The sequence below is a fragment of the Veillonellaceae bacterium genome (assembly GCA_012523975.1).
Lineage (GTDB): Bacteria > Bacillota > Negativicutes > JAAYSF01 > JAAYSF01 > JAAYSF01.
In genome coordinates this window covers 1-44,084 of record JAAYSF010000051.1, presented here as the reverse complement: position 1 = coordinate 44,084, position 44,084 = coordinate 1, and the positions used below count along the sequence as shown (strand labels likewise).

Sequence of the window (44,084 nt, the reverse complement as noted above, 5' to 3'; positions counted from 1 at the left end):
GTGGCGATAGCTATGGGGTTCCACCTGTTCCCATACCGAACACAGTAGTTAAGCCCATATACGTCGAAAGTACTTGGCTGGAAACGGCCTGGGAGGATAGAGAGTCGCTGGTTAATTAGCACTTGCCTTATGGTAAGTGCTTTTTTGCGTTCCATAAAATATTTTAGAAATATTTGTAATAGTATTACGCTTGGTCACGTATATTTATAGCAGATAAATTGAATTAAGCGGAGAGAGAAATTTAGAGAATCCGAAGCATGAACACACCTAGGTGTTCTGATTTGGGTTCTCTTTTTGTCTTAATATAAACATTTAAACTATTCTGCGGACTTATAAGTTTGGAGAGGGATACAAAGCATCCTATAAGGTGCCGAGTGGAAGTTTGCTTGGAAGGGGGGAGGCCAAAAAGATTAAGATTTGCCAATATCATTTTTGGTGATCCATTAATTAATTGGGAGGGTTAGAGATGACGAACTTATTTGGTGAATTTATGGGAACTATGATGCTAATGGTTTTAGGCTGTGGTGTTGTTGCGAGCTGTTTATTGAAGAAAACTAAGTCAGAAGGCTCCGGGTGGATGGTTATAACAACGGGCTGGGGATTTGGAGTTATCATGGGGGTATTTGTAGCTGTAGCAACAGGCGCTCCTCAAGCTGATCTTAATCCGGCGGTTACATTAGCAAAATACTTGATGGGCGGTATCTATACTTTGCCGCAGGCTATTATGACTATGTTTGCTGAATTAGCAGGCGGTATTGTAGGCGCAATTATTGTGTGGCTGGCGTTCTTACCACATTGGGAAATTACTGAGGATAAAGCAACAAAACTAGCTGTCTTTTGTACAGCTCCGGCAATTCGCAAAGCTCCCGCTAACCTGCTCTGCGAAATTATTGGAACTATTGTACTCGTTTTTGGGATATTCTGCATATTCTCTAAATCGGTTGGCGCAATTCCTGCAGGTTTAGGGCCTTATTTAGTAGGTGTATTGGTATGGGCCATTGGCCTAAGCTTGGGTGGTCCTACTGGATATGCTATTAACCCGGCTCGGGACTTGGGACCTCGTATCGCTCATGCTATTCTGCCGGTTGCCGGTAAGGGCGGATCGGATTGGGGTTATTCCTGGATACCTGTGGTTGGCCCGATGATTGGCGGTGGAATTGCATTTGTCATAGCTCGAGCAGCTGGTATAGTGTAGATAAGAGGTTAATAAAAAATTGCAAATGTAAGTGTTAAAAATTATTGATATTAAGGGAGAGATGAAAATGAGCGATAAATATATCTTAGCGCTAGACCAAGGAACAACTAGTTCGCGTGCTATTTTGTTTGCCAAAGATTCGAGTATCGTTGCTGTTGCACAAAAAGAATTTACGCAGATTTTCCCTAAAGCCGGTTGGGTTGAACATAATGCCGAGGAAATATGGGCTACTCAGATCGGCGTGGTTGCCGAAGTAATTGCAAAAGCGGGAATATCAGCTGCCGATATTGCCGCAGTTGGTATTACAAATCAGCGTGAGACTACAGTTGTATGGGATAAAAATACCGGCAAGCCAGTATACAATGCAATCGTGTGGCAATCACGCCAAACGGCCGGAATATGCGAAGAACTAAAAGCCAAAGGTCTCGAGCCAATGTTCCGCTTTAAAACAGGCTTAGTAGTTGACGCGTATTTCTCAGGCACAAAGGTTAAATGGATTCTGGATAATGTTGAAGGGGCACGTGCCAAAGCCGAAGCCGGTGACCTGCTGTTCGGTACAATTGAGACATGGTTAATTTGGAAACTAACCGGCGGCAAAGTTCATATAACTGATTATTCGAATGCTTCAAGGACTTTAATGTTCAATATCCGTGAACTTAAGTGGGACGAAGAAATACTAAAAGAACTCACCGTACCGGCATGCATGCTGCCAGAAGTTAGGCCGTCTAGTGAAGTTTATGGTTATACTGATCCGAGTGTTTTCCTTGGCGGCAGTGTTCCTATTGCCGGAGCTGCAGGCGACCAGCAGGCAGCCTTATTCGGGCAAACTTGCTTCCAACCGGGGATGGCGAAAAATACTTATGGTACCGGTTGTTTTATGCTTATGAATACCGGCAGCCAGGTATATGAATCTAAGCATGGCTTGCTTACTACCATTGCCTGGGGCATTAACGGCCGGGTCGAATACGCCCTTGAAGGCAGTATCTTTGTAGCCGGCTCTGCAGTTCAATGGCTGCGTGACGGACTGCGGGTGATCGACTCCGCCCCTGATTCAGAGTATTATGCCAAGAAAGTTAAAGACGCTGACGGTGTATATGTAGTGCCGGCGTTTGTTGGACTTGGTGCACCGTACTGGGACATGAAAGCCCGTGGTGCAATATTCGGCTTAACCCGCGGCACTAATAAATCGCATCTTGTAAGGGCTACGCTTGACTCGATGGCATATCAGACCAAAGACGTCCTGAGTGCAATGGAAGGAGACTCCGGCATTAGGCTGCAAGCCCTTAAAGTCGATGGCGGCGCAGTCGCCAATAATATCCTTATGCAGTTCCAGGCTGATGTACTACAGGTGCCAGTTGACCGGCCGCAGGTCATTGAAACGACAGCCCTTGGCGCAGCTTATCTGGCCGGCCTCGCAGTTGGGGTATGGACCAGTCAGGAAGACTTAATAGATAACTGGAAATTGGATAGACGTTTCGAGCCGCAGATGGCTGAGGAAGAGGTTGCAAAGCTTTATAAGGGCTGGCAGAAGGCCGTCAAGCGGACATTTGACTGGGAAGAATAGTACAGAGGAGATACTAAAATGGAAAAGGCATCCGTAGTAGTTATCGGCGGGGGTGTGACTGGGATCGGGATTCTGCGTGACTTATGCATGCGGGGTGTTGATGCGCTGCTGATAGAGCAGCGAGATTTAGCGCATGGAACAAGTTCGCGATTTCATGGCCTGTTACACAGTGGCGGACGTTATGCCGTAAAAGACGCGGAGGCAGCCAAAGAATGCATCGAAGAGAATAGTATTTTACGAAGGATTGGCAAACATTGCGTAGAAGCTACCGAAGGCTTTTTCGTTAGAACCGTTGATGATGATGCTCAATTCGAGAGAAAGTGGGTTGCAGCTTGCCATAAGGTCGGCATACCGGCTGCGGAAGTTTCCCCGAGTGAAGCATTGCGGCTTGAACCAAATTTAAGCTCAAGAATAAAAGCTATATATCGTGTACCTGATGCAGCCATTGACGGTTTCAGGCTTGTATGGCAGAATGCGGCTTCGGCGCAAAAATACGGCGGACGGATTAAAACCTATTGCGAAGTGCTTGGTATAGAGCACAGCAATGGCAAAATAAGCGGGGTGAAAATCCGTAACGTGTTAACAGGCGAGACAGAGAATATTGAGTGCGACAGTATTGTAAGTGCAGCCGGTTCATGGGCCGGAAAGATAGCAGCCCTCGCTGGAATCAACGTACATGTTCAGCCTGATCGAGGAACGCTGGTAGCTTTTAATCATCGAATTACAAGTCGGGTAATAAACCGGCTGCGACCGGCCGGGGATGGAGACATTTTTGTGCCGCATGGTTCGATAACTATATTAGGTACGACTTCCTCACCAGCCGAACAACCGGACGATACAGTACCATCAACTGAAGAAGTTCTGAAGATGCTGGATATTGGCGAGGCTTTGTTTGATGATTTAAAAGACTATCGCATTTTGCGGGCCTTTACCGGGACACGTCCGCTGTATAGCGCCGACCCTAATGCTACAGGACGGGGCGCCTCACGTAATTTTGTTATCCTTGACCATAGTAATGATGGGCTTAGCGGTTTTTTCAGCATTGTTGGCGGTAAACTAACAACTTTCCGACTGATGGCTGAAAAGATGACCGATGCTGTTTGCAAATATTTAAAGATAAATGCAGCATGTCGTACTGCGCTTGAGCCGTTGATTGAGGACCCGCCGCCAGAGCTGATTACGAAAGCCCGATCCTATTTTCCGGCTTACGGAACTAATCTCGCTGCCTCACGATTGGGAACAAGCGGTTTGGAAAGGGTGGTCAAGCGCATGCAAGACCACCCCGAAACCCGCCAATTATTATGTGAGTGCGAGAATGTAACAATAGCAGAGATGATTGAGGCGGCTTCGGATAGTTTCACCTATTCGCTAAGCGACGTTCGCCGAAAAACGCGAATTGGAATGGGAACCTGTCAGAGTGCTTTCTGTACTTACCGCAGTGTAGGCGAAGCCAGTGAGCTTGGCTTTGCCCAGGATTCCACCACGTTGTTTAAAGAAATCCTTGAAGAACGTTGGAAGGGCATTCGGCCGGTTTTATGGGGTAATGCCATCCGCGAGGCCGAACTCATGCGCGGAATTTATGGAGGCAGTCTGAATATACAGTGACTAGCCGAAATATTTTAAAGCCTAGCCCGATTCCGAGCTTAAGCGTCGGAATCGGGCTAGGCGATAAATGGGGCGATAAGATAATGCGGAAGAGTGACATTGTTGTAATTGGCAGTGGTTTAGCAGGTCTTGTTGCAGCCTCGACAGCGGCAGGGCAGGGCAAAAAGGTTACTCTTTTAGCGCAAGGCGCAGGGACACTCACAATTGCCGGAGGTATAATCGATATTCTTGGCTGCCTGGGTGATGGAAGCCCGGCAAATAATCCGATTGCCGCCATTCCCAGACTGGCACAAGAGCATCCCTATCGTAAGATTGGTGTTGAAACAGTAGAAGAAGCTATTAATTATTTCCTTAAGATATGCCAAGAAGAAGGTTATCCGCAAATTGGCAGCTGTAATCAGATACAATGGATACCGACTGCAGCGGGGACCTTGAAACCGACTTGCATAGTGCCTAGAACCATGGATATCAGTAGTCTTGAAAAAACAACAAACAGAATAATCGTAGGCTTTAAATATCTCAAAGACTTTTATCCCCGGTTAATTGCCCAAAATCTAGCTGCTATGCCTGGTTATGGCGGCAATTATGAAATCGTAACGATAACTCCTCCATTTGGCGGCCGCGATTTAAGCAACCTTGATATTGCGCGTTGGCTGGAAACAGATGAAGGACTCAAAGAATTTGCTGTTCAGCTTAGTCAAAAAGTGAAGCGGGGCAGTTTGCTAATCATGCCGCCGGTGCTCGGTACAAGTCCTGATTATAGGATTCTTAATTGGCTTAAAAAGAACCTTGAGTGCTATTTGCTGGAAACTGTGACGATACCGCCAGCAATAACCGGACTAAGGCTGCGCAGTTTGCTTATCAATCATGTGAAAAAGCTAGGTGTAAAAGTTATTGAGCAGGCTGTGGTAACCGGGTCGGTGATTGAAAACGGCAGATGCCTAGCTGTAGTGACTGAGAGTGCTGACCGTCAGCGTTCTTATTATGCAAAAAGTTTTATCCTGGCAACCGGCGGAATTTATGGCGGCGGACTTATTGCCAACTCTGATCAGGTGATAGAACCGATTTTCAACCTGCCGGTTAAAACTCCTTTAGAGCGGGATAATTGGACGAATCAGACATTATTTTCAAATCGGGAACAGCCATTTGCTAAGATTGGCATAGCAGTCGACCAGAGAATGCGGCCGATTGATGAAACAGGAACGACGATTTTATCAAATGTTTGTATCGCCGGTCGTACTTTAGCCGGCTACGACTATTGTTTCGAAAAGTCCGGGAATGGAGTCGCTGTTTCATCAGGATATAAAGCAGCTATGTCGGTCTAAGGGGAGAGGTACAATGAAGAAACATCTGAATAATCCGGATAAATGCACAGCTTGTACTGTTTGTGTTGCTCATTGTCCTGTAGCAGCAGCGACTCCTAATTTCCGCGGCCCGAAAATGGTTGGGCCAGCCTTAGAGAGGATGCGGTTATCGCAGGATGACTATGAGCCGTCATTAGATTATTGCACAAACTGTAAGAATTGTGATATAGCTTGTCCGTCCGGTGTACCGATTTCAACACTTAATATGCTGGCCAGAGCAAAATATTATAAAAGTTTTAAACCTAAGCTGAGAGACCGTCTGCTTTCGCATGGGGAGCGCATGGGCAAACTAAGTGAATCTCTCCCGGCTGTTTTTACGAATATGGGAATGGCAATTGGGCGTAAGTTAGGGCTGATGGACTTAGTCGGTATTTCCGATAAAGCGCCAATACCCCATTTTGTCGGCAAGTCGTTTATAAAACAGTTTAAAATGCTGCGCCAGCAAAGCTATCCTGATAAAGTGGTGTTTTATGTTGGTTGTTATATAAATTTTAATGATCCGCAAGTTGGTTTGGATATTGTAGCGGTAATGCAGGCCAATAAATACGAGGTGATAGTTGACGAAGCTTTCGCATGCTGCGGGTCGCCCTTGATTGTAAACGGCTTTTTTGACGAAGCTAAGCAAAATGTTCATCAGAATACTCAAACTTTACAAAAGTGGATCGATCTTGGCTATCCGATTATTATGGGTTGCACGAGCTGTCTTTTAATGTTGAAGCAGGAATATCAGGAATTATTCGCTTCTGAACAGGTTAATGAGAATGCCAAACATTTATATGATGCGTCAGAATTTCTACTAAAACTTCATGACGAAGGGCGGCTGAATACTAATTTCAGCCTATTAAATGAGCGGTATCTATACCATGCGCCTTGCCATCTGCGAGTTCAAGGAATGGGTCTGCCAGCGCTTGATTTGCTGGGAATGGTACCGGGCCCTACAACTCAAGATGTTGATGCCGGCTGTTGTGGGATTTCCGGCAGTTATGGACTTAAAGCAGATAAATATGACATTGCAATGAGGATTGGCCGAAAGCTTTTTGATAAGATTAAGGCCAGCAAAATAGACGCTGTTATCTCAGAGTGCGGAACATGCCGGCTGCAAATCGAGCATGGTTCAGGAGCAACGACATGTCATCCGCTATCGGTTTTACGGAGAGCATATGAGAAAAATAATCAAACTTAGTATAAAAAAGTCTTGACCCCCGCCACTTAATCTGTTACTATAAACAAAAATCAGTTATTACTTTGTATAATGGAAGTGTGCCTAGGGTTCCGGCTGAAAAGCGCAGGTCCAAGCGGCACAGGGCTCTTAAATGAGCCAACACCGTGGGTATAAAAGACCCTTGCGGAAAGTTCCATCATGGATTTTTCGTGAGGTTTTTTTTAGTTAGAAAATAATCAGAATATGAAACGTAAAAAGTTATGATTGGGAACATTGGTGACGGGATTGTAACAGAGAGCCGATGGCTGGTGGAAATCGGTACGATCCTTTACTGAACGCTCGCCCATGAACTCTTTTGCTGAATGTATATTGCATACTAAGTGTGGTATATTTTAGGCAAAAGCGGTGGTTCCGTTACAGCCAGCCGAAGATATTCGGCGCAATGAGATTCAAGTAGGGTGGTACCGCGTTGTTAACGCCCCTATTGGCAGGAAACTGCCAATAGGGGCGTTTTATTTTTTACCTTTTCTACCCCAGCACTAATAATTAGGAGGCGATTTTTATGGATACTAGAGTAATTAAAATTTTTGACACGACATTACGCGATGGCGAACAAACACCAGGTGTTTGCCTTGATGTACGCGAGAAAATTGAACTGGCTCAGGCATTAGCAAAACTGCGGGTTGATGTAATTGAGGCTGGCTTTCCTGTTGCCTCGCCCGGTGATTTCGCTGCAGTCAGCCAAATAGCGGCGGCTGTGAAAGGTACAGTAGTAGCGGGTTTAGCAAGAGCAGACAAGAAAGATATCGATGTTGCAAGGGAGGCACTGCGTCAGGCTGAAAATCCTAGGATTCATGTTTTCCTAGCATCGAGTGATATTCATCTTGAATATAAACTCAAAATGACCAGAGACGAAATGCTGGCGCGAGCAGTAGAAGCTGTTCGTTATGCAAAGAAGTTCACCTCAGACATTGAATTTTCATGCGAGGATGCCTCACGGTCGGATTGGAATTTCCTTACCCAAGTTTATAGCGCCGTTATTGCGGCAGGTGCTAATGTAATTAATGTCCCCGATACCGTTGGTTATTCGACGCCGGGCGAATTCGGCGCACTGATTGCTCATTTGAAGAATACTGTTAGTGATATCGACAAGGCGGTTATCAGTGTCCACTGTCATGATGATTTGGGGATGGCTGTTGCAAATTCGCTGGCTGCTATCGCTAACGGCGCCAGGCAGATTGAGTGCACTGTCAACGGAATCGGTGAACGGGCCGGAAATGCCGCGATGGAAGAATTAGTAATGGCCTTAGCAACCAGAAAAGAGTATTACCAGGCCGTGACTAATATCGATACTCGTCAGCTATACCGCACTTCGCGTCTAGTGAGCGGCTATACCGGAGTGGTCGTTCCGCCTAATAAAGCCATTGTAGGTGATAATGCTTTTGCCCATGAATCAGGCATTCATCAACATGGAGTTTTAAACAATCCTCTCACTTATGAGGTTATCAGACCGGAAACGGTTGGGGTCAGCCAAAACGCCATCGTGCTTGGAAAACACTCAGGCCGGCATGCTTTTGAGGATAAAGTTACCCGTCTTGGCTACGAATTAACCGACAAAGAGATTAGCGCCATCTTTAAAGAGTTTAAGGAACTTGCTGATCGTAAGAAAGTTGTCTATGACCGTGATATTGAAGCCCTAATTGCTGATTATCAGCATGCCATTGATGAACATTTCCGGCTGGCTTATCACCATGTTGCGAGCGGCAATCAGATGGTCGCAACAGCTTCGGTACGGTTAGAAACAGATGGTGGTGTCGTTGAGGAGGCCAGCTGCGGTTTTGGTCCGGTTGATGCAACATTCAAGGCAATCGAGAAAGCTGTCGGTTTTACAATTCGTCTTAAAGATTATCAATTAAAAGCTGTTACTTCAGGTGAGGACGCGCTTGGCGAGGCTACAGTATGGCTGGAGCAAGACGGCCGTACATTTATCGGACGCGGTCTCAGTATTGATGTAATAGAAGCAAGCGCCCGGGCGTATATCAATGCCGTTAATAGGATTATGGCTGTCTGCGGGTGCCCGAAGCAGAATGAAGCAGTGGGGGGAATATAAGAATGGGAATGACAATGACCGAAAAAATCATGGCTCGTCATGCACAGCTGCCGGCAGTCGAGCCTGGCCAATTAATTGAGTGCAGCGTTGATGTAGTGTTAGCTAATGATATTACCTTTCCGCCAGCGGCAAAAGAGTTTGAAAAAATCGGCAAACCGGTATTTGATACTGACAAGATTGTCCTGGTTCCCGATCACTTTACGCCTAACAAAGATATTAAATCCGCTGAGATGGCTAAAATTATGCGGGAGTTTGTCAAGAAACACAAAATCAACAACTACTTTGAGGTCGGCAGAATGGGAATAGAGCATGTGCTTCTGCCCGAGCAGGGCTTGGTAGCGCCCGGTGAGGTGATTATCGGCGCCGATTCTCACACCTGTACCTATGGCGCGGTTGGGGCTTTTGCCACCGGGGTTGGATCTACCGATGTCGGAGCGGCAATGGCAACAGGCAAAGCTTGGTTTAAGGTACCTCCCAGCATAAAAGTAGAGCTAACCGGAGAGCTGCCCCAATGGGTGACCGGCAAGGACGTTATTTTAACGCTTATCGGTGAAATCGGAGTAGATGGCGCCCGGTACCAGTCTTTGGAGTTCTGCGGCGACGGTGTAGCCGCTTTGACGATGGCCGACAGGCTGACGATTGCTAATATGGCAATTGAGGCCGGGGCGAAGAATGGGATATTCCCAGTTGATAAGATAGCAATGGAATATATAAAGACTAGAGTTAAGAAGGATTACCAGCCGGTAACAGCTGATGATGATGCCCGTTACTGTCGAACAGTAAAAATTAATTTAAGTGAACTAAAACCAGTGGTAGCCTTCCCGCATTTACCCGAGAACGTTCACCCGGTTACTGAAATTGATGAGGTGATAATTCAACAGGTGGTCATTGGCTCTTGTACCAACGGGAGATTAGAAGACTTGGCTCAGGCAGCAGCAGTACTGAAGGGAAAAGCTGTCCACCCGGATGTGCGGGCTATAATTATCCCGGGTAGTCAGCAAGTTTACCTGCAGGCTATGGAAGCAGGCTATATTGAGACCTTTATCAAGGCCGGCGCCGTCGTCAGCACCCCTACCTGCGGACCGTGTTTAGGCGGTTATATGGGAATCATGGCAGCCGGGGAACGGGCGGTTTCAACAACAAACCGCAATTTTAGGGGCCGGATGGGCCATGTTGACAGTGAAGTTTATTTGGCAGGGCCGGCCGTAGCGGCGGCAAGTGCAGTTCTCGGACGGATCGCTGCTCCATGGGAGGTATTAGCATGATTCTTGAAGGGAAAATCTGGCGTTATGGCGACAATGTTGATACTGATGTTATAATTCCGGCTCGGTATTTGAACACCTCAGATCCAGCTGAACTGGCTAAGCACTGTATGGAGGATATCGATCCCTCGTTTGCCGATGCGGTGCAGCAAGGTGAAATTATTGTTGCAGGCCGGAACTTCGGCTGCGGTTCATCACGGGAGCACGCGCCGGTGGCAATCAAAGCTGCGGGCATTACCTGCGTGATTGCCGATAGTTTTGCGCGGATATTCTATCGAAATGCCATCAACATTGGCTTGCCGCTTATTGAACTTGGCGATGCGGTTAATCATTTTAACAACGGTGACCAGATAAGAGTCGACGCTGCAGCCGGAAAAGTAGAAAATGTTACAACCGGTGAAGTATTCCAGGCTCCTTCATTGCCGCCGTTTATTCAGAAAATTGCTCAAGCCGGGGGCTTGATCAATTTTGTAAAGGAGGAGCGGTAGTGAATAAGAACATCGTAGTAATTCCGGGCGATGGTATTGGACCTGAGATAACTGAACAAGCAGTAAAGGTTTGTCAGGCAGCCGTCCGCAATAGCGGGGTTAGTTTGAACTTCGAAACTAAAGCTGCGGGCGGCGACGCCATTGACCGTTATGGTAAGCCTTTGCCTGAGGACACTGTAAATAGCTGCCTATCTGCTGATGCTATTCTTCTAGGGGCAGTTGGGGGGCCGGCTTGGGATAATGTTGCGCCGGAACTGCGGCCCGAAAAGGCCATTCTAGGACTAAGAAAAGCACTTGGATTGTATGCCAATCTCCGTCCCATCAGGGTTTTTCCTGCTCTTGCGGGCTTTTCGCCGCTAAAGCCTGAGGTTGTGACTGATGTTGATATGGTAATAGTCCGGGAGTTAAACGGTGGCATCTATTATGGTCCTCGGTCGGAAGCCAGCCTTGTTGGAGATGTAGAGCAAGCCTGGGATACAGAAATCTATAATGACCAAGAAGTAAGCCGGATTGTCAAAATGGCCTGCCGAATCGCTGAAATGAGACGTAAATCGGTAGTTTCAGTCGACAAAGCTAATGTTCTAGCCTCATCAAGATTATGGCGTCGGACTGCGGAGAAAACGGTCAAGGCCTTCCCTGATGTCCGCTTAAACCACCTTTATATCGACAACTGCGCGATGCAGTTAGTCTTGGCTCCGTCAAACTTTGATGTTGTTGTTACCGGCAATCTTTTTGGTGATATTCTAAGTGATGAAGCGGCGGTTATTACCGGCTCAATTGGTATGCTGCCTTCAGCCAGTATTGGAGATGGGCCTGGCCTATATGAACCAATTCATGGTTCAGCGCCTGATATTGCCGGCCAGGGTATTGCCAATCCGCTGGGGACGATCTTATCTGCAGCAATGATGTTTCGCTATTCGCTTGATCAAGCGGCAATAGCTGATAAAATTGAGCAGGCGGTGGAAAAGGTATTAGAGGCAGGCTATCGTACGTCCGATCTTTATAGACCGGGTTGTATCAAAGTCACAACGCAGGAAATGGGCGAGCAAGTAATGAAATACTTATAAGTTGGTAATAAAACCGTGCCGCATAAATAATTGCGGCGCGGTTTTTATTAGCGCTGATATGCGCTGTACAAAGTTGTGCCAGCAAGGCGGGTGTAGTATAATCATTTCGATTGGCTTAAGCGGGAGGGTGAAATGATATGACAGACGGTTTTATTACGGCTTTATCGTACGCATTGTCTCAAAATAGAAAAAATGATGCAGACAGCTACGCCTTCTTTCGCGCCGCTGTTCTAATTCCCCTGATAGTTAATAAGGGTGAGTTACAAATATTGTTTGAAGTAAGATCTAAGCGACTCAACTGGCAGCCAGGTGAAATATGTTTTCCCGGCGGTAAAATTGATAGAATGGATTGTTCGCCGGTTGACGCTGCTGTTCGTGAAACTGTTGAAGAACTGGGAGTGCGCAAAGAACAAATTAAAATAATTGGCAGTCTTGATGAAATAATCAGCCCGATTGGTGTTAGGCTGTATCCGGCTGTTGGTCAGTTGAGAGCAGACAGCCTTTCCCTAAATAAGGCAGAGGTTGCTGAAGTATTTACTGTTCCGATAAAGTGGCTGCTAGACGCTAAGCCAAAAGAAGCTATCATGGAAATGGGAACAAAACCGCTGAAGGATTTTCCGTTTGAACTTTTGCCTGAATATCCGGCTACATGGCGGGCACGCAGGACGTATCCGGTACTTTTCTATCAATATAATAATTATGTAATTTGGGGGATTACCGCCTATGTACTTAATAAATTTGTCAATATGATAAAAGATGCGCCTGACTATGCTCGTTTTTGAACAGTCTAGGTAACATAAAATCAGCCCTCCGTGTGTGCGGAGGGCTGATTTTATGTTATAGAAGGTAATTTTCTTTTAGATTGGTGACTCGGCAATACGCCAGTTTTGGCCATGGATAGCTTTATTATAAATTTCGCCGATTGTCTCAAAAATAGTTGCCCGCTTAATTGTCCGTTTTTTTGTAAGGCGGGAGAACTTAAACCATTTTCCTTCAATTGAGAGCTGATATAGGCAGTTATTTATCTCTAATCGTATCGTCTTACTTGGGGACTTATGAAGCGCTGTTTCAATCTTTTTTACTGACATCCAGTCTAAAGGAAGTGCCTGGGACATAATTGAGTTATTCATGGCATACGCTCCTTCGGTATATAGTAACTTGGTTCTGTGACTCGATTATACCATTGGACAGGCTTGAATGCCTGAGATGAATAGGGCTAAAAAAACAACTGTAGCAAATTCTGAGCGTCAAAAACGAAGGATTAGCAATTAAAACACAAAATTCTGACTATTTTCACAATATTACAGTTGTTGACGCTGAATAAGGGGGATTAAAGGTGTAAAACCGAGATAATAAGATGTTGTAATAAGCTATTAAATCAGAACTGTTGTATACATAATTTCTAATAATTTTAATATAGATTTTCTTGACGGTTTTTGCTATACTACGTAAGTAACAAATAAACACATTATGTTAACTAAATGCATTGACTTTAGACTGCAAAGGAGGATTAATTATGGCAGAACCAAAAAAAGGCGGAATCGGCTTAGCTACCCAGATTTTTATCGCTCTTGTTCTTGGTGTTATATTCGGTTATTTGTTCCCTAATTATGGACAAGCCCTAAAACCTGTTGGTGATATATTTATCCGTATGATTAAGATGATTGTTGTCCCATTGATCTTCAGCTCATTGATTATGGGTATTGCCGGTACGGGTGACTTTAAAAAGCTTGGCCGGCTAGGCGCAAAAGCTGTTCTCTGGTTTGAAGTAGCGACAACAATTGCGTTATTCGTTGGTCTTGCTGTTGTAAATATCCTGCAGCCTGGTGTTGGGGTACCAATTACTGCAAGTGATGCCGGTGCTGTCGGAACAGCAGCAAAGAAATCTGTTGATATGATGCAGATGTTGATTAACATTGTTCCGACTAACGTTGTTGATGCCGCAGCTCGCGGTGATATGCTCCAAATTATTTTGTTCTCCTGTTTCTTCGGTGTAGCGGCGGCTGCTATGGGTGAAAAAGGCAAGCCTGTTGTTGACCTAGCAATCAGCGTTGCTGAAATTATGTTCAAGTTTACTGAATATGTTATGAAACTCGCTCCGATCGGTGTTTTCGGCTCAATTGCTTACACTGTAGGCAAGTTTGGTTTGGTAATGCTTATTCCGCTTGCTAAACTAATCGGTTCATTGTACTTTGCGCTAATATTCTTTATCGCGCTTGTTGCGATCTTCGCATCACTTGTTACCCGCGTTAATTTCCTCCATCTGCTTCGCGCGATCAAGCAACCTGTTCTGCTTGCATTTTCTACTGCAGCCAGTGAAGCTGCACTCCCGATTGCTATGGAAAAACTTGAGAAGTTTGGTGTGCCTAAGCATATTGTAACCTTCGTACTGCCGACCGGCTACACCTTTAACCTTGACGGTTCAACCCTCTACAGCGCTTTGGCGGTAGTCTTCATCGCTCAGGTATACGGCATTCATTTTCCGATAGAGACTCAGCTTCTAATGGTGCTTACGCTCATGCTTTCCACTAAGGGTATTGCGGCCGTTCCTGGCGCGTCGCTTATTGTAATCGCCGGTACTGCAGCAGCGTTCGGACTGCCGGTAGAAGGTATCGCAATCATTCTTGGTGTTGACCGTGTTCTTGATATGGCCCGTACAGCTTGTAACGTAGTAGGTAACTGTTTTGCGGCTGTAATTGTGGCTCGTTGGGAGAAGGAGCTTCCTGATGAGGTTCTCGCGGTATCTTATACTCAAGAGTATTAAAAATTAGTTAATAAATGATATAAACCGAGTCAGTTCAAGGAATTGACTCGGTTTATATTATATAAATCGAAAGGACGGTCCTAGTTTTTTCGCATAAGAAAGCTCTCGCCGCCAATACTAAAAAACAAAAAGTATTGGAAAGGGTGAAGGAACTTGCGTTTAAGCAGAATTGTTACCATACTTGTTTTAATAATGTTCATAATGACCACTGCTATTCTTCTCGGTGGCTGCAGTCAAGCGCCGGCACCTAAGCCTTCGCTGCCAATGGATCCGGTCAATGAAGGGTCTAAGGCGTCTGGCGATGCAGCAGCTCCGCTGCCGGCAAATATGGTAATAGGCTATTATGAGAATCCGTGGCCTAATACACCTGATCAGGTAGGCTCCTTTCCTAGCATGAAAGCTCATGCCAAGAGTATGAGCCATGTAGCTCCTTTCTGGTACAAAGCCACAAAAGAGGGCACCTTGGAAACAAAGGAGAGTCAACAGGTTTATGATACGGCTAAACAAGCCGGATTAAAAATTTTTCCCTTGATTACTTATAAAACCGGGGCCATTGAGATAATTCTAAGTGATCCTGCTATTCGGACTAAGACTATTGACAATATCGTAAAAGTGGTAAACGATAAACCATACGACGGTGTCAATATTGACTTTGAATTATTGAAACCGGCGCAAGAAAAAAATCTTACGGCATTTATGGCCGAACTTTATCCTAAGTTGAAGCAGCTTAACAAGACGGTAATTGTCTCAGTTTCCCCAAAAACCGATGTGCATGAGAGTGTGTATGCCGCTTATAATTACAATGAGCTGGCTAAAAATGCTGATTTTATTCAAGTAAGGCTTTACGATCGCCACTGGGCAGCCTCTAAGCCGGGAGCTATAGCACCGATTAGCTGGTATGAGGCCAATTTAAAATACGCTATTGAGCAGGTAGGTGCAAATAAGGTAATCGCCGGTATCAGCACATATGGATATAATTGGCCGGCCGAAAAAGGAAAAGAAGCTGAGACGCTCAAGTACGCGGATGCTATTGTCTTAGCCCATAAAAAGGACGCCAAAGTAATGTATGATGATAAAGAACAAGCGCCGTATTTCAAATATAAAGGCGGCGAAGCTTGGTTTGAAAATGATAAGAGTACAGCCGCCAAGTTGGACATTGTGGCAAAATATAAACCGGCTGGAATCGCAATCTGGCGGTTAGGTCAGGAACAACCAGAGATATGGCCGCTTGTTGAGCAAAAGTTCCCCAAGCAGCAGTAAGAAGCTCCCTGCCGGAATTATCCGGCAGGGTTTTTTCTGGCTATACTAGAATATATAAAATAACAAATTTCAAGAACGCGAGTGTGCTAACTGTATAGAAGTGGGCATAATAATTGATAGTTTGGGAGGTATTTATAATGGCAATTGTTGAGGTAACGGTAGTGCCGATGGGAACGGGTTCAGCCAGCATCAGTCATTATGTGGCTGCCTGTCATAAAGTATTGCATGAAGCCAATGATCTGAAGTTCCAACTGACGCCAATGGCAACAATTATCGAAGGGGATCTTAAACGGATTTTTGAAGTTATTCAGCAAATGCATGAAGTTCCGTTTGCTGCCGGAGCGCCGCGAGTATCAACATCGATTCGAGTCGATGATCGGCGTGATAAAGCACTTACAATGGAAGGAAAGATCAGAGCTGTCGAGGAAAAGCTTTAAAAGGAGGCTATATATGAAGCAAACGCTTATAGTTGAAGGAATGAGCTGCAGCCACTGCAAAAACGCTGTTGAAACGGCCGTTAAATCTTTACCGGGAGTTACTTTTGCCGAAGTAGATTTGGTGGCCAAGAAACTTACAGTCGATTTCGATGAGACTAAGACCGATATTGATCAAGTTAGAGCCGCCGTTGAAGATGCCGGCTTTGAGGTACCCTAAAAACCTTGACTGATTGTGTAGCATTTTGTTATACTATTACAAGCCCCCAAAATCGGGGGCTTGTTGCACTTTTGGAGCTATAACTTGCTAACTAGGTAAAATAGAAAGGGGTGCGCTTTATGCCGCGATTGGAAGAACGCCTGACACTAAAGCGACGGGCTCGTAAACGGCGCACATTCTCCATACTTCTTATCTTAATTGCGTTTTTGGCGGTTACGGCTGCTTCCTATTTTATGTTCTCAAACGCTTTAGATAAGAATACAACCAAACGAACCGAATCCGGTTTTATTTCAGCTCAGGATAAGGTAAATATTTTAGTAATGGGTGTTGACCAACGTTCAGAAGATGTTGGCCGATCAGATACTATGTTTGTGGTTACTGTTGATACTGACACGAAATCGGTAGCGCTTTTGTCAATTCCCCGCGATACAAGGGTTAGAATACCTGGCAACGGTTGGGACAAGATTAACCATGCTTATGCTACAGGCGGTCATAAGCTGACTCAGCAAGCTGTAGAAGGCTTGATGGGTATTCCTATTGACCATTATGTAATTGTTAATTTTAACGGTTTCCAAAAGATTGTCGATGCTGTCGGCGGGGTTGACATTAACGTGGAAAAACGGATGTACTACGAAGATCCTTACGACGGTGACGGTCTGGTAATTAACATTAAGCCTGGCCTGCAGCATATGGACGGCGAAACAGCTATCAAATATGTACGCTATCGTGACGGCGATGGTGACATTGGCCGTATCCAGCGTCAGCAGCAATTTATGAGGGCGTTGTTTGATGAAGTCGCCAGCCCGGCAGTAATTACCAAAATACCGGCAATTATCCGGGAGGTTAGCGCGACAATCGATACAGACCTATCTACAAGTGAGATGCTGAAGCTTGCGCAAATTCTCAACGAAGCCTATAAGCAAGGTCTCAAAACCGACATGGTACCGGGTAAACCTGCTTATATCAATGAAGTAAGCTATTGGTTGCCTGATTTAATGGCGCTTAGAAACCATATGGCCAATACGTTGGATGTTAAAATGGAAGACAAGTATGTCACTGCATCGCGCATTGCGGCTACCGAATATGAGACATCAATTCCGAAAGAAATGAAAGTTGTTGAAGTGCCTAAGGCTGTTCAGCAGCCCAAGGTGACAACTGAATCGAATAAGCCTAAGCAAACTAAAAAAGCCGACACTGCTGAGGCAACTACTAAAAAGCAGCCCAAAGCTTCGCCAAGCAAGGTGAAAGTTGAAGTGATTAATGCCAGTGGTTCAGCCGACGCCGGCACTAAAGCAGCTGCCGTGCTGCGGAGCCAAGGTTTTGAGGTGGTAGGGGTATCGACGCTGACTACACCTTACCCGAATACAGTAATTATTTCAAACAGTACCAGCAGCAACGTGTTGAATAAGTTCAGCGGGCTGCCGTTTAAGTACAAACTCCAGGTTAACAAGGATGAAGCTGCCGGTACGCAGGCGACAATCGTAATCGGCAAGGACTATATTAAGTAATATAGGCCATTTTTTCCTACCTTGTGTCTACAGCGAAAATAGCCCATAGGGGCTATTTTTTTGTCTATATTGTAATAATATAGATGACTTGGAAAGGAGCAGCGCAGTGTGGGAAACTGAACAGATGAGGCGAATCAAGATAATGGCTGGCATTGTGATTGCGGTCTTTTTGGTTTTAATTATCCGGCTTGCTTGGCTGCAGATTGTTCAGGGGCCGCAGTATAAGAAAATCGCTGAACAAAATCGAATTCGGCAAATTGTCACACAAGCGCCGCGCGGAACCATTTACGACCGCAACGGGGCGATTTTAGTCGGCAATCGCCCTAGCTTTGCAATTTCAATTATACCGGCTGAATATACAAATCGTGAGACTGCCACCCCTATTCTGGCCGAATTAACCGGTATTACGGTCGCAGAGATTGATACCATGCTGGCCGAAGGAACTGATTTTCCGTTAACACCTGTAAGAATCAAGCGTGATGCCGATGCCGCGCTTGTAACCAAAATCGAGGAGCGGCGGCGCAGTCTGCCAGGTGTTATTATTGAGGCTATACCGGTACGGTACTATGTTTACAATAATCTGGCTGCGCATATATTTGGTTATGTAGGTAAGATTAGCAGCGAAGAATATGCCTTGTGGAAAGAGAAAGGCTATCGGCCGAATGACCTTATTGGCAAAGACGGACTGGAACTTGAGTGGGAAGAAGTATTGCGGGGTGTTGACGGCGGTGTGCAGGTTGAGGTTAATGCGCAAGGCGAAGAATTGCAAAGATTGGGTATGATGCCGGCTGTACAAGGGGACGGCTTGGTTCTGACGCTTGACGCTAGTTTACAGAAAGCGGTTGAAGCCACTCTTCAATATTATATTGAGAACAGCCGAAAAAATGGTCAGCCTACCAAGGGCGGTAGTGCTGTCGTCTTAGATGCTAAAACAGGCGGGATACTGGCAATGGCCAGTTTGCCAGATTATGACCCCAATCTTTTTGCGGCCGGCATATCGGCTAAAGACTGGAAAAAGCTTATTGAAGACCCAAATTATCCGCTAACCAACCGAACTATACAAAGCCTCTACCCGCCAGCTTCGGTATTCAAAATTGTTACGGCAGCGGCCGCTTTGGATATGGGATATACAACAGCCGAGGAGATATTTGATGACAAGGGCGTTTATGTACTTGATGGCTGGAGTTTTTACGGTTGGAATACCAAAGGTCTGGGGAGGCTTAACATTGCCGACGCCCTAGCATGGTCAAGCGACCCGGCTTTCTATGAACTGGGTTATCGCTTGGGTATCGAAAATCTCGCAAGTTATGCCTTGACATTCGGATTAGGACAAAAAACCGGTATCAGACTGCGGGGCGAAGCAGCCGGGATAGTGCCGACGAAAAATTGGAAGTTGGAAAACTTCGAGGAAAGGTGGTATTCGGGTGAGACGCTGATTGCGGCCATCGGGCAAGGCTACTACTTGGTAACGCCGCTCCAACAAGCGCTTATTCTGATGGCGGTAGCCAACGGCGGTGTAATATACCGTCCTATGTTGGTTGATAAGGTAATTACACCCGAGGGCGTTATAAAAAATGATTTACAGCCGGAGGTGCTGAGAACTGTTTATCTTAAGCCACAGGATTGGGATACTATTCGCCAGGGGTTGATAGGTGTTACAACAAACGGCACTGGTACTGCTGTGTTTAGCGGTTTCCCTTATCAGGTAGTCGGAAAATCAGGTTCAGCAGAAACCGGGAGGGATGCAACGCATTCTTGGTTTTCAGCCTACGCCCCGGCTGATAATCCGGCTGTTGTGGTATCCGTGCTGGTTGATGAAGGCGGTGAAGGCTCGGCTGCGGCGGGGCCGGCCGTACGCAGGATATTGGAGGCCTATTTTGGAATAAATAACCCTCAGCCTGTTAAAACGCCGCCCAAGGGAACAACAGATTAGCTAGGCAAGAAAATCAATCTACCAAAAAGGATTTGGTATTTTAAGAGCGAAATACTTTCAGATGAGAAAGGGTGAGGTAGATGCCTTTCTATCCGGTTAATTTGCAGCTTGCCGGGCGTCGGTGTATAGTAGTAGGCGGAGGAACTGTGGCAGAACGCAAAGTAATGCCGCTTTTGAATGCTCGGGCCGACGTTACGGTAATCAGTCCGCAGTTGACGCCGCGCTTAGCACAGTTAGCTGAAGCTCGGCGTATTATTCATATTGCCAGGCTTTATAAATCCGGCGATTTGCAGGGCGCTTTTCTGGTAATTTGCGCAACAGACAGCAGCATTGTCAATGAGCAGGCTGCCGAAGAAGCACAGCAAATGTCGGCACTGCTTAATGTCGTTGATAATGCTGAGCTGGGTAATTTCAGCGTACCGGCTCAAGTAACGAGCGGCGATTTGTTAATAACGGTCTCAACAGGCGGAAAGACACCTGTAATGGCCAGACGCATTCGGGAAGAACTAGCAAGAACATATGGCCCGGAATATGGGTTATTCATAGATTTGTTAGGTAGGCTGCGCAGTGAAATGAAAGCGCAGCTGGCAACTTCCAAAGACCGGGAGAACTTTTGGCGGAAAAGCATTGACCAAGAGATTCTTGAACTCATAAGGCAAGGTAAGACTAAAGAGGCGGAGGATAGGGTCAAAAATGCAGTTAGCAGTATTGGGATTGAATCATAAAACCGCACCTGTTGAAGTGCGCGAATGCTTCTCCTTTTCGGAGGAAGAAGTCAAATCAGCGCTGAAGCATTTAAATAGGTATGATGATATTAATGAATGCGTACTATTATCGACATGTAACCGAACCGAAATGTACGCTGTTGTAGATGACATTGAAGAAGCCTATCCACTAATGCAGAAAATTTTAGGCCGAGCGGCTATTAATTATGATAATGTCGAAGAATATCTTTATTTTTATACCGAAGAACAGTGTATAAATCACTTGTTTCGGGTAGCATCAGGATTGGATTCATTAGTTATAGGTGAAGGCCAGATATTGAGTCAGGTTAAGAAGGCTTACTCGATAGCCCGTGATGCTGAGACTACCAGCACGGTGCTTAATACATTATTTCACCGAGCTATTGCCGTCGGTAAAAAGGTGCGGACGGTCACCCGCATTGCCCATAGTGCAGTTTCGGTAAGTTATGCCGCGGTCGAACTGGCAAAAGAGGTTTTCGGCGACCTATCTCAGTCCAATGTCCTCATTCTTGGGGCAGGTGAAATGAGCGAGCTTACTGCTAAGCATCTGGTTGCCAATGGAGTTAAAACGGTATTTGTTTCTAACCGCCGCTTAGAACGGGCTGAAATTTTAGCGGAAAAGTTCAACGGTATCGCTGTGCCGTTTGAAGACTTCATGAAGTGCGCTGTTGAGGCCGATATAGTGATAACTTCAACAGGGGCTCCCCACTATATAATCAGATCCTGGGATGCCGCGCATCTGATACCTAAGCGTAATGGTAAGCCGATTATTTTTATTGATATTGCGGTGCCACGGGACGTTGAACCTGAGGTTGCGGCGATAAATGGCGTAAGTTTATATAATATTGATGACCTGGAAGCTGTAGTCGAATCAAACATGCGCCTTAGAGAGCAGGAAGCCAAAGACGCGGAAAAGATTATAGCCGAGGAAATGGATGAGCTTCTTGATAAGTTTCGCTATCTTTCTTTTCGGCCGATTTTAGCTCGCCTAACCGATAAGGCTGAGAAAATCAGGCAGCGTGAGCTAAAACGAGCCTTAGTGAAACTTACTGATATAACGGCGGACGAACGCAAGGTCATCGAGAGTCTTTCCAAGATGATTATCCGCAAGATGTTGCGTGACCCGATGGTCCGCATCAATGAGGCTGCCGGAACTGACCGGGAAGATTATTATCTTGATGCAATCTGCGAATTATTCAAACTTGAGACAATAAGGGAGAGCAAAAGTCGTGAAAAAAAATCTCGTTATCGGTACGCGCGGCAGTAAATTGGCGCTGTGGCAGGCGAATTACATTGCCGCTAAAATAGCAGAGCGGTATCCTGAGCTAGAGGTAACCATTAAACGGGTAACAACAACAGGGGATAGAATCCTCGATGTTCCGTTGGCTAAGATTGGCGGCAAGGGGCTGTTTACCAAGGAGCTTGAAACAGAGATGCTAGCCGGAGACATTGATTTGGCCGTGCACAGCCTAAAAGATATGCCAACCGAGCTGCCCGATGGACTGACCTTTGCGGCTATTACTGAGCGGGTTCATCCCGGTGATGCCTTAATCAGTCCTAAATATCAGACAATCGACAACCTCCCTCAGGGAGCAAAGATCGGGACGTCGAGTTTAAGACGTAAAGCCCAGCTGTTAAATTACAGGCCTGATCTGGAAATTGCCGACTTACGCGGCAATCTTGATACTAGGCTGAAAAAACTTGAGAACAACACATTTGACGCAATTTTGCTGGCGGTGGCTGGCCTAAAGCGGCTTGGCTGGGACGAGCACATCACACAAATTATCCCGGACGATATCTGCCTGCCGGCTGTTGGCCAAGGGGCTTTGGCGATTGAGGCCAGAAGTAACGATGCCGAGGTTTTAGCGATTTTAGATTTCTTGAATGATGATGATACCCGCCGAGCAGTAGAGGCCGAGCGGGCCTTTCTACGTGTAGTAGAAGGCGGTTGTCAGGTTCCAGTCGGGGTTTACGGCCAAGTTGAGCAGGATAGCTTACAAGTTCGAGCTGTCATATTATCAGTTGACGGTGTAAGAAAAGTTGAGGACAGCATAAAAGGCAGCCCTGCTGAAGCCGAAGAACTCGGTCAAAGTCTAGCTAATAGAATGCTGGCCGCCGGCGGCCGCGAAATTCTCGCAGAATTAAAATAGTATTAATTGAAAAAATTTATGAAAATATATTAAACCGGAGACTGGGTCAAAATGTTCAGATGCTCAGGCGCGAAATAGATGGGCGTTTTGCGTCGGTCTCCCCTTGGAGGTATTTATGAAAGGTTTAGTTTATTTGGTCGGCGCAGGTCCCGGCGATTATAAACTTATCAGTGTTAAAGCGCTGGAATGCATAAAAATAGCCGATACAATCGTATATGACCGGTTGGCTGATGACAGACTGCTGTCGCACGCTCGTCCTGATGCCGAAATGATATATGTGGGTAAGGCATCGAGTGCCCATACGATGAAGCAGGACGATATCAATCAACTGCTGGTTGATAAAGCTAAAGAAGGCAAGACGGTTGTTAGACTCAAGGGCGGCGACCCGTTTGTATTCGGACGGGGCGGCGAGGAAGCACTAAAACTCGTTGAACATGACCTGCCGTTTGAAGTTATCCCAGGTATTACCTCGGCAATTTCAGTGCCGGCCTATGCCGGAATACCGGTAACCCATCGCGGCATCGCGACATCGTTTGCCGTAATTACCGGTCACGAAGATCCAACCAAGGCTGAGTCCACAATCAAGTGGGACAAGTTGGCAACAGGTGTTGACACTCTTGTCTTTTTAATGGGCGTTGAGAATCTGCCGCATATCACAAGCAAACTGATCGAATTCGGTCGTCCTGCTGATACACCGGCGGCTGTTATCCGGTGGGGCACGAAACCTGAGCAGCGCGTATTAGTAACAACTGTCGGCCAGGCCGCGGCAGATGTTGAACAGCATAACATTACGCCGCCGGCGATTTTTATTGTCGGCGAGGTAGTCAAGCTGCGCAAAGAATTAGCCTGGTTTGATCGCAAACCGCTGTTCGGCAAGAAGATACTGGTTACCCGGGCGCGGGAACAAGCCAGCGCTTTAACGGCCAAACTAGAAAAGCTTGGTGCAGATTGTTCTGAAGCACCGGCTATTAAAATAGTGCCGCCAGATAGTTTTGCGGCGCTTGATGAAGCAATAACCAACTTACATACTTATGACTGGCTGATATTTACCAGCGTTAATGGTGTTGAATATTTCTACAAACGCCTGCATGCTGCCGGACGCGACACCCGGGCTCTGGCCGGTGCCAAGGTTGCGGCGATCGGCATCCAGACCGCTGAGCGGCTTAGACAATACGGTATTGTTGCCGACCTAGTGCCTGCTGAATTCAGAGCCGAAGGCATAATTGAAGTCATGCAGGATTTAATTGAGCCGGGAATGAAAATTTTGATTCCTCGCGCCCTTGTCGCTCGTGACATATTGCCGGAAAAATTCCGGGAAATCGGGGCTGCTGTCGACGTTGTGCCGGCATACCAAACAATAGCCGGCGAGGCTAATGGCGCGTATATTGCTGAGCAACTAAAGAATAACCAAATCGAAATGGTGACCTTTACAAGCTCGTCAACGGTAACTAATCTCCTTAAGTTATTAGGTGAAGACGGGGCTAAATTAGTAGCTAACGCCAAAGTTGCCTGTATTGGCCCGATTACGGCCGCTACTTGTCTGGAAAATGGCATTGAGTCTGATATTATTGCCGAGGAATTCACCATCAGTGGTCTTGTTAAGGAGATTGCCAAAATGTACGGGGAGGAATTATAAATGCCGGTTCCCTTCATTCGTCCGCGGCGGCTGCGAACTTCGGAAGGCATTCGCAGACTGGTGCGGGAAACAAGTTTAAGTGCAGATGATTTTGTTTATCCGCTGTTTATAGTGCCCGGCAAGGGCGTAAAGCGTGAAATAAGCTCATTGCCAGGCAGCTATCACTTGTCAGCAGATATGGCGGTGAAAGCGGCCGAGGAAGTATATGCCTTAGGCATTCCGGCAGTAATGGTTTTTGGGCTGCCGGAGTATAAAGATGAGCGCGGTACAAGCGCATGGGATATGAATAGTCCTGTCCAGCAGGCAATTATTCAAATCAAAGCTGCTGTGCCTGATTTGATAGTAATGAGTGACGTATGTCTGTGCGAGTATACATCTCATGGGCATTGTGGCGTGCCCATTGATGAGAAAATCGACAATGATTCCACGCTGCCACTGCTGGCCCAAACTGCCTTAAGCCATGCCTTAGCCGGGGCCGATATGGTCGCTCCCTCAGACATGATGGACGGCAGGGTGCAAGCCATTCGCGACCATCTAGATGAAAACGGTTTTAAAGATATCTCCATAATGTCCTATGCCGTAAAATATGCATCGGCCTATTATGGTCCGTTCCGGGAAGCTGCTGATTCAGCACCGCAATTCGGCGATCGCCGTTCCTATCAAATGGATCCGGCTAATGCCCGTGAGGCTATCAAGGAAGCCGAGCTCGATATCGCTGAGGGCGCTGATATTGTAATGGTTAAGCCGGCGCTAGCATATCTGGATGTTGTGCGTCAGGTGCGGGACAGCTTTACTGTTCCAATTGCGGCTTATAATGTTAGTGGCGAATATGCTATGGTAAAGGCGGCTGCCGCCAAAGGCTGGATTGATGAGAAGCGCACCGTCATGGAAACACTCTTGGGTATGAAGAGAGCCGGCGCGGATATAATTATTACATACCATGCCCTTGATGCGGCAAGATGGCTTAAGGAGTAAAGGAGGTACTAAAATGCCCTTTTCTTTAGAAAAATCAGCTCAGGCATTCGCTGAGGCTAAAAACTATATCCCGGGTGGCGTAAATAGTCCGGTAAGATCGTTTAGAGGGGTTGGCGGCACACCACCGTTCATAACCCGAGCGGCCGGTAGCAAAATGTACGATATCGACGGCAATGAGTATATCGATTACGTTTTGTCATGGGGACCAATGATTTTAGGTCATGCTCATCCCGCTGTAACCGAAGCGTTGCGGGAGGCTCTTTATTATGGCACAAGCTATGGCGCGCCTACTCTCCTGGAAACCGAACTTGCCAAACTGGTCACCGAAGCTGTACCGTCAATGGAACTGGTCAGGATGGTCAACTCCGGAACCGAGGCTACCATGAGCGTCCTCAGGCTGGCTAGGGCCTATACAAAACGCGGTAAGATTGTAAAATTCGCCGGCTGCTACCATGGACATCATGATAGTTTGCTGGTAAAAGCCGGCTCGGGGGCAACAACACTGGGGGTACCAGATAGCCCTGGCGTGACTGAAAATATTGCCAGCGGTACAATTACCGTAAACTATAATGATGCAGACGGTCTAGAGCAGGTTTTTGCCAAGCAGGGCGAGGAAATTGCCGCCGTTATCATCGAGCCTATTCCCGGCAACATGGGCTTAGTACTGCCTAAGGAAGGCTACTTGGCCAAAGTTCGTGAAATTACCGCCAAGTATGGCGCGTTGCTGATTTTTGATGAGGTTATGTCAGGCTTCCGAGCCGCATACGGCGGAGCGCAAGCGTTATTCGGCATTAAGCCGGACTTGACTTGTCTCGGCAAGGTAATCGGCGGCGGACTGCCGGTCGGTGCTTACGGCGGACGCCGCGACATTATGGAACATATTGCGCCAGCTGGGCCGGTATATCAAGCCGGAACCTTAAGCGGCAATCCGCTGGCCATGACTGCCGGAATTACGACCTTAAAAGTATTGTCGACCACTCCTGATATGTATAAACAACTAACCGAGAAGGCAGCCATTTTGAATGCCGGCATTTCGGCTCAGGCCGAAAAGTTTGGTTTCAAGCTGCAGTATCATCAGGCCGGCTCGATGTTCGGGATGTTCTTTAGTGATAAGCCTGTTTACGATTATGACAGCGCCAAGCAGTCAGATGTCGGAGCCTTTAATACCTACTTCCACGCCATGCTAGAGCAGGGTATTTATCTGGCACCATCGCAATTTGAAGCCGGCTTTATGTCAGCAGCACATTCCGATGAAGATATCGCTGCAACTATTGCGGCCAGCGCCAGAGCATTTGCCAAAGTGGCTGAGTATTACAAAACCCTTTAAAAAGGGTTTTGTTTTTTATCGATACTTGTTTCCCCGTGCTTCCGTGCCTTATCGGCCCATTCTGGAAAAAGCCGTTCCGTAGGACGGGAAATCGTGCAGCTTACGTTAAAAAATCCCGTTGTCTGAGCCGAAGTCGAGTTTAGGGATTTTAGTAAGCTGTGCGGTTTTCCAAGGCTTTTGGAAGATAGGGCCTAGACCCCGGCAGGATAGATTGTTAAGCAACGAAGAGACTTAGGTACCGGCAAGTTCTACTGATAGTATCAAGGAATGGACCACAGCTGCGAAGGTTGACTGCAGCTTATTATTATGCTATATATTAATCAATCGATTAATTAAACGGAGTGGTTCCAATGGATAAAGACTTACAGTCAAGAGAGCGCTTACTTGAAATTGCCGCTGGGTTATTTGCCCGTAAGGGATACGCGGCCGTTTCCATTAGGGAAATTGCACTAGCGGCAGGCGTTAACAGCGCTCTGATATCATATTATTTTAATGGCAAGCAAGGTCTGTACCAAGCAGTTCTTGAGATTGAAATATCACTAGTGCTTGCAATGCTTGACCGACTTAAGCAAACCAACCCTGATCCCTGTACCTTTTTACGAGGTTATGCGGTAGGTTTGGCTGAACTTCATATTGAGCGCCCCTCGCTGCTAAGATTAATCAGCGCCGAGCTAACTAATCCAACCGAATGCTTTGAGTCAGTTGTTAGGCCACGCATTCGTAAGATAGCCGATGATATTACTGCTGCAATTGTTCAAGGAATAGCGGCAGGAATATTTAGAGAAGATATCAACCCTTTGCTGGCAGCCTTGCAGCTTGCTGGTACAGTAAATTTCTTCTTTCTGGTGTCTCCGCTAGCTAATGCCTTTTTGGCAAGTGACGGCAGTCACAGGCACTCACGACAATATATCGTGCAAGCCATGGAAGTGTTTTTAAGCGGCATTCGCCGTAATTAAGATAAGGTGGTGGGAAAAAGATGCCTAGAAGAATCATTGCGGCTATTATTATTTTATTATTAGCGGGCTCAGTTACGGTATATAAGCTATATTTCAATAAGACGGACGGCATAACGGCAACGGGCACCATCGAGGTGACGCGCGCTGATATCACCCCCAAGACTAGCGGCTATCTTAAAGAGCTAAAAATTGTTGAGGGTGATAGTGTAAAACGCGGTCAGGTCGTTGCTACGATTAGCCGTCCCGATTTAGAGGCCCAGAAGTTAAGGGATGAGGCGGCGCTAGCAAAAGCTGTTGCCCAGCTGCGCGACTTAGAGAAAGGCGCGCGGAATCAGGAGATAGTTGAGGCGCGGGGCAGCGCTGCAGGCGCTTCGGCTGTTTATGAAAAAGCTAAAGCTGATTTTGATCGTTATCGGACCCTTCATCAACAGGGCGCCATTTCTGCCCAACAGCTCGATGCTGCCCGTTCTGCTTATGAGGTAGCCGCCAATAATCTTGCATCAGCGACAGCCCGTGCCAGCTTGGTTGAAGAAGGCAGCCGGCAGGATGCTATTGAAGCCCAGCGGCTTGAAGTCGAGCGCTCCAAGGCCGTTGTTGAGCTAGCGAAAACGGCGCTGGATGATACCATTCTGACCAGTCCGTTGGATGGACTGGTACTGACTAAAAATTATGAACCTGGGGAATTCGTTAACGCCGGTACGGCAGTGGCGACAATCGGTGATATGAAGGATTGCTGGGTAAAGATCTATGTTTCATCAACTCAGCTTGGGTTAATTAAAGTCGGCCAGCAAGTTGATGTCAAAGTAGACTCCTTCCCGGACCGAGTATTTAAGGGACAGATAAAAGAAATCAGCCAAAACGCTGAATTTACGCCTCGGCAAAGCATAACCCAGCACGAGCGGGCTAACTTAGTTTTTGCAGTAAAAGTAAAGGTTGCTAATGATGAAATGATCTTGAAGCCTGGCATGCCGGCCGATGTGGTAATTAAATGATCAGCCTCGATAATGTATCAAAAAGATTCGGCAGGATAACGGCTGTCGATAGCTTGTCGCTGGGGGTAAAAACCGGCGAAATCTTTGGCCTCGTTGGTCCTGACGGTGCAGGTAAAACTACAATAATCAGGATGATTATCGGGATACTGACGCCTGACAGTGGTGCTGTCAGTGTGTTGGGTGAGCATGTACTGGAAAAGATTAAGGGCAATATCGGCTATGTCCCGCAGAAATTCAGTTTGTACGGTGAATTGACGGTTATGGAGAACATCAGTCTCTTGGGGGCCTTGTACGGGGCAGATAAAGCCGACATTGATAAAATTGCCGAAGAAATTTTGACTTTGACTAAGCTCAAGCCTTTTAAGGATCGGCTTGCTGATAATCTGTCAGGCGGTATGAAACAAAAGTTGGCGTTGGCCGCCGGGCTTGTCCACAAGCCAAAGATACTATTTCTCGATGAGCCGACGACCGGTGTAGATCCCGTATCAAGGCGGGAGTTTTGGCAAATGCTGTACGGTCTTAATAAAGAGGGGATGACAATCGTTGTGTCAACGCCCTATATGGATGAGGCCGAGCTGTGCAGTCGGATTGCGTTTATGCACGACGGCCGGGTTATTGCCTGTGACACGCCAAAAGCGCTCTGCGCGGCTTATCCGCACAAATTGATCGAGCTTAAAACATCTGTCAAAAGACTAAAACCGATACTAAAAGACTGCGCTATTATGGATATCAGTTCGTTCGGGGATAGTTATCATCTGGTTGTAAGCGATGCTAACAAGGCGTTGCGTGAAATTAAGGCTGCACTTGGCCAGGCGGGAATAACTGACGCAACGCTCAAGCCTATCAGCCCGAGTCTTGAAGATGTTTTTGTCGCGCTAGCCGGTGAGGAGGTCTAAAATGTATGCCGTAAAGACAACCCAACTGACAAAAAAGTTTGGAGAGTTTATCGCTGTCGACCAAGTCGATTTGGCCGTCAAAAAAGGATCAATATATGGCTTTCTCGGTCCTAACGGATCAGGCAAATCTACGACTATTAGAATGCTGTGCGGAATATTATCCCCAACCTCGGGCAACGGTGAGGTGCTTGGACTAGACATTGCCCGCGACAGCGAGCTGATAAAGACCAAAATCGGGTATATGTCCCAGAAGTTTAGTTTGTATGATGATTTGACGGTACTTGAAAACCTTCGTTTCTATGCCGGTATTTACAGTTTGGCCGGAGCCGAGGCCAAGCAGCGAATCAAAGAAATGATTGGTATGGCTAACCTGGCAGGACGTGAGCATGAAATGACTGTAAATCTATCGGGAGGTTGGAAACAGCGGCTGGCACTTGGCTGCTCAATTTTGCATAAACCGGCGATTGTTTTTCTGGATGAACCGACGGGCGGTGTTGACCCCAAGTCACGGCGCATGTTTTGGGATATTATTTATGATTTAGCCGCCGGCGGCACAACCGTTATGGTAACGACGCATTTTATGGACGAGGCTGAGCATTGCGATGAAATCGGATTTATCTTTGAAGGAAAACTAATCGCCTCAGATACCCCACAAGCCCTTAAAGCGCGTGTACCAGGCAAACTGCTTTCATTAAGAGCCGATGACCCAATGGCCCTGCTGGCTAGAATTACCGCCGAGCAGGCCCCGTTTTTGGACGCCTATGTATACGGTTCAAGCCTTAGAGTACTGGTACAAGAAAACGACCAAGGCTATTATACAGACTATTCGCCGCAGGTGATTTCACCGTCCTTGGAAGATGTCTTTGTGAATTACGTCAAAAAAAGCCGCGGGGAGTTGATAAAATGAGGCGGCTTAAAGCTTTATTAATTAAAGAATTTATCCAGATGCGCCGTGACAGGCTTACCTTTGCCATGATGGTCGTAATGCCGATTATTCAGCTCTTATTATTTGGTTATGCCATCAATACCGATGTTAAACATCTGCCGACCGTTGTCTACGATCAATCGCTGCAGCAAGATGGGCGGGACTTCGTGTCAGCGCTGTCGGCGACCGAGTATTACGATATAAAGTATGTTGCGGCTAATTATCAGACCGTTACCGAGCTTATTGACAGCGGCAAAGCTAAGGTCGGAATTATCATTCCGCCTGATTTTACGCAAAACTTGAAACACGGCCGGTCAGCGGCGATTCAAGTCATTGTTGATGCCTCTGACTCGATGTCGGCTGCGTCGGCAATAAGTACGGCTCAAATAATAGGTTTAAAAGAATCCCAGGAAATTGTTATAAACCGCCTTCAAGGCGGGGTGGCCGGCAGTCATGCTGCTGAAATGCCCTATGATATCAGAATCCGGCCCTGGTATAACCCCGACTTTATTTCGGCGTATTATATGGTGCCCGGCATTATGGGAGTTATTTTAACAATGACCATGGTTATGATTACCTCAATGGCCATTGTCCGCGAACGGGAACGCGGCACTTTAGAGCAACTAATCGTAACGCCGATGCGTTCTTATGAACTTATGCTGGGAAAACTCATCCCGTATGTTTTTGTCGGCTATGTTCAGGCTACCTTAGCGATGATGGTAGGTGTCATCGTGTTTGACCTGCCCGTCCGCGGCAGTCTGGCGCTGCTATACGGCTTGACTACATTATTTATTGTCGCATCACTGGGACTCGGAATCCTCATTTCAAATATTGCCAAGACCCAGATGCAGGCCATGCAGATGTCGTTCTTTATCTTTTTGCCAAGCGTACTGTTGTCAGGCTTTATGTTTCCGCGCGAAGCTATGCCAACCTTTTTCTATTACATTGGCTATGTACTGCCGCTGACTTATTTTCTGGAAATTGCCCGCGGTATTATCCTAAAAGGCATTGGCCTCAACTATCTGCTAGCGCCGGTAGTGGCCCTCTCGGCCTATATAATTGCTGTGCTGACGGCCAGTGTGCTTAAGTTCCAAAAAAAGCTGTCATAAAGGACCAAAAAAATATTTTTTTCAAACATTGCACTTTCGGCCAGTTGTGTTAAAATCTAATCATGCCTTTTACAAGTCATAATTTAGACGGGGGGATGATAAATGGAAAAGTTCTTCAAACTGACAAAACCGGCGGTAGATTATCTGGCCGAAAACTATGGTACACCGCTGCTGGTTATTTCCGAGAAACAAATCGAACGCAATTATAAATTTCTCGCCAAGCGACTGCCTGGCGTTAAGATATATTATGCGGTCAAGGCTAATCCAAACGAGCGGATTATCGCAAAGCTGAATGAACTCGGTTCTTGTTTCGACGTCGCTTCGGACGGCGAAATTTTGGCGCTTTCCGCGCAGGGAGTAGACGCTGACCGTATGGTTTATGCCAATCCTGTAAAAACTCCAGGAGGCCTTAAAGCCGCTAAAAGCACCGGTGTAAATAAATTCACCTTTGACAGTGAGAGCGAGATTGCCAAGATGGCGAAGTTAGTGCCAGGCGGTACTTCTCTGCTGCGCATCAGAGTGGACAATCCCGATGCTCATGTTGACCTCAATAAAAAGTTCGGCGCCCGTCCGGAAGATGCGCTGCGCCTTTTAGAAATGGCTAAGGCCCAGGGGCTTGATGCCGCAGGGATTTGTTTCCATGTTGGCAGTCAGTCGCCTAATGCCGACGCTTATATCCAAGCTTTGCAAATCAGCCGCAGGCTGTTTGATGAGGCTAAACAACAAGGTCTTGATCTAAGAATTCTCGATATCGGCGGCGGATTTCCGATTCCCGCCCTCAATGAAGATATTGACATTTCCGGCATGATTGAAACAATCGGCGCGGCAGTAAGAAAGTATTTCCCTGACATCGAAGTGTGGTGTGAGCCGGGCCGGTTTATCTGCGGCACCGCGATGAACCTGATTACTAGAGTTATTGGTGTGCAGGAGCGCAATAATAAAGTTTGGTATTTCCTTGATGATGGTTTATACGGAACTTTTTCAGGTATAATCTTCGACCACTGGGATTTCGAGCTAGAGACTTTTAAGACTGGTCCTAAGATTCCGGCAACTTTTGCCGGGCCAAGCTGTGATTCGCTTGATATTCTCTTCCGCGACAAGCTGACAGTACCGCTGGAAATGGATGATGTGCTCTTGGTTCCCAACTGCGGTTCATATACTTCAGCTTCGGCTACCGTTTTCAACGGTTTTGCTAAAACGCCGATTTTAATATGGGAAGACATTGAACTGGAGCTTACAAACAATATAATATTAGCAGGTTAATTCAAGGAGACACTTCGGTGTCTCCTTTTACTTGCAGGTAATATATTGCACTGCGGCGAATCTAGTCGGATATTGCAATAATGTCCGGGCTAACAACAATCCGAAGCAGGCCCCACTTTAGTGGGGCGGTGGTCCCAGAAAAACCAGACCGCACAAGGCTGTCATTTAAGGAAGAAGGTCAGATGAAAACACCCTGTCTAATTAGTACAATGTAAATATAGATAAGGAAGGCGGGGGGAGTGAGAATAATTGCAAAAATTTTCAAACAAAGGATTGCTGGCAATTGCGCTGATTTTAAGTGTTATGATTTCACTGCTAGTATATAACTACCTGCAAAAAGCTAGCGGCCGTACTGACGCTAAGGACAGCGTGCCTGTCATTGTAGCTAAAGCTGATATGCCGCCCAAGACTAAGATAACGCCGGGTATGGTCGAAGAGACCAAGGTTCCGTCTGAGTATGTGCAGCCGGGAGCGGTAATGGATTTAAACAGTATAGTTGGGACAATTGTCCGGGAGCATATTGTGCCAGGCGAGCAGGTTACAGAACAGCGATTAATGAGAGAAAATAAAGCAGCTGGATTTACCGGTATTATTCCCCGCGATAAACGGGCTCTGACAGTAATGGTAAATGAGGTCAGCGGCGTTGCCGGATTTATAAAGCCGGGCGACTATGTTGACGTCATTGCGACCTTTGATCAGTCTACCGTAGGTGATGATGTCAGTCATCTTATTCTGCAAAATGTCTTGGTACTGGCTGCTAACCGTGATGCTGAGGACGGTATTACGGCAGAAGGGAATAAACAAGGAGCTAAGGAGACCATTAAAACCTCGACCATTACTTTAGCCGTTACGCCCGATGAAGCTGCCAAATTAACACTGGTCCACGAAAAAGGCAAGATTAATTTAGCTCTGCGCCCGTACTTGCCGCTGAACGGAATCGAAATAACTAATGTGGTAACGCCGAAAGATTTGGTAGGGATACAGGTTCCATCCACACCACAGCCGGTCTATATAACAAGTGAGACTGCTAATGCGGTTCCCTCGTCTGGCGGCCCAGGAGTTAGCGTGATTCGGGGCACCGAGATTGAGACAATACCGCTAAATTAAAGCTCTCGAAAATAATGAAAGAAGGTAGCTATTTATGTATTATATACGCGCTTTCTTCACGGCCGTTATACTTGCTGCGTTTATCATAATCGTTAGTCCGTCAGCTTTGGCTGCTGAAAGTCTGTCAGTCGCCGTCAATCAGTCACGGGTACTGCACTTTTCTGGCGTTCAACGGGTTGCAATTGCAAATCCTGATATCGCTGACGTCTTGGTGGTTTCCGGCTCGGAAGTTTTGCTGCTCGGAAAAGCGCCTGGCGCCACGACCTTTCATGTGTGGTCGTATGCCGGCCGGTCCAGTTATCTGGTAGAAGTTGCGGCCGATGATGCGCCAATTGCCAATGAAATCAGAGCTATTTTAGGCTATGAGAATATTCGGGTCAGTAAAGTCGGTAAAACGATAATTCTTGAGGGTAAAGTAAGCGATCAATATCAAAAAGGCCGGGCAGAGGCTGTTGCCGGTGCCTATGGCAATAAGGTCGTCAATTTACTGGAGCTTACTAAGCCGGTACAGGTGAAAATTGAGGCCAAGATAGTTGAAATAGATCGCGCTAAAGAGAAAAAATTAGGTATTAATTGGTCTGCAGCTGATGCTCCGGGAATGTTTAGTTTTGGCCAAAGCGCTATCAACAAAACAGCCTCTAAGGCATTTGGAAGTTTGGGAACCTATTCCGAAATTAACGCCGAGCTTAAAGCGCTCATTAAGAACGGGGCGGCAAAAATCCTGTCACAGCCGAATGTCATAACACTTAGCGGTGATAAAGCCGATATTTTAGTAGGAGGCCAGATTCCTGTTCCCGTAAGTGTCCAAAACGGACAGATTGCCATAGAATGGAAGGATTATGGTATTAAACTGGAAGTTGCGCCGATGGTTAACGCCGAGGGTTTAATTAATAGCAAAATTAAAGCTGAAGTAAGTTCATTAGATTGGGATTCGGGGAAAAGCATTGAGTTGGGTAACAATATGAAGATTCCGCCGATCAAATCAAGTCAGGCCGAGACTTCAATTGCCTTATCTTCAGGACAGACAATGGCTATTGGTGGCTTGATTTCCAGCCAAGCAACACGGGATATTACTAAAGTTCCGTTACTTGGTGATTTACCGGTTATTGGAAATTTGTTCAAAAGCACTGCTTTTAACAAGAACGAGACTGAGCTAATTATCTTAATTACACCTTCTATTGTTGACCCGGCTGACTATATACCGCAGGCTACGCAAGAAATGCAAGATTTTATCCAAGAGGATCCATGGGGAGGGACAAATGATGGCCGAGAAGATAAAGGTACTAATCGCTGACGATATTGAGGCGACCCGGATAAATATTGGCAAGCTGATGGAGTTCCATCCCGAAATAACATCAGTTGCTGAGGCTGCTACGGCAGACGAGGCTATTGAAAAGGCTAAAAGCACCAATCCTGATATTATCCTTATGGATATAAACATGCCCGGCATGGATGGAATTACGGCAACTGAGGTGATATCTACTGAACTGCCAGGGACAGCTATAATTATCATGAGTGTTCAGGGCGAGCAGGAGTATCTGCGCCGCGCCATGCTAGCCGGGGCAAAAAATTATTTAGTCAAGCCCTTCACCGGCGATGAGCTGCTACAGGCTGTTAAACAAGTTTATGCAAACGAGCAGAAACGCCGCAACGTGGTAGCCATGGCAAAGCCACCGGCTAAAGGTAAGATTATTACGATCTTCAGTACTAAAGGGGGCATTGGCAAAACAACTATTGCCACCAATCTGGCCGTCGCGCTAGCTGATAGGACGGGTGCCAAGGTTGGGATTGTTGACGCCGACCTTCAGTTTGGCGATGTGTCGCTATTTTTAAATTTGCTGCCGCAAGCAACGATTGCTGACTTGGTGCGGGATATTGACAATCTTGACCCAACTCTGATTAACAGTTACCTCACCGCTTATAATGAGAATGTCAAAGTGCTTCCGGCGCCGTTTCGGCCTGAGCAAGCCGAAACTATTACCGGCAGTCACCTGTCCGCCATCCTGGAAACTATGCAGACCATGTTTGATTACGTGATAGTTGATACTGCGCCAATGTTTAATGACACGATATTATCCATCCTAGATGTATCAGATCAGATAATGGTAGTTTCCTCAATGGATCTGCCGACAATCAAGAATGTTAAATTGTGCTTGGAAATAATGGAGTCCCTGAACTATCTCCCCGACAAAGTAAAGGTCGTTTTAAACAGGGCCAATTCAGAAGGCGGCATGGAGCCGCACGAAGCTGAAGAAAGTCTGCGCTGCACCTTTATCGCTACTCTGCCGAGTGACGGTAGAGTAGTCGTCGGTTCGGTCAACCGCGGAATACCTTTCGTGGCTTCCGATCCTGATGCCCAAGTATCCCAGTCGGTATTTAACTTAGCTAAGACATTGGCTTCAGGTGAGTGGAAAGTTAAGCAGCAGCCTAAAGGCGTTGTCGAGAAATTAAAACGCCTGTTTGGTTAACGGAGGCGAGATTATGGTGCTGTTAATTTCAGTATTGGTATTTCTTGCAACCAACGTAATAATATTAACAGCCTACAAGGTGCTGACAACTGAAAAAAGAATGGTGAGCAAGCGGCTGGATACGTATATACGAAAACCAGCCGTGCCCGATCAGCGTGTTGAGCAAGCTGACGGTGCAAAACACGGGGGGATTCGACTGGTTATTCGGGGCATCAGCAAGTATATTGAGTCACCCCGAATAACACCCTGGTTGGAACATCAACTTATGCAGGCCGGGCTGCCGATACGTGGTTCCGAATTTCTTGTAGTGTGCAGTGGCGCAGCTGTATTAGCGGCGTTAATTCTCATGCTTTTTACCGGCAAGCTGGTGGTTGCGGCACTAGGTTTAGCATTAGGTTTCGTTATTCCGCTCATCTTTCTCCGGGTTAAGATTGACCGACGGACGGCGGCTTTTAACAATCAGCTTGGCGATTCACTGGTTTTAATTGCAAATTCGCTTAGGACCGGCTACAGTTTTATGCAGGCAATCGAAATGGTATCGAAGGAAATGCCTAAGCCGATTTCGGAAGAGTTTGAAAGAGCCCTCAAAGAAATGAGTCTAGGGGTTTCAACCGAAGACGCTATGAATAATCTTGCCAAACGAATTGATAGCAATGATCTGGACTTAGTTATCACAGCCGTAATTATTCAGCGGCAGGTTGGCGGTAATCTGGCCGAAATTCTGGATAATATTGCTGCTACAATCAGAGCAAGAGTTAAAATGAAGGGCAAGATTAGAACCCTTACTGCTCAAGGCCGTATTTCAGGAATAATTGTCGGTTTGCTTCCCATAGCTGTCGGGATACTTATATATATGATGAATCCTGAATATATTAAAGTGCTATTTACGCACCCGATCGGCCGAATGATGCTGATTGCCGGTGTTGTCAGCCAATTGCTTGGGATTATAATGATTAGAAGGATAATAAACATTGAGGTTTGATAAGCGAGATTGATGCATTCTGCCTTGGTTTCTTGGAGTGTGTGTCAGTCTCTGTTTGGTTATAATATGCCAAGAAACAACTAAACCGCTGGCGAATAAATGTCAAGATTCTTGATAAGGTGAAGGTAAATATGGAATCAAATACGGTTGATGTAAAAATGCTTGATAAAATAGTAAAAGACACGCTCGTAGCCATCGAAAAGAGCAAGAGTCAAATTTTCGATATTTATGAGTCTGCTCGTAATGAAATGGAAAATGTAAAGAAAGATGTTGAGCGTGTAAAACAGAAAACGGCTGATACAATCTTTGCGGTTGATGAACTGGAAAAACGCGAGCGGCGGGCTCAACTGCGTCTGATGGAGGTCAGCCGTAATTTTAAAGCATATAAAGAAGAGGACATTGAGGCAGCTTATAATGAGGCCAAAAACCTGCAAGTTGAGCTGGCTGTTGCCCGTGAGCAGGAACAACAGCTGCGGCGTCAGCGTGATGAACTTGAAATTCGCCTTAAGTCGCTTAAAGATACTGTTGAAAAGGCTGAAAACCTGGTATCGCAGATTGGAGTTGTCTTGGGCTATTTAGGCAGTGAAATGGGCGGCGTTGTTACTAAAATTGAATCACTGCAGCAAAGCCAATTGTTCGGGGTAAAGATTATTAAAGCTCAGGAAGAGGAGCGGCGCCGCGTAGCTAGGGAAATTCACGACGGTCCGGCCCAGGCGATGGCCAATGTCGTATTTCGGGCTGAGGTATGCGAGCGCCTGGTTGATATTGATATCGAACGTTGTAAAAATGAGTTACGAGACCTACGAGAACAGGTGAGGGGCTGTTTGAAAGAAACACGGAAAATCATTTTCGATCTGCGGCCGATGACACTTGATGATTTGGGGCTGGTTCCGACCGTTAAACGCTTCTTGGATACAATGAAAGACCGGACCGGTTTGAGTGCTGATATAAAAGTACATGGTGAAGAGAAACGGTTAGATTCTTATTTGGAAATTGGTTTGTTTCGCATCATTCAAGAGGCTCTCAAAAATGTCGAAAAACATGCTGCCGCTAATACAGTCCGGGTGATAATTGAATTTACACCAAGCTTTATTTTAGCTGCCGTTGAAGATAATGGCCGAGGTTTTGATTCTGCTGATAGTGTTGGTACCGAAAGTTTTGGCATATTAGGCATGCGTGAACGAATGAATCTCTTACATGGTGAAATAAAAATTAAATCTAGAAAAGGCAAGGGCACTAGAGTAAGAATTAAAGTCCCCCTCCGCTAGGACTAAATCCTCGTATTGTTATGACCACTTACCCAATAACTGGTTGAGACTTGGCACCTACTGAGATAAGACCAAGGGTCGATGGCAAACGGACAAGGTTTTGGTAAAATTAAGACAGAAACAATTTCCAAGACCGGAGCCTAAAGCTATTAACAATACAGGGAGGTTTTATTAATGAAAAAGCTTGTTAACATGATGCTATGGTGGCAGAATATCAAAGCCTCAGTTCGTAATGAGAAGGGCCAAGGGATGGTCGAATACGGTTTAATCTTAGCGCTCGTTGCAGTTGCAGTTGTAGGTGTACTGGGAGCAATGGGCGACCAACTAAATACGATGTTTACTACTGTTTCAGAAGGACTTCAATAAACGAACCACAATAATCCCCCCGGCTTCCAGCCAGGGGGCTTATCTTTCTCGCCGAAGGGAGATGATGGTAGTGCTAGGCATAAAAAAGTATATTCGCGACAATCGCGGGCAGGCCGTAGTGGAGTTTGCTTTAATAGTGCCGGTACTGCTGCTGCTGGTTTTAGGAATTATGGAGTTTAGCATGGTAATTCATCAATATATGGTTGTCGCGGGAGCATCTCGTGAGGGGGCCAGAGCTGCGGCACTGGGCGGTAGTGATGCCGATATTGAAGCAGCTGTCCAGAATGCTGTCTCCGGACTTGACAGCGCTAAACTTATCGTTACGCCATCGCCTACACCAACTAGGACGCAAGGTGATCCGGTGACAGTCACTGTTACATATCCGTTTAAGCCGGTTACGCCGCTGATAGGCGCATTTTTCTCGGAAGATTACCGCGTTAAAGGGATAACTGTAATGCGGGTAGAGTAGGTGAAACTTATGTTTAAACTACTGCGTGAGCAAAAAGGTTCCGTTGCGGTGCTTACAGCGGTTGCCGTGACAGCACTATTGGGATTGGCCGCAATTACCGTTGACATCGGTAATTTATATCTTAACAAAACTCAGCTGGCCAATATGGCCGATGCCGCCGCGCTGGCCGGAGCCCGCGACCTTCCCGAAGGGGAGGAACAGGCTATGCTAGCAGCTAATAATTATGCCGAAAGAAACGGCAAACCCGGCGATACAATAGTGATGGCAGTAAATGGCGATAATACAGTAATAAACGTAACTGTAAGGCGCCAGGTGCCGCTCATTTTTGCCAAGGTATTTAACTTTATGTCATCTGAGGTTTCGGCTACCGCCAAAGCTTCAAACCAGGTCGTTACCGGTGTTACGGGAGCGGTGCCGGCAGTGACGGCAACTATGGCGGTTTAGGGCTAGGGGGCACCGGCGCCAATGTCTATAATTATAATATCCGTTATGGTTATGACGGAAGACTTGCTGTTGGCCAATGGGTGGATACCGAGCCGGGCAATATGTCGGGCCCGACGAGCGATGGTGTCCGTTACCGTATCAGCCTTGATCCTTACGCAACCTTTGATACTGTGACCCATGATTCACCCCGTATCATCATTGTTCCAATAATCGATAATTTGGATGTTAATGGGCGGGAACCGGTACAGATAGTAGGTTTCGGAGCGTTTTTTCTGGAAAGCGTAGGCGGCAGTGGTAATAAGAACTATGTCACCGGGCGGTTCATGCGCATGTATATCGTCGGTGAACAAGGGAGCGCTACCGACTACGGCGTTCGCAACGTTCGTCTAATTAGTTAGAGGTGAAGTTATGTCGCTGTTAAAACGTCTGGAAATGCAAAAGCAAGCAGAGAAGCCGAGCGGGCGGGAAGCGGTTAAAACAGCCGCCCCGGCGCGGTCCGATCCATACCAGAACTTAAAAACACGTATTCATCGCAAGATAGTCGATGAGATGAGCAGTGATGAAAATAAGGCGTTAACCGAAAAAGACGTCGATAAAGCCGCCCTCGGAAAAGTTGTGGCGCAGATTGCCAACGCCGTAATGGATCTTGAAAATATGCCGATCTCGCGAGCTGACAGGGCAAAAATCATTACCGAGGTGGTCGAAGGAGTATTAGGCTATGGACCAATCGATCCCTTGCTTAAAGACGACAGCATTTCTGAGGTCATGGTCAATAGCCCTTCCCAAGTCTATGTCGAACGCAAAGGCAAGTTGGTGCTGACAGATGTTAAATTTCGCGATGACGCCCATGTTATGCAGGTTATTGAAAAAATTGTTGCTCCGTTAGGGCGGCGGATTGATGAGAGTTCGCCAATGGTAGATGCCCGTCTGCCGGACGGTTCGCGAGTTAATGCCATAATTCCGCCGCTGGCGCTTAAAGGTCCGTCGCTTACTATTCGAAAATTTGCCAAAAACCCGCTAACTGTTGAGCGATTGATCGATTTTGGGACAATAACCCGGGAAATGGCTGACTTTCTCCAGGCTTGCGTTGAAGGCAAGCTTAATATAGTTGTTTCTGGCGGTACCGGCTCAGGTAAAACAACTACACTTAATATATTATCCTCATTTATCCCGTCCGATGAGCGTATTGTAACTATCGAGGATGCCGCAGAACTTCAATTGCGGCAGGATCACGTAGTAACCCTCGAGACCAGGCCGGCTAATATTGAGGGTAAAGGGGCAATAACCATGCGTGATCTAGTCCGTAACAGCCTGCGGATGCGGCCGGATCGTATTGTTGTAGGCGAGGTGCGGAGTGGTGAGGCGCTGGATATGCTCCAGGCTATGAATACCGGTCATGACGGGTCCTTAACAACTGGCCATGCCAATACACCGCGTGATATGCTCAGCCGTTTGGAAACAATGGTGCTTATGGCCGGTATGGACCTGCCGGTACGGGCTATCCGTGAGCAGATTGCCTCAGCAATAGACCTAATCGTACAGCAGTCCCGACTGCAGGATGGCAGCCGCCGAATTACCCATTTAACGGAAGTCCAGGGTATGGAAGGTGATGTAATAACCCTGCAGGACATATTCATCTTTGAGCAGATGGGTAAAGATAAAAACAATAAAATTATCGGTCAGTTTAAGCCGACCGGGATCAGACCAAAGTTTCTGGAAAAGTTAGCGTCTAACGGGATCAGTGTACCTAATGAGATATTCTGGTCTAAGTGAGAACAGGCCTGGGGGTGAGTGTGATGCTTATCGCTATTACGCTATTAACGTTCACAATGTTTTTCATCTTGTCTTATTTAGCACTGAATGCATTTCTGCCGGTACGTGACCCAGTTGAGATGCGCCTTAAGGCCTTGGAGAACTATGGCGGCAGCCGGACCGATATTGATCATGAGTTGGATAAACCTTTTAAAGAAAGGATTTTAGCACCGCTTACCAGTAATTTAGCTTCGGCCGTCGACCGGCTTGCTCCGGCATCAGTCAAGAAAGTGGTGGCCGATAGGCTGGCTATGGCCGGCGGCTTCGCTGGATTAGGCGTTGAAGAGTTTCTGCTGTTTTGCATAATATTAGCTGTTGCGCTGTCGTCCGTTGTTTGCTCTTTAGCCATGGTGTTACAAACACCGGCCGGAAAAACTTTTGCGCTGGCCATAATCTTCGGACTTATCGGATTAATAGCGCCTTTTGTCCTGCTTAGCCGAAATATCGCCCAGCGTAAGCTAAGTATTCAGCGTGACTTACCCGACGTGCTTGACTTATTGACAGTAAGTGTCGAAGCCGGGCTAAGTTTTGACGGAGCCTTAGCCAAACTTTCGGAAAAAATGAAAGGGGCGCTTGTCGACGAGTTCACCCGACTGCTGCAGGAAATCCGGATGGGCATACCGCGCCGGGAGGCCCTGACTGCAATGGGACTAAGGTGTGATGTCCCCGATGTGTCACTATTTACGACCTCGCTTGTCCAAGCCGATCAATTAGGGGTAGGAATCGGCAATGTGCTGAGGGTCCAATCAGCAAGCATGCGGGAAAAGCGCCAGCAGCGGTGCGAAGAAAAGGCTATGAAAGCTCCTATTAAAATGATGCTTCCGTTGGTATTGTTTATCTTTCCAACTATATTTATCGTGCTTTTAGGTCCGGCTATCATCCAAATAATGGCAGTATTAATGGATAGATAAAGCTCATAGAGATGTTAGTTGTTCTCAATATTAATAAATTAACCGATGACGAAGACGCTGTAGGATTCCATCTTTTCTGGTGGAGTTTTATAGCGTCTTTGTCGCGTTTTAAAAGATGATGACTGAAAAGTATCTTGCGTATACGAAGGGTTTGTGTAACTTCGGTCATGTGCAGTTACAATAATTTCCCATTTATAGTTTGGATTAATGAGTTGATTTTAGCTAAATAATAGGGTATATTTAATACACCCCCCCTAGGGGAGGGGTAACAAGAGATTTAAACAAAGATTGATATGATTTATTCAATTTTGGGGAAAGGAGTAACAGGTATGAGAAATAGTAGTCAAAAATATCTATTCTGGATTTTAGTGGTATATTTGGTAGTAGGTCTGGTTTATCCCGCGATTGGCCTGCTTGCGATAATATGTATGCTTGCGCCGGTCATACTGGCTCCGTTCAAAGGGAGATATTGGTGCGGCAATTTTTGCCCGCGAGGCAGTTTTTACGATAACGTAATTGCAAAATTTTCTCCTCGGAAATCTATCCCTGCTGTTTTCCGCAGTACTGGATTCCGAATATTTATGGTTGTATTTATCATGGGCGTATTTGCCATCCAGATGTACTACGCATGGGGTGATGTCTCGGCAATGGGAGCGGTGTTTGTGCGGATTATTTTAATAACAACAATCGTCGGTATTGTGCTAGGGGTTGTATATCATCAGCGTGCATGGTGTTCCTTCTGCCCGATGGGTACGATGGCGAGCTGGTTTAGCGCTAAGTCCAAGCCTCTGCCTTTAAAGGTAGAAAATTCGTGCGTTAGCTGTAAATTATGTACGACTGCATGTCCTATGCAATTATCGCCCTATGATGCAAAAGGAAGCGCAGCGGGGTTTACCCATAGCGATTGTTTAAAATGCCGCCGCTGCGTAGAAAAATGCCCTCAAAAGGCGCTGTCGTTTTAAGATGCATATTGTGGCAGCGCCTTTTGCAACATATTACCTGCCATGTCCTATTGCGCCGGGAACATCAATAGCAGATAGTTTGCCGTCATTGAAAGCTGCAAGAGCCTCTTCGACGGTACTGGCGTTGTCGCCGAAAGAATACATGGCAATTTGCTCTGCCTGCAGCACTTTAAAAGCCTTGGGTCCGACATGACCGGTTATGAGTATTTTCGCCCCGGTTTTAGCCAGCGATTGCCCGGCTTGAATGCCAGCTCCATGCGCGGCTTGGAGATTTTGCGTATTAGGAACTGATTCCCAGGTATCGCTTTCCTGGTCATAAAGGACAAAATAATCAGCCCGGCCAAAACGGGGATCGACAGGTGATAACCGGTCATAACCAAGCGCGGT

General features: G+C 46.5%; 42 protein-coding genes, 1 rRNA gene and 1 other annotated feature. Of the genes, 41 read left to right on the top strand and 2 right to left on the bottom strand.

Translation table 11 applies throughout. The features are described 5' to 3' along the window. The 11 genes from rrf to GX348_07455 all read left to right on the top strand — a co-directional run. Positions 1 to 113: ribosomal RNA gene (rrf, locus tag GX348_07505) — 5S ribosomal RNA — on the top strand; the annotation flags it as partial. 353 nt (positions 114 to 466) lie between these two features. Further along, positions 467 to 1,195, top strand: a complete 729-nt coding sequence (locus GX348_07500) for an aquaporin family protein (protein NLP42029.1) — start codon at positions 467 to 469, stop codon at positions 1,193 to 1,195. Between the two features lie 67 nt (positions 1,196 to 1,262). After that, positions 1,263 to 2,759, top strand: a complete 1,497-nt coding sequence (glpK, locus tag GX348_07495) for a glycerol kinase GlpK (GenBank protein ID NLP42028.1) — start codon at positions 1,263 to 1,265, stop codon at positions 2,757 to 2,759. A gap of 18 nt (positions 2,760 to 2,777) precedes the next feature. Further along, the gene (glpA, locus tag GX348_07490; protein NLP42027.1) at positions 2,778 to 4,364 is read left to right on the top strand and encodes an anaerobic glycerol-3-phosphate dehydrogenase subunit A; all 1,587 of its coding nucleotides are present in this window, start codon (positions 2,778 to 2,780) and stop codon (positions 4,362 to 4,364) included. A gap of 83 nt (positions 4,365 to 4,447) precedes the next feature. Next, positions 4,448 to 5,689 (top strand): anaerobic glycerol-3-phosphate dehydrogenase subunit B, encoded by a 1,242-nt coding sequence (gene glpB, locus GX348_07485; protein ID NLP42026.1) that lies wholly within the window; start codon positions 4,448 to 4,450, stop codon positions 5,687 to 5,689. A 13-nt stretch (positions 5,690 to 5,702) separates the two neighbouring features. Next, positions 5,703 to 6,911 carry an anaerobic glycerol-3-phosphate dehydrogenase subunit C gene (locus tag GX348_07480; protein NLP42025.1) on the top strand — a complete coding sequence of 403 codons (1,209 nt, stop codon included), beginning with the start codon at positions 5,703 to 5,705 and terminating at the stop codon, positions 6,909 to 6,911. Between the two features lie 230 nt (positions 6,912 to 7,141). Beyond that, positions 7,142 to 7,376 (top strand) — a binding site (T-box leader). Between the two features lie 76 nt (positions 7,377 to 7,452). After that, positions 7,453 to 9,000: a 2-isopropylmalate synthase gene (locus tag GX348_07475; protein NLP42024.1), complete on the top strand. Its 1,548-nt coding sequence runs from the start codon at positions 7,453 to 7,455 to the stop codon at positions 8,998 to 9,000. A 2-nt stretch (positions 9,001 to 9,002) separates the two neighbouring features. Beyond that, positions 9,003 to 10,265 carry a 3-isopropylmalate dehydratase large subunit gene (gene leuC / locus GX348_07470; protein NLP42023.1) on the top strand — a complete coding sequence of 421 codons (1,263 nt, stop codon included), beginning with the start codon at positions 9,003 to 9,005 and terminating at the stop codon, positions 10,263 to 10,265. Continuing rightward, positions 10,262 to 10,750 (top strand): 3-isopropylmalate dehydratase small subunit, encoded by a 489-nt coding sequence (gene leuD, locus GX348_07465; GenBank protein ID NLP42022.1) that lies wholly within the window; start codon positions 10,262 to 10,264, stop codon positions 10,748 to 10,750. The genes leuC and leuD overlap by 4 nt, the downstream gene beginning before the upstream one ends. Then, complete coding sequence (leuB, locus tag GX348_07460) at positions 10,750 to 11,817, top strand: 3-isopropylmalate dehydrogenase (protein ID NLP42021.1); 1,068 nt, start codon at positions 10,750 to 10,752, stop codon at positions 11,815 to 11,817. Before leuD ends, leuB begins: the two co-directional genes overlap by 1 nt. Positions 11,818 to 11,954: 137 nt before the next feature. Further along, positions 11,955 to 12,599, top strand: coding sequence for a CoA pyrophosphatase (locus tag GX348_07455; protein ID NLP42020.1), 645 nt, complete (start codon positions 11,955 to 11,957; stop codon positions 12,597 to 12,599). A gap of 75 nt (positions 12,600 to 12,674) precedes the next feature. Here GX348_07455 and GX348_07450 read toward each other — a convergent pair whose 3' ends face one another. Then, positions 12,675 to 12,947, bottom strand: a complete 273-nt coding sequence (locus GX348_07450; GenBank protein ID NLP42019.1) for a hypothetical protein — start codon at positions 12,945 to 12,947, stop codon at positions 12,675 to 12,677. A 386-nt stretch (positions 12,948 to 13,333) separates the two neighbouring features. Here GX348_07450 and GX348_07445 point away from each other — a divergent pair, with 386 nt between their 5' ends. From GX348_07445 to GX348_07300, 30 genes are all read left to right on the top strand, one after another. Next, positions 13,334 to 14,581, top strand: a complete 1,248-nt coding sequence (locus GX348_07445) for a cation:dicarboxylase symporter family transporter (GenBank protein ID NLP42018.1) — start codon at positions 13,334 to 13,336, stop codon at positions 14,579 to 14,581. A gap of 192 nt (positions 14,582 to 14,773) precedes the next feature. After that, the gene (locus tag GX348_07440; GenBank protein ID NLP42017.1) at positions 14,774 to 15,841 is read left to right on the top strand and encodes a glycoside hydrolase family 18; all 1,068 of its coding nucleotides are present in this window, start codon (positions 14,774 to 14,776) and stop codon (positions 15,839 to 15,841) included. A gap of 137 nt (positions 15,842 to 15,978) precedes the next feature. Next, complete coding sequence (locus GX348_07435) at positions 15,979 to 16,278, top strand: MTH1187 family thiamine-binding protein (GenBank protein ID NLP42016.1); 300 nt, start codon at positions 15,979 to 15,981, stop codon at positions 16,276 to 16,278. 13 nt (positions 16,279 to 16,291) lie between these two features. After that, complete coding sequence (locus GX348_07430) at positions 16,292 to 16,495, top strand: heavy-metal-associated domain-containing protein (protein ID NLP42015.1); 204 nt, start codon at positions 16,292 to 16,294, stop codon at positions 16,493 to 16,495. A 119-nt stretch (positions 16,496 to 16,614) separates the two neighbouring features. Next, a complete protein-coding gene (locus tag GX348_07425; GenBank protein ID NLP42014.1) occupies positions 16,615 to 18,003 on the top strand; it encodes an LCP family protein in 1,389 nt (462 codons plus the stop codon). A 106-nt stretch (positions 18,004 to 18,109) separates the two neighbouring features. Further along, entirely contained in the window at positions 18,110 to 19,936 is a 1,827-nt protein-coding gene (mrdA, locus tag GX348_07420; protein ID NLP42013.1) for a penicillin-binding protein 2, read from the top strand. A gap of 80 nt (positions 19,937 to 20,016) precedes the next feature. Further along, the gene (locus tag GX348_07415) at positions 20,017 to 20,661 is read left to right on the top strand and encodes a bifunctional precorrin-2 dehydrogenase/sirohydrochlorin ferrochelatase (GenBank protein NLP42012.1); all 645 of its coding nucleotides are present in this window, start codon (positions 20,017 to 20,019) and stop codon (positions 20,659 to 20,661) included. Next, on the top strand, positions 20,630 to 21,946 hold the full coding sequence (locus GX348_07410) for a glutamyl-tRNA reductase (protein ID NLP42011.1): 1,317 nt from the start codon (positions 20,630 to 20,632) through the stop codon (positions 21,944 to 21,946). The genes GX348_07415 and GX348_07410 overlap by 32 nt, the downstream gene beginning before the upstream one ends. Continuing rightward, entirely contained in the window at positions 21,909 to 22,829 is a 921-nt protein-coding gene (gene hemC / locus GX348_07405; GenBank protein ID NLP42010.1) for a hydroxymethylbilane synthase, read from the top strand. Before GX348_07410 ends, hemC begins: the two co-directional genes overlap by 38 nt. A gap of 115 nt (positions 22,830 to 22,944) precedes the next feature. Continuing rightward, complete coding sequence (gene cobA, locus GX348_07400) at positions 22,945 to 24,465, top strand: uroporphyrinogen-III C-methyltransferase (protein NLP42009.1); 1,521 nt, start codon at positions 22,945 to 22,947, stop codon at positions 24,463 to 24,465. Beyond that, complete coding sequence (hemB, locus tag GX348_07395; GenBank protein NLP42008.1) at positions 24,466 to 25,440, top strand: porphobilinogen synthase; 975 nt, start codon at positions 24,466 to 24,468, stop codon at positions 25,438 to 25,440. Between the two features lie 13 nt (positions 25,441 to 25,453). Continuing rightward, entirely contained in the window at positions 25,454 to 26,767 is a 1,314-nt protein-coding gene (gene hemL / locus GX348_07390) for a glutamate-1-semialdehyde 2,1-aminomutase (GenBank protein ID NLP42007.1), read from the top strand. A 350-nt stretch (positions 26,768 to 27,117) separates the two neighbouring features. Beyond that, complete coding sequence (locus GX348_07385) at positions 27,118 to 27,723, top strand: TetR/AcrR family transcriptional regulator (protein ID NLP42006.1); 606 nt, start codon at positions 27,118 to 27,120, stop codon at positions 27,721 to 27,723. 20 nt (positions 27,724 to 27,743) lie between these two features. Beyond that, complete coding sequence (locus GX348_07380; protein ID NLP42005.1) at positions 27,744 to 28,715, top strand: HlyD family efflux transporter periplasmic adaptor subunit; 972 nt, start codon at positions 27,744 to 27,746, stop codon at positions 28,713 to 28,715. Further along, on the top strand, positions 28,712 to 29,611 hold the full coding sequence (locus tag GX348_07375) for an ABC transporter ATP-binding protein (protein ID NLP42004.1): 900 nt from the start codon (positions 28,712 to 28,714) through the stop codon (positions 29,609 to 29,611). The genes GX348_07380 and GX348_07375 overlap by 4 nt, the downstream gene beginning before the upstream one ends. A gap of 1 nt (position 29,612) precedes the next feature. Beyond that, positions 29,613 to 30,518 carry an ABC transporter ATP-binding protein gene (locus GX348_07370; protein ID NLP42003.1) on the top strand — a complete coding sequence of 302 codons (906 nt, stop codon included), beginning with the start codon at positions 29,613 to 29,615 and terminating at the stop codon, positions 30,516 to 30,518. After that, positions 30,515 to 31,645: an ABC transporter permease gene (locus GX348_07365; GenBank protein ID NLP42002.1), complete on the top strand. Its 1,131-nt coding sequence runs from the start codon at positions 30,515 to 30,517 to the stop codon at positions 31,643 to 31,645. The genes GX348_07370 and GX348_07365 overlap by 4 nt, the downstream gene beginning before the upstream one ends. A gap of 102 nt (positions 31,646 to 31,747) precedes the next feature. Next, a complete protein-coding gene (locus GX348_07360; protein NLP42001.1) occupies positions 31,748 to 32,908 on the top strand; it encodes a type III PLP-dependent enzyme in 1,161 nt (386 codons plus the stop codon). A gap of 249 nt (positions 32,909 to 33,157) precedes the next feature. Continuing rightward, positions 33,158 to 34,015, top strand: a complete 858-nt coding sequence (gene cpaB, locus GX348_07355; protein NLP42000.1) for a Flp pilus assembly protein CpaB — start codon at positions 33,158 to 33,160, stop codon at positions 34,013 to 34,015. Between the two features lie 34 nt (positions 34,016 to 34,049). Continuing rightward, on the top strand, positions 34,050 to 35,309 hold the full coding sequence (locus GX348_07350) for a BON domain-containing protein (protein ID NLP41999.1): 1,260 nt from the start codon (positions 34,050 to 34,052) through the stop codon (positions 35,307 to 35,309). Continuing rightward, the gene (locus GX348_07345) at positions 35,278 to 36,483 is read left to right on the top strand and encodes a MinD/ParA family protein (GenBank protein NLP41998.1); all 1,206 of its coding nucleotides are present in this window, start codon (positions 35,278 to 35,280) and stop codon (positions 36,481 to 36,483) included. Before GX348_07350 ends, GX348_07345 begins: the two co-directional genes overlap by 32 nt. Before the next feature lie 13 nt (positions 36,484 to 36,496). Beyond that, on the top strand, positions 36,497 to 37,465 hold the full coding sequence (locus GX348_07340) for a type II secretion system F family protein (GenBank protein NLP41997.1): 969 nt from the start codon (positions 36,497 to 36,499) through the stop codon (positions 37,463 to 37,465). 131 nt (positions 37,466 to 37,596) lie between these two features. Beyond that, positions 37,597 to 38,733 (top strand): histidine kinase, encoded by a 1,137-nt coding sequence (locus GX348_07335; GenBank protein NLP41996.1) that lies wholly within the window; start codon positions 37,597 to 37,599, stop codon positions 38,731 to 38,733. Between the two features lie 192 nt (positions 38,734 to 38,925). Continuing rightward, a complete protein-coding gene (locus tag GX348_07330; protein ID NLP41995.1) occupies positions 38,926 to 39,099 on the top strand; it encodes a Flp family type IVb pilin in 174 nt (57 codons plus the stop codon). 64 nt (positions 39,100 to 39,163) lie between these two features. Continuing rightward, the gene (locus GX348_07325) at positions 39,164 to 39,568 is read left to right on the top strand and encodes a pilus assembly protein (protein ID NLP41994.1); all 405 of its coding nucleotides are present in this window, start codon (positions 39,164 to 39,166) and stop codon (positions 39,566 to 39,568) included. 9 nt (positions 39,569 to 39,577) lie between these two features. Then, positions 39,578 to 40,012, top strand: a complete 435-nt coding sequence (locus tag GX348_07320) for a hypothetical protein (GenBank protein NLP41993.1) — start codon at positions 39,578 to 39,580, stop codon at positions 40,010 to 40,012. An 80-nt stretch (positions 40,013 to 40,092) separates the two neighbouring features. Continuing rightward, complete coding sequence (locus GX348_07315; protein NLP41992.1) at positions 40,093 to 40,410, top strand: hypothetical protein; 318 nt, start codon at positions 40,093 to 40,095, stop codon at positions 40,408 to 40,410. A 10-nt stretch (positions 40,411 to 40,420) separates the two neighbouring features. Further along, on the top strand, positions 40,421 to 41,785 hold the full coding sequence (locus GX348_07310; protein NLP41991.1) for a CpaF family protein: 1,365 nt from the start codon (positions 40,421 to 40,423) through the stop codon (positions 41,783 to 41,785). A gap of 23 nt (positions 41,786 to 41,808) precedes the next feature. Continuing rightward, entirely contained in the window at positions 41,809 to 42,735 is a 927-nt protein-coding gene (locus tag GX348_07305) for a type II secretion system F family protein (protein NLP41990.1), read from the top strand. A 329-nt stretch (positions 42,736 to 43,064) separates the two neighbouring features. After that, entirely contained in the window at positions 43,065 to 43,697 is a 633-nt protein-coding gene (locus GX348_07300) for a 4Fe-4S binding protein (GenBank protein ID NLP41989.1), read from the top strand. A 33-nt stretch (positions 43,698 to 43,730) separates the two neighbouring features. Here the strand turns inward: GX348_07300 and GX348_07295 are convergent. After that, a partial coding sequence (locus GX348_07295) for a dinitrogenase iron-molybdenum cofactor biosynthesis protein (protein NLP41988.1) occupies positions 43,731 to 44,084 on the bottom strand: 354 nt, incomplete at its 5' end.

Bases quoted from the DNA above. Each gene is read 5' to 3' on its own strand.
- GX348_07500 (NLP42029.1), top strand. From the start codon at position 467: ATGACGAACTTATTTGGTGAATTTATGGGAACTATGATGCTAATGGTT.
- glpK (NLP42028.1), top strand. From the start codon at position 1,263: ATGAGCGATAAATATATCTTAGCGCTAGACCAAGGAACAACTAGTTCG.
- glpA (NLP42027.1), top strand. From the start codon at position 2,778: ATGGAAAAGGCATCCGTAGTAGTTATCGGCGGGGGTGTGACTGGGATC.
- glpB (NLP42026.1), top strand. From the start codon at position 4,448: ATGCGGAAGAGTGACATTGTTGTAATTGGCAGTGGTTTAGCAGGTCTT.
- GX348_07480 (NLP42025.1), top strand. From the start codon at position 5,703: ATGAAGAAACATCTGAATAATCCGGATAAATGCACAGCTTGTACTGTT.
- GX348_07475 (NLP42024.1), top strand. From the start codon at position 7,453: ATGGATACTAGAGTAATTAAAATTTTTGACACGACATTACGCGATGGC.
- leuC (NLP42023.1), top strand. From the start codon at position 9,003: ATGGGAATGACAATGACCGAAAAAATCATGGCTCGTCATGCACAGCTG.
- leuD (NLP42022.1), top strand. From the start codon at position 10,262: ATGATTCTTGAAGGGAAAATCTGGCGTTATGGCGACAATGTTGATACT.
- GX348_07455 (NLP42020.1), top strand. From the start codon at position 11,955: ATGACAGACGGTTTTATTACGGCTTTATCGTACGCATTGTCTCAAAAT.
- GX348_07450 (NLP42019.1), bottom strand. From the start codon at position 12,947: ATGAATAACTCAATTATGTCCCAGGCACTTCCTTTAGACTGGATGTCA.
- GX348_07445 (NLP42018.1), top strand. From the start codon at position 13,334: ATGGCAGAACCAAAAAAAGGCGGAATCGGCTTAGCTACCCAGATTTTT.
- GX348_07440 (NLP42017.1), top strand. From the start codon at position 14,774: ATGTTCATAATGACCACTGCTATTCTTCTCGGTGGCTGCAGTCAAGCG.
- GX348_07435 (NLP42016.1), top strand. From the start codon at position 15,979: ATGGCAATTGTTGAGGTAACGGTAGTGCCGATGGGAACGGGTTCAGCC.
- GX348_07430 (NLP42015.1), top strand. From the start codon at position 16,292: ATGAAGCAAACGCTTATAGTTGAAGGAATGAGCTGCAGCCACTGCAAA.
- GX348_07425 (NLP42014.1), top strand. From the start codon at position 16,615: ATGCCGCGATTGGAAGAACGCCTGACACTAAAGCGACGGGCTCGTAAA.
- GX348_07415 (NLP42012.1), top strand. From the start codon at position 20,017: ATGCCTTTCTATCCGGTTAATTTGCAGCTTGCCGGGCGTCGGTGTATA.
- GX348_07410 (NLP42011.1), top strand. From the start codon at position 20,630: ATGCAGTTAGCAGTATTGGGATTGAATCATAAAACCGCACCTGTTGAA.
- cobA (NLP42009.1), top strand. From the start codon at position 22,945: ATGAAAGGTTTAGTTTATTTGGTCGGCGCAGGTCCCGGCGATTATAAA.
- hemB (NLP42008.1), top strand. From the start codon at position 24,466: ATGCCGGTTCCCTTCATTCGTCCGCGGCGGCTGCGAACTTCGGAAGGC.
- hemL (NLP42007.1), top strand. From the start codon at position 25,454: ATGCCCTTTTCTTTAGAAAAATCAGCTCAGGCATTCGCTGAGGCTAAA.
- GX348_07385 (NLP42006.1), top strand. From the start codon at position 27,118: ATGGATAAAGACTTACAGTCAAGAGAGCGCTTACTTGAAATTGCCGCT.
- GX348_07380 (NLP42005.1), top strand. From the start codon at position 27,744: ATGCCTAGAAGAATCATTGCGGCTATTATTATTTTATTATTAGCGGGC.
- GX348_07375 (NLP42004.1), top strand. From the start codon at position 28,712: ATGATCAGCCTCGATAATGTATCAAAAAGATTCGGCAGGATAACGGCT.
- GX348_07370 (NLP42003.1), top strand. From the start codon at position 29,613: ATGTATGCCGTAAAGACAACCCAACTGACAAAAAAGTTTGGAGAGTTT.
- GX348_07365 (NLP42002.1), top strand. From the start codon at position 30,515: ATGAGGCGGCTTAAAGCTTTATTAATTAAAGAATTTATCCAGATGCGC.
- GX348_07360 (NLP42001.1), top strand. From the start codon at position 31,748: ATGGAAAAGTTCTTCAAACTGACAAAACCGGCGGTAGATTATCTGGCC.
- GX348_07350 (NLP41999.1), top strand. From the start codon at position 34,050: ATGTATTATATACGCGCTTTCTTCACGGCCGTTATACTTGCTGCGTTT.
- GX348_07345 (NLP41998.1), top strand. From the start codon at position 35,278: ATGGCCGAGAAGATAAAGGTACTAATCGCTGACGATATTGAGGCGACC.
- GX348_07340 (NLP41997.1), top strand. From the start codon at position 36,497: ATGGTGCTGTTAATTTCAGTATTGGTATTTCTTGCAACCAACGTAATA.
- GX348_07335 (NLP41996.1), top strand. From the start codon at position 37,597: ATGGAATCAAATACGGTTGATGTAAAAATGCTTGATAAAATAGTAAAA.
- GX348_07330 (NLP41995.1), top strand. From the start codon at position 38,926: ATGATGCTATGGTGGCAGAATATCAAAGCCTCAGTTCGTAATGAGAAG.
- GX348_07325 (NLP41994.1), top strand. From the start codon at position 39,164: ATGGTAGTGCTAGGCATAAAAAAGTATATTCGCGACAATCGCGGGCAG.
- GX348_07320 (NLP41993.1), top strand. From the start codon at position 39,578: ATGTTTAAACTACTGCGTGAGCAAAAAGGTTCCGTTGCGGTGCTTACA.
- GX348_07310 (NLP41991.1), top strand. From the start codon at position 40,421: ATGTCGCTGTTAAAACGTCTGGAAATGCAAAAGCAAGCAGAGAAGCCG.
- GX348_07305 (NLP41990.1), top strand. From the start codon at position 41,809: ATGCTTATCGCTATTACGCTATTAACGTTCACAATGTTTTTCATCTTG.
- GX348_07300 (NLP41989.1), top strand. From the start codon at position 43,065: ATGAGAAATAGTAGTCAAAAATATCTATTCTGGATTTTAGTGGTATAT.